This is a genomic window from Ferruginibacter sp. SUN002 (assembly GCF_050611725.1).
Lineage (GTDB): Bacteria > Bacteroidota > Bacteroidia > Chitinophagales > Chitinophagaceae > Ferruginibacter.
The window spans coordinates 1,412,672-1,470,342 of the sequence record NZ_JBODJB010000001.1; the positions used below are offsets into that span (position 1 = coordinate 1,412,672).

Annotated in this window: 40 protein-coding genes (1 of these 40 cut by a window edge); 26 read left to right on the forward strand and 14 right to left on the reverse strand. The window is 36.7% G+C overall.

Annotated elements, in window-relative coordinates:
• Window positions 1-25: 25 nt before the first annotated feature.
• The 8 genes from ACQ33O_RS06245 (at window position 26) to ACQ33O_RS06280 (ending at window position 10,881) form a co-directional block, all read left to right on the forward strand.
• Entirely contained in the window at window positions 26-556 is a 531-nt protein-coding gene (locus ACQ33O_RS06245) for a DUF1573 domain-containing protein (protein WP_430994704.1), read from the forward strand.
• Window positions 557-689: 133 nt separating this feature from the next.
• On the forward strand, window positions 690-2,090 hold the full coding sequence (locus tag ACQ33O_RS06250) for a glycoside hydrolase family 88/105 protein (RefSeq protein WP_430994705.1): 1,401 nt from the start codon (window positions 690-692) through the stop codon (window positions 2,088-2,090).
• Window positions 2,091-2,166: 76 nt separating this feature from the next.
• Entirely contained in the window at window positions 2,167-3,645 is a 1,479-nt protein-coding gene (locus ACQ33O_RS06255; RefSeq protein WP_430994706.1) for a tail fiber domain-containing protein, read from the forward strand.
• Window positions 3,646-3,687: 42 nt separating this feature from the next.
• Window positions 3,688-5,538: a tail fiber domain-containing protein gene (locus ACQ33O_RS06260; protein WP_430994707.1), complete on the forward strand. Its 1,851-nt coding sequence runs from the start codon at window positions 3,688-3,690 to the stop codon at window positions 5,536-5,538.
• Window positions 5,539-5,571: 33 nt separating this feature from the next.
• Window positions 5,572-6,987, forward strand: a complete 1,416-nt coding sequence (locus tag ACQ33O_RS06265) for a tail fiber domain-containing protein (RefSeq protein WP_430994708.1) — start codon at window positions 5,572-5,574, stop codon at window positions 6,985-6,987.
• A gap of 67 nt (window positions 6,988-7,054) precedes the next feature.
• Entirely contained in the window at window positions 7,055-8,170 is a 1,116-nt protein-coding gene (gene mnmA / locus ACQ33O_RS06270; protein WP_430994709.1) for a tRNA 2-thiouridine(34) synthase MnmA, read from the forward strand.
• A 20-nt stretch (window positions 8,171-8,190) separates the two neighbouring features.
• Window positions 8,191-8,925 (forward strand): hypothetical protein, encoded by a 735-nt coding sequence (locus ACQ33O_RS06275; RefSeq protein ID WP_430994710.1) that lies wholly within the window; start codon window positions 8,191-8,193, stop codon window positions 8,923-8,925.
• A gap of 51 nt (window positions 8,926-8,976) precedes the next feature.
• Complete coding sequence (locus tag ACQ33O_RS06280) at window positions 8,977-10,881, forward strand: S8 family serine peptidase (protein WP_430994711.1); 1,905 nt, start codon at window positions 8,977-8,979, stop codon at window positions 10,879-10,881.
• Here the strand turns inward: ACQ33O_RS06280 and ACQ33O_RS06285 are convergent, their stop codons facing one another.
• Window positions 10,882-12,057: an Fmu (Sun) domain-containing protein gene (locus ACQ33O_RS06285; protein WP_430994712.1), complete on the reverse strand. Its 1,176-nt coding sequence runs from the start codon at window positions 12,055-12,057 to the stop codon at window positions 10,882-10,884.
• Window positions 12,058-12,136: 79 nt separating this feature from the next.
• The gene (gene odhB / locus ACQ33O_RS06290; RefSeq protein ID WP_430994713.1) at window positions 12,137-13,345 is read right to left on the reverse strand and encodes a 2-oxoglutarate dehydrogenase complex dihydrolipoyllysine-residue succinyltransferase; all 1,209 of its coding nucleotides are present in this window, start codon (window positions 13,343-13,345) and stop codon (window positions 12,137-12,139) included.
• Between the two features lie 298 nt (window positions 13,346-13,643).
• Here odhB and ACQ33O_RS06295 point away from each other — a divergent pair, with 298 nt between their 5' ends.
• Both ACQ33O_RS06295 and ACQ33O_RS06300 read left to right on the forward strand, forming a co-directional pair.
• On the forward strand, window positions 13,644-15,287 hold the full coding sequence (locus ACQ33O_RS06295) for a hypothetical protein (RefSeq protein WP_430994714.1): 1,644 nt from the start codon (window positions 13,644-13,646) through the stop codon (window positions 15,285-15,287).
• A gap of 26 nt (window positions 15,288-15,313) precedes the next feature.
• Window positions 15,314-16,468 carry a T9SS type A sorting domain-containing protein gene (locus tag ACQ33O_RS06300; protein WP_430994715.1) on the forward strand — a complete coding sequence of 385 codons (1,155 nt, stop codon included), beginning with the start codon at window positions 15,314-15,316 and terminating at the stop codon, window positions 16,466-16,468.
• Window positions 16,469-16,593: 125 nt separating this feature from the next.
• Here the strand turns inward: ACQ33O_RS06300 and ACQ33O_RS06305 are convergent, their stop codons facing one another.
• Window positions 16,594-19,338 (reverse strand): 2-oxoglutarate dehydrogenase E1 component, encoded by a 2,745-nt coding sequence (locus ACQ33O_RS06305; protein ID WP_430994716.1) that lies wholly within the window; start codon window positions 19,336-19,338, stop codon window positions 16,594-16,596.
• 351 nt (window positions 19,339-19,689) lie between these two features.
• On the opposite strand from ACQ33O_RS06305, the gene rpsT reads away from it, so the two are divergent.
• The 6 genes from rpsT (at window position 19,690) to ACQ33O_RS06335 (ending at window position 27,854) form a co-directional block, all read left to right on the forward strand.
• Window positions 19,690-19,947 carry a 30S ribosomal protein S20 gene (gene rpsT / locus ACQ33O_RS06310; RefSeq protein WP_430994717.1) on the forward strand — a complete coding sequence of 86 codons (258 nt, stop codon included), beginning with the start codon at window positions 19,690-19,692 and terminating at the stop codon, window positions 19,945-19,947.
• A 143-nt stretch (window positions 19,948-20,090) separates the two neighbouring features.
• Window positions 20,091-22,850 (forward strand): endonuclease, encoded by a 2,760-nt coding sequence (locus ACQ33O_RS06315; RefSeq protein ID WP_430994718.1) that lies wholly within the window; start codon window positions 20,091-20,093, stop codon window positions 22,848-22,850.
• 81 nt (window positions 22,851-22,931) lie between these two features.
• Entirely contained in the window at window positions 22,932-23,306 is a 375-nt protein-coding gene (locus ACQ33O_RS06320; RefSeq protein ID WP_430994719.1) for a hypothetical protein, read from the forward strand.
• A gap of 75 nt (window positions 23,307-23,381) precedes the next feature.
• The gene (aspS, locus tag ACQ33O_RS06325; protein WP_430994720.1) at window positions 23,382-25,229 is read left to right on the forward strand and encodes an aspartate--tRNA ligase; all 1,848 of its coding nucleotides are present in this window, start codon (window positions 23,382-23,384) and stop codon (window positions 25,227-25,229) included.
• A 75-nt stretch (window positions 25,230-25,304) separates the two neighbouring features.
• Window positions 25,305-26,564, forward strand: a complete 1,260-nt coding sequence (locus ACQ33O_RS06330) for a replication-associated recombination protein A (protein WP_430994721.1) — start codon at window positions 25,305-25,307, stop codon at window positions 26,562-26,564.
• Between the two features lie 15 nt (window positions 26,565-26,579).
• Window positions 26,580-27,854, forward strand: a complete 1,275-nt coding sequence (locus tag ACQ33O_RS06335) for a hypothetical protein (RefSeq protein ID WP_430994722.1) — start codon at window positions 26,580-26,582, stop codon at window positions 27,852-27,854.
• A 58-nt stretch (window positions 27,855-27,912) separates the two neighbouring features.
• Here ACQ33O_RS06335 and ACQ33O_RS06340 read toward each other — a convergent pair whose 3' ends face one another.
• From ACQ33O_RS06340 to ACQ33O_RS06380, 9 genes are all read right to left on the reverse strand, one after another.
• Window positions 27,913-28,389, reverse strand: coding sequence for a hypothetical protein (locus ACQ33O_RS06340; RefSeq protein ID WP_430994723.1), 477 nt, complete (start codon window positions 28,387-28,389; stop codon window positions 27,913-27,915).
• A gap of 243 nt (window positions 28,390-28,632) precedes the next feature.
• On the reverse strand, window positions 28,633-31,272 hold the full coding sequence (locus ACQ33O_RS06345; protein ID WP_430994724.1) for a PKD domain-containing protein: 2,640 nt from the start codon (window positions 31,270-31,272) through the stop codon (window positions 28,633-28,635).
• Between the two features lie 109 nt (window positions 31,273-31,381).
• Entirely contained in the window at window positions 31,382-32,167 is a 786-nt protein-coding gene (locus tag ACQ33O_RS06350) for an alpha/beta fold hydrolase (RefSeq protein WP_430994725.1), read from the reverse strand.
• Entirely contained in the window at window positions 32,157-33,308 is a 1,152-nt protein-coding gene (locus tag ACQ33O_RS06355; RefSeq protein WP_430994726.1) for a DUF4105 domain-containing protein, read from the reverse strand. The genes ACQ33O_RS06350 and ACQ33O_RS06355 overlap by 11 nt, the downstream gene beginning before the upstream one ends.
• Window positions 33,309-33,399: 91 nt before the next feature.
• Window positions 33,400-34,896, reverse strand: a complete 1,497-nt coding sequence (guaB, locus tag ACQ33O_RS06360) for an IMP dehydrogenase (RefSeq protein ID WP_430994727.1) — start codon at window positions 34,894-34,896, stop codon at window positions 33,400-33,402.
• A gap of 105 nt (window positions 34,897-35,001) precedes the next feature.
• Window positions 35,002-36,102, reverse strand: a complete 1,101-nt coding sequence (gene dprA / locus ACQ33O_RS06365; protein WP_430994728.1) for a DNA-processing protein DprA — start codon at window positions 36,100-36,102, stop codon at window positions 35,002-35,004.
• Window positions 36,103-36,128: 26 nt separating this feature from the next.
• Window positions 36,129-38,060, reverse strand: coding sequence for an OmpA family protein (locus ACQ33O_RS06370; protein WP_430994729.1), 1,932 nt, complete (start codon window positions 38,058-38,060; stop codon window positions 36,129-36,131).
• Window positions 38,061-38,142: 82 nt separating this feature from the next.
• Window positions 38,143-38,760 (reverse strand): 7-carboxy-7-deazaguanine synthase QueE, encoded by a 618-nt coding sequence (locus ACQ33O_RS06375; protein WP_430994730.1) that lies wholly within the window; start codon window positions 38,758-38,760, stop codon window positions 38,143-38,145.
• On the reverse strand, window positions 38,757-39,638 hold the full coding sequence (locus ACQ33O_RS06380) for a bifunctional 5,10-methylenetetrahydrofolate dehydrogenase/5,10-methenyltetrahydrofolate cyclohydrolase (protein WP_430994731.1): 882 nt from the start codon (window positions 39,636-39,638) through the stop codon (window positions 38,757-38,759). The genes ACQ33O_RS06375 and ACQ33O_RS06380 overlap by 4 nt, the downstream gene beginning before the upstream one ends.
• Window positions 39,639-39,724: 86 nt before the next feature.
• On the opposite strand from ACQ33O_RS06380, the gene ACQ33O_RS06385 reads away from it, so the two are divergent.
• The 9 genes from ACQ33O_RS06385 to ACQ33O_RS06425 all read left to right on the forward strand — a co-directional run bounded on the left by ACQ33O_RS06385 (window position 39,725) and on the right by ACQ33O_RS06425 (window position 55,523).
• Window positions 39,725-40,576 (forward strand): hypothetical protein, encoded by an 852-nt coding sequence (locus ACQ33O_RS06385; protein ID WP_430994732.1) that lies wholly within the window; start codon window positions 39,725-39,727, stop codon window positions 40,574-40,576.
• On the forward strand, window positions 40,560-42,683 hold the full coding sequence (locus ACQ33O_RS06390; protein ID WP_430994733.1) for a ComEA family DNA-binding protein: 2,124 nt from the start codon (window positions 40,560-40,562) through the stop codon (window positions 42,681-42,683). Before ACQ33O_RS06385 ends, ACQ33O_RS06390 begins: the two co-directional genes overlap by 17 nt.
• Before the next feature lie 241 nt (window positions 42,684-42,924).
• Window positions 42,925-46,248, forward strand: coding sequence for a SusC/RagA family TonB-linked outer membrane protein (locus ACQ33O_RS06395; protein ID WP_430994734.1), 3,324 nt, complete (start codon window positions 42,925-42,927; stop codon window positions 46,246-46,248).
• A 9-nt stretch (window positions 46,249-46,257) separates the two neighbouring features.
• Window positions 46,258-47,742 (forward strand): RagB/SusD family nutrient uptake outer membrane protein, encoded by a 1,485-nt coding sequence (locus tag ACQ33O_RS06400; protein WP_430994735.1) that lies wholly within the window; start codon window positions 46,258-46,260, stop codon window positions 47,740-47,742.
• 18 nt (window positions 47,743-47,760) lie between these two features.
• A complete protein-coding gene (locus tag ACQ33O_RS06405) occupies window positions 47,761-48,675 on the forward strand; it encodes a substrate import-associated zinc metallohydrolase lipoprotein (RefSeq protein ID WP_430994736.1) in 915 nt (304 codons plus the stop codon).
• 60 nt (window positions 48,676-48,735) lie between these two features.
• On the forward strand, window positions 48,736-50,055 hold the full coding sequence (locus ACQ33O_RS06410) for a DUF4302 domain-containing protein (RefSeq protein ID WP_430994737.1): 1,320 nt from the start codon (window positions 48,736-48,738) through the stop codon (window positions 50,053-50,055).
• Window positions 50,056-50,305: 250 nt separating this feature from the next.
• Window positions 50,306-53,425, forward strand: coding sequence for a SusC/RagA family TonB-linked outer membrane protein (locus ACQ33O_RS06415; protein ID WP_430994738.1), 3,120 nt, complete (start codon window positions 50,306-50,308; stop codon window positions 53,423-53,425).
• 18 nt (window positions 53,426-53,443) lie between these two features.
• Window positions 53,444-55,105: a RagB/SusD family nutrient uptake outer membrane protein gene (locus ACQ33O_RS06420; protein WP_430994739.1), complete on the forward strand. Its 1,662-nt coding sequence runs from the start codon at window positions 53,444-53,446 to the stop codon at window positions 55,103-55,105.
• Between the two features lie 103 nt (window positions 55,106-55,208).
• Window positions 55,209-55,523 (forward strand): DUF3467 domain-containing protein, encoded by a 315-nt coding sequence (locus tag ACQ33O_RS06425; protein ID WP_430994740.1) that lies wholly within the window; start codon window positions 55,209-55,211, stop codon window positions 55,521-55,523.
• Between the two features lie 72 nt (window positions 55,524-55,595).
• On the opposite strand, the gene ACQ33O_RS06430 is transcribed toward ACQ33O_RS06425, so the two are convergent.
• Window positions 55,596-55,991 (reverse strand): four helix bundle protein, encoded by a 396-nt coding sequence (locus ACQ33O_RS06430; protein WP_430994741.1) that lies wholly within the window; start codon window positions 55,989-55,991, stop codon window positions 55,596-55,598.
• Window positions 55,992-56,038: 47 nt separating this feature from the next.
• Window positions 56,039-56,740, reverse strand: a complete 702-nt coding sequence (gene radC, locus ACQ33O_RS06435) for a RadC family protein (RefSeq protein WP_430994742.1) — start codon at window positions 56,738-56,740, stop codon at window positions 56,039-56,041.
• A gap of 75 nt (window positions 56,741-56,815) precedes the next feature.
• On the opposite strand from radC, the gene ACQ33O_RS06440 reads away from it, so the two are divergent.
• Window positions 56,816-57,671 carry the 5' portion of a ribose-phosphate pyrophosphokinase gene (locus ACQ33O_RS06440; protein ID WP_430994743.1) on the forward strand. The gene runs 98 nt beyond the window's last position, so 856 of the gene's 954 nt are visible here — the first part of the coding sequence; the start codon lies at window positions 56,816-56,818; its stop codon lies beyond the right edge, outside the window.

Consider the following 57,671-nt stretch of genomic DNA (forward strand, 5'->3'; position numbering starts at 1 on the left):
AATAATAAAAAATAAAAAAAGAGATATGAAAAGAATATTATTTTCTGCACTGTTTTCAGGAATGAGTGTACTACTGTTTGCACAAACTAAAGCTTCAGATGTTGCAAAATTTACAACCGAAACAATCGACTTGGGACCTATAAAACAAGGTAATCCTACAGCAGGCGTTTTTACTGTTACAAATATTGGTAAAACTCCTTTGATCATTGAGCAGGCAAATCCTACTTGCGGATGTACCATTTCAGATTATACGAAAGAACCAATTGCAGCGGGTAAAACTGGAACCATAAAAGCAACTTATAATGCTGCTAATGCCGGCACATTCACAAAACATCTAACTGTGAAATTTGCAGGTGTGGATGAAGTAAAGAGCATAACTCTTACTGGGGAAGTTAAAACCGCAGATGATTATGCTAAATGGGAAGCTGAAAATGCTACGAAGGCAAAAAATGCAGTTGTTGAAACAAAAAAACCAACAACTAAACCAACTGCTCCGGCAAAAAAAACAGTTAAAAAAGTAAAAACTACTAAGAAAGTTACTGCTGTTGCCAAGTAATAATTACTAAAAGAGTTCAATAATTAAAAAATAAGCAGACCAGATGGTCTGCTTATTTTTTTAAAATGATATCGATTGCGTCATATTTTTTTTGTGTCTTTTTTTTTGAGGACTAACTTTAACCTCCATCTATATGAAAAAGAGATTGTTAATAGTAGTCATATTCTTTATAGACCTAACTTCTGTATTAGCTCAATCAGATACATGGTCAGTCAAATTTTCTGATGCAATTATTACACGTTATCAACCAACTATCAATGTCATGACAAATAAAGGTTGGGAGTACTCCAACAGTATTGTTTTGCATGGCATGGAAAAAGTTTATACCTATACTCGAGATAATAATTATCTGTTGTATATGCAAAATTATATCGATCCGTACTTGACTAATTTGAATGCCAATCTTAGCAGTACATTGGATAAAATTCATCCCGGGATTGTATGTTTGTTTTTGTACCAACAAACGGGATTGACGAAATATAAGACGGCAGCAACAACACTTCGTAATTACCTGCTTGCTACCAATAATTTTAAGAAAACACCCGATGGCGGCTATTGGCATAAGAATAATGGTGGTTATAATAACATCATGATGTTGGATGGTATTTACATGGCTCATCCATTTCTTGCAAAATATGGAGTAATGTTCAATGATGATTCTGCGTTGAATACAGCAACAAGACAAACATTGTTATTAGCCTCACATACCTACGACAGTAGTTTGCATCTTGCAAAACATGCATGGGATTATACAAAGTCGTCTGTTTGGGCAGACCCTGCAACAGGTACATCAAGCGAAGTATGGAGCAGGGCAATGGGTTGGTACATGATGGCCATTGTTGATATTTTAAAATCTTTACCAAAGTCGCATACTGATTATTCGAAAATGCGTTCCTTATTAGACAGTTTATGTATCGGAGTTAAAAATACGCAAGATGATGTCACCGGTTTGTGGTATCAGGTAATGCACAAAAAAGATTCAATAGGCAATTATTTAGAAAGTTCCGGAAGTGGTATGTTGATCTACGCATTAAAAACAGCGGTAGATAATGAATGGATAGACACAGGCTATTTAAGTGTTTGCAGAAAAGGATGGGAAGGATTGAAAACAAAAATATCTACTTACTCAGATGGTCTGCCTCGAATCAATTCATTTGCCCCCGCAATGAGTGTTCAAAATAATTATACTGCTTATGTAACTACGCCATATACGCCTGTAAATTGTCCGGCACCTGGCACATTGGTAACACAACATCCACATGGCTATTGTGGCTTATTGATGGCAGCTTCGGCAATGGAATTTCCCATCACTACTTATACATTTATTGGTAATGGAGATTGGAGCATTGCTTCCAACTGGGAGAATAATATCATACCTCCTGCTGTCTTGCCAAAATGTGAAGCCATCATCATCGATCCCGTTGAAGGAGGCGAATGCGTTTTAAACAATGAACAACATATTGCTATTGGCGCAAAACTTACCGTAAAAAAGGGAAAGAGTTTTCGGGTAATCGGTCACTTGGTCATTCAATAGCTTATTGAATTTTTGGTTTAAATGTGTATTTTTAATATAACATTTTAAACACCTTATCTAACTTAATTATCTTAAGATGAGAAATTTATTATTCATTCTAACTATTTTATTTTCTAATACTATTCTTGCTCAAAACCATGTTGGAATTAATACCACAAATCCACAAGCTGCTTTACATGTGGCAGACAGTAATTTTTTAATTGGTATCCCAGGACAAGTTTCTTTTGGAGTTGTAGCCCCAGCTCCTATTCAAGGCCAGGGCAGAAGACTGATGTGGATAGGAGGGTTGGCTGCATTTAGAGCAGGCCAGGTAGCAGGTAAAGAATGGGATACAGATAGTATTGGTGCCGGCTCATTTGCAATCGGTTCCTCTACGAAAGCAACCGGTATTGCATCTTTTGCTGGAGGAGCAGGCTCTTTGGCACAGTCAGATTATGATTTTGCCTATGGTTATACGGCGAAGGCTATTGGGGGGCATTCAACGGCTCTTGGATACGGAAGTATTGCCATTGGGAGCGGCTCAACTTCAATAGGCAATAGTAATAAAGCAATAGGTAATAATGCCGTATCAATGGGATGGGATAACGATGCTACAGGTAATAACTCTATTGCTATGGGTTTTAACTCTACTGCTGCAGGAGATTATTCAACAGTAATAGGATCAAATAATAATACGTTAAACGATTATGCGTTGGCAACCGGATTGCAAACAACAGCAAGTGGATATGCTACAACGGCAATGGGCAGCCAAACAAGTGCAATTGGTTACTATTCTACAGCTTTAGGCCTTGGAACAAAAGCCTATACCCGAGGCTCCATCTCTATTGGGATGTTTAATGCTTCTTATCCGGGAAGTCCTTTGCCGAATTTTAACGGCTCAACCGATCGTATTTTTGAAATTGGAAATGGGGAAAGTGATAATGTTAGAAGTAATGCTATTACTGTTTTAAGAAATGGACGAACTGGTATTGGAGTGCTGGATCCTGAATTTAAACTGGATGTAAATGGCAGAGTTCGATTAACACATGATGGAAACTCAGCGGGTATATGGTACAACAATAGTAGTAATAGTCTTGCAGCATTTGCTGGTTTGAAAACAGATAACCAATGGGGTATTTATGGTAATAGTGCCTGGAGATTTTATTTTGATTACAGTACTAATGAAGCGTATAAAACTTCCGGCTCTTCATCATGGGTAATTGCATCAGATGCTAGACTAAAAGAAAATGTACATCCTTACACCGATGGTTTAAAAGAGGTAATGCAAATAGACCCTGTTTGGTTCAACTATAAGCAAAACTCCGGTTTCAGTACTGCTAAGCCATATATTGGGGTTATTGCACAAGAACTTCAAAAAACGGCACCATATATGGTCGGAACATTTAAAAAAGATGATAAAGAATTATTCAATGTAGACAACAGCGCAATGACTTATATGTTAATCAATGCTGTAAAGGAGCAACAAAATGAAATCGAATTGCTCAGGAAAAAAAATGAAGAACTTGAATTACTTAAAAAGAGAGTTGAACAGTTGGAGCAAAAAATTAATCAATAGTTTTTCATTAAAAAAAATAATTGAATTTGTAAAAATTTTTCTATGCGATATTTTATTATTACTACCATTACTTTATTACTGTCATCTTCCGGAAATGCACAAAAGTATGTTGGTATCGGTACCAACAATCCTTTAGCCTTATTACATGTGGTTGACAGTAATGTATTATTTAGTGCAACAGGACCGACAGTACTTACACCGGGTAATGTTCCGGTTGAGGGTGAAGGAAGGCGTATGATGTGGTATGCAGATAAAAGCGCATTCAGGGTAGGATATGTAAGTAATAATATATACTGGAACAAGGATAGTATTGGTAATTATTCTTTTGCATCGGGTTATAATACGCAAGCAAGTGGTTTGTATTCTACTGCCATGGGATTGCTTTCATTGGCAAGTGGCGAAAACTCGGTCTCGATAGGTTATAATACTGAAGCAAGTGGATCAAACTCAGTTGCAATTGGTTACGGAAACAAAGCAACCGGTTTTGGTTCTTTTGGTTTGGGTTTTTCTGGTACAGCTTCAGGAAGATTTTCAACTACTATAGGTGTTGGTAATACTGCCGCAGCACGTGAAGGTTTTAGTATGGGTAGTTATAATGATGCTTCTGATGTACCTAATCCTAATACAGCGGCCGCTACAGATAGAATTTTTCAAATCGGAAATGGTACAAACTTTGGAAACAGGAAAAATGCATTAACTATTTTACGAAATGGAAATGTTGGTATCGGTATTCTTGCACCTGCTGCCAGATTGCAGGTTGCAGATAGTAGTGTTGTGTTTACGTCAGGAAATGGTGGGGTAAGTAAGCCGCCAGTAGAAGGGCCTGGTGGCCGTATGATGTGGTATGCAGATAAATCGGCCTTAAGGGCTGGTGCTGCAGCCAGTAATGAATGGGATAAAGATAGCATTGGCGCTACTTCATTTGCGGCTGGGTATGCGGTAAAAGCAAAGGGGTTAAATTCAATTGCTTTAGGTCGGTTTGCTGAAGCTACAGCAGATTTTTCTTGTGCTTTCGGAATAAATACCTCGGCAAGAGGGTCGGGTTCTATTTCATTTGCTGGAGCTTTAGCTAATGGTTATAATTCTTTTTCGGTAGGAGATGGTTCTATCACTAATGGCAATATATCTATAGCAATGGGTACTGCTGCAGTTACAAATGGAGGCAATGCTATTGCCTTAGGCCATAATGTTACAGCCACTGCTATACGCTCTTTTGTTGTGGGAGAATATAACGAAACAGCTACGGATCCCTCTTCTACAAATTTTGTTTTAGGAACCGATAGGCTCTTTCAATTAGGAAATGGAAATGGTAATACAAGATCAAATGCACTCACTATTTTACGAAATGGCAATATGGGGGTGGGTGTTTTAGCGCCTCAATATATTTTAGATGTAAATGGCCGTCCTCGATTGCGTTATACGCCGGGACTTACTGCCGGTATATGGTATAATAATAGTTCTAATATTGCTACAGCTTTTGCAGGAATGAATACCGATACACAATGGGGTATTTATGGTAGTGGTTGGAAATTTTTATTTGATGTTAATAACGGCGAAGCATATAAGGCAAGCGGTTCCACTTCGTGGATCATTGCATCCGATGCAAGGTTGAAAGAAAATGTACATCCGTATACTGATGGCATAAATGAGATTATGAAAATAAATCCTGTTTGGTTTAATTATACCAAAGAGTCTGGGTTAAGTACAGTAAAACCTTATGTTGGCGTAATTGCACAGGAGCTTCAAAAAACAGCACCTTATATGGTTGGTACTTTTGAAAAAAATGGAGAGGAATTATTGAACGTTGATAATAGCTCAATGATATACATGTTAATTAATGCTGTCAAAGAACTTTCTAAACGTGTTGAGGAACTTGAAAAATCAAAGAACTAGGACAATTTTGCTTAAGCATCTAAAAATATATTTATGAGGTCACTTATTATTTTTTCAATTATTTTACTATTTGCCAACAGTACTGATGCACAAAATAATATTGGTATTGGCACAGATACACCGGACAATAGCGCTTTATTGGAAATTAAAAGTAATACAAAAGGGGTACTACTCCCTAGGATGTTTAAATCAGAAAGGCTAGCAATAGCTAGTCCTGCTGAGGGATTGATTGTACATCAAACTGATGATACTACTGGTTTATATCAATATCAACTAGGTGTTTGGAAACCCGTGTCAGATAATCTCGGCAATCACAATATGACACAAAACCTTGTGACAAATACCAAAAGGATAGTCAATTATTCTTGGCAAAGAAGTGGAATTGAAATTGATGATAACGGCAACACAAATATTTATGGATATAGGCCTTTTCCTTGGTCCGGATCAAATCCAGTGAAAAATGTTATTATAGATAATACGGGAGGAATCTACTCACAAACAGAAGTGGGTTATGGATATAGACCGTTGAATTTTTTCCCACCTAGTGGGGCTCATTTAATGTGGTATCCCTATTATGGAAGTTTTAGAGCCGGAGGGGTAATGGATAACTGTTGGAGCGATGATCAAATGGGGTTTTATAGTGCAGTTTTCGGTTACTTCAATATAGCCTCTGAAAATTTTACATTTGCTGCAGGGTCAACTAATAGAGTTGAGGGAGCCTATAGTGCCAGTTTTGGAAGAAATAATGTTATAAAAACAGGTACTAGTTTTGTAATTGGTAAATACAATGACACCACTGCTACAACTCCATTATTTACCGTAGGTAATGGCACTGCAAATGCTTCAAGAAGTAATGCATTTATTGTTTTAAACGATGGTAAAACAGGAATTGGAAATATTAACCCAGAGTATATGCTTGATGTTAATGGTAGAATGTCTTTACGCCATAATGGAAATTCTGCAGGCATTTGGTATAGTAACAGTAGTAATGTAGAAACAGGTTTTGCCGGTATGAAAACCGATAACCAATGGGGTGTTTTTGGTGGCGGATGGAAATTTTACTTCGATTTTAGTGATGGACAAGCCTATAAGGCTTCCGGGTCAACAGCATGGATTGTTGCTTCCGATCTAAGATTAAAAGAAAGTGTTCGTCCATATACAGATGGGATAAAAGAAATTATGAAAATAAATCCGGTTTGGTTCAATTATAAACAAAATTCAGGATACATTTCTACTCAACCATATGTTGGAGTTATTGCTCAAGATTTGCAAAAAACAGCACCTTATATGGTAGGGAGTTTTAAAAAAGATGATCAGGAATTATTAAATGTAGATAATAGCTCAATGACCTACATGCTCATAAATGCAGTAAAAGAACAACAAGCTGAAATAGAACTACTTAAAAAAGAAAACCAGGAGATTAAAGCAATAATAAAAAGTCTGCGTTAAGCTATTCTGAATTGCTCTTTTTCGCAATCAGTCATACAATCGTATCTTTGCATCGACAAATTTCGATATGAGTAAGAAGGGTAAAGTTTTAATGGCAATGAGTGGTGGTATTGATAGTACCGTAGCTGCCCTCATGCTTCACAAAGAGGGATATGAAGTAGTAGGGATTACTATGAAAACATGGGACTATGCCAGCAGTGGTGGAACGAAAAACAATAAAGAAACCGGTTGCTGCAATATTGATTCATTTAATGATGCAAGAGCTGCTGCAGTAGAACATGGTTTTCCGCATTATATTTTAGATATCAGAGATGAGTTCGGTGATTTTGTGATCGATAATTTTGTGGATGAATATCTGGCCGGCCGTACGCCTAATCCCTGCGTAATGTGCAACACTCATATTAAGTGGCGGGCTTTATTAAAAAGAGCTGATGCATTGGGTTGCGATTTTATTGCCACCGGCCACTATGCACAAATTCATCAACACACCAACGGACGTTACTTCATACGTAAAGGCATAGACGAAACCAAAGACCAAAGCTATGTACTTTGGGGTTTACAACAAGATCTGTTGAGTCGTACATTATTGCCGCTAGGGACTTATCACAAAACAGCTATTCGTCAAATGGCGCATGATTTCGGTTATCCTGAATTGGCAAAGAAAAATGAGAGCTATGAAATTTGTTTTGTACCGGATAATGATTACCGTGGTTTTTTAAAACGCCGGGTTGAAGGATTGGAAGAAAGGGTAGATGGCGGAAATTTTGTTGATACTAACGGTAATATTTTAGGCAAACATAAAGGATATCCTTTCTATACCATCGGTCAAAGAAAAGGACTTGAGATCGCTTTAGGTAAACCGGCATTTGTAACTGCCATCGATCCGGAAACGAATACAGTTGTATTAGGGGAAGAATCTGATCTGAATGGAAGTGAAATGCAGGTAGCTAAATTGAACTGGATAAAATATGATGGTGTTGCTGAAAACATGGAAGCAATCACTAAAATACGCTATAAAGACAAAGGCGCACTGAGTACATTGTTTTCAAAGGATGGAGGTATAGCAGTTAAGTTTTATGAAGACGTAAAAGGAATTGCTCCGGGGCAAAGTGCTGTATTTTATGAAGGTGATGATGTGATCGGTGGTGGAATTATTCAGCGTGCCAAGCAGCCTTTTGTTTAAAATTTGTATCTTTCCTCTTTATGAAAAAATCTTTTTTATTCGTCGGTGTACTAATGACTGTATTATTCGTATCATGCGAAAAGGTTGAATCGCTTAATGCACTGCAATTAAGTGATTATTCACCTGCTATTATTGGTAAATACATTACCTACGATTTAGACTCCACAAGGTTTATAAATTTCGGAACAAGAGATACTGTTGTACACTATCAGGTAAAACTCGTGGTGGAAGAAGCCATCACAGATAATTTAAACCGACCAGCTTTTCGTGTAGCAAGGTATATCCGTAAAACGGCTTCGGATGCATGGCAATCCGATTACCATACTTTTATGTTGATTAATACAGGATCTTCTCTGGAATTTGTTGAAAATAATATGCGATTCCTCAAACTCAAAAGGCCGATCCGAAACGATTTTTCATGGAAAGGAAACGTTTATATTGATACACACTCGGCCGAAACACCTGTAGCTTATTTGGATGATTGGGACTATACTTACGAGAATGTGAACGAGCCTCTTACATTGGGTTCGATCAACCTTGATAGTACAATAACGGTTAATCAACGAAATGAAATTCTAAACAACCCTGCTGATCTTGAACATTACAGTGAAATCAATATCAGTGTAGAAAAATATGCAAAAGGAATAGGTATGGTATATAGAAATTTTTTGCATAAAGAATATCAACCTCCAACAGACAAACCGGGTTATGCATTAGGCTATGGCATTACAATGACAATGATCGATCATAATTGATGCAATTCCTTCTTCATAATTTAATGATGTTTTTAAGTTATTAGCAATGGTATGAGGAAATTTCTGTTCTTCTTTTTTGCGTTGATCTTTCTGCAGGAGACGATCTCTTTTGCACAAACCAGGTATATTATACGACTTAAAGACAAAGCAAATAATCCTTACTCGTTAAATGCCCCCGACCAGTTTCTTTCTCAACGTTCTCTAGATCGAAGAATTTTGTATGATCTTACTGTTGATTCTTCAGATATGCCGGTTACACCGGCTTATATTGATAGTATTCGTTTGTCCGGAAACGTTAGTATTCTTAATGTAAGTAAATGGCTTAATCTCGTAAGTATAAAAACCTCTGATGCCGCAGCGCTCAGTAAGATCAATGCTTTTCCTTTTGTTCTCTCCGTCACTGCTTTTGCCTCTAGGCCTAAATTACGACCGGCCAAGCCTTTCTACTCCGATAACAAAGCTTCACTAGCAAGACCATCCGGTGTAAATGGTTATTATAGTTACGGGCAATCGTTTAATCAGATCCGTTTGAACAACGGAGATTTTTTACATAACCATGGCTTTAGAGGAGCGAATATGCAAATAGCTGTTCTGGATGCAGGGTTTTCAAATTATCAAACACTCATTACTTTTGATAGTGTTCGAAATAATAATCAAATCTTAAACACCTGGGATTTTATAGATCATGAAATAGATGTTAATGACGATTATCAGCATGGAGCGGAATGCTTTAGTACAATTGCCGCAAATTTACCCGGATCGTTTGTCGGTACGGCACCCAAAGCTTCTTTTTATTTATATAGAACCGAAGATGCATACACGGAAAATATTTTGGAAGAACTGAACTGGGCAGCCGGTGCAGAAAGAGCTGATAGTGCAGGAACAAATGTTATATCTTCTTCATTAGGCTATAATACGTTCGATGGCAATATTGCCAATCATACCTATAGCGATATGACAGGCGATAAAACAATTTGTGCTAATGCAAGTGACCTGGCTGCAAAAAAAGGAATACTTGTTGTAAATGCAATTGGAAATACAGGAAATGACCCATGGCATTATCTGGTTACTCCTGCAGATGCAGATAGTTGTCTTGCAATTGGCGCTATCAAAATTGATGGTACAGTAAGCAACTTTAGTGCCTTTGGTCCGAGTTATGATGGTCAGATCAAACCTGACCTGGTTACTTTGGGAGAAGGTACAACTATTGTCAATACTGTAACCGGGCAGCCAACTTCAGGTAATGGAACATCTTTTGCAACACCGATCATTTCAGGTATTGCAACTTGTTTGTGGGAAGCTTTTCCTGAAGTGAATAACATGACGATCATTGATGCGTTAAGAAAATCGGCTGATGAATATACAACACCTGATAACAGATCGGGCTATGGAATACCAGATGCGAAAAAAGCATTTGTGGATCTGATCAAGCAACTACATACACAACAGTTTACTATTAGCAAGTGTGCGGTTAATTTAAAATGGACTGCAAAATGTGCCGCTGATATGAATTTCGTTGTCGAAAGAAAATTACCGACTGATGTCGACTTTGCTGTAGTGGCAACTAAAACTAATGAAGGAGCTTTTGCTGTAAAGAATTTTGTTTTCAATGATGATCTGTCTAATGTAACATATCCTGCCGTTGTTTCATACAGAATAAAAATGAACATTGCTTCGGATACTAGTTTTTACCTCGATTCGGTTAGTTTGAATTATCAAATGCCATGTTACCCATATGTTTTTGAAGGAAATGGAAACTGGGATCTGGCCAGTAATTGGAGTAATAATACTATTCCCCCTGCAATATTACCGGCAGGCAGCAAAATTATCATTAACCCTTTGCCCAATGGTAAATGTATTCTGAATCAAAGTCAGCATATAGCAGCGGGAGCAATATTGCTTGTTTTGTCGGAAAAGCAATTGCTGGTAGAAGGGGCATTGGAGATAGAAGAATAATTACTTTTTACGAAACACTGCAATAAACATTGAATCTGCTTTTTTATCGTATCCTTTAAGTAGCTCCATTCTTAATAATTCAAGATCGAATTTACTCAATATGAAACGCACCACCTCTTCATTCTCTTCTTTGAAAACAGAGCAGGTAATATAAACAAATGTTCCGCCTGGTTTCAGGTAAGGTATTACGTTAGTCGTAATTTTTTTTTGCCGATCGCTGAAATCTTTGATCGAATCCTCCTTGAAAAAAGCCAATTGTTCAGGTGTTCTTGCCCATGTACCGCTTCCCGTGCAGGGTACATCACATACAATGATGGAAGATGGCTCGACAGGATGCTCAAACCCGGTCTTCTCAATATCAGCAATAAAATATTTATAAGATTTTAGTCCTGCTTTATTAAATCGTTGATGAAGGTTAAGGATGATAGACGGACGTATATCCGAAACCGTAAGATCTATGCGTTGGTTGAAGATGTCAAATAGTAGTATTGATTTTCCTCCGCTTGCAGCACAGCAATCCCAGATCGTTGTCAAGGGTGTTTCATAAGTAGCATTTTGAGGTTTAAAAAAATCAAATACTTTTTGAGAGTTGTAATCCTGAATGATAACTTCCTTATCTATTGTGAAATATTCTTCAACATTGGTAGAATTGGTCAACACAACACAATCATCATCTTTGATTGTATATTCTAATTTACTTTTTTCAAGCTTCTTTAAAAATCCGAGCCTTGTTTTAGGGCGTATCCGCAAGAAAAGATCGGGTTGTACTAAAAATGAAATGCTGAATTTTTCCGCATCAATTGTTTCACTTAATCTGCCGGCAAACGGAAAAAGGTCTGATAAAATAAATTTGCTTCCGAGTAACTGAAACTTAATTTGTAACGATTGATTTATCTGTTGATTCCATTCGGGCATCAACGCCTCAAGCAGGTCTGAGGACTCATTTTCACAAAGAAAAAAAGCCATCAGTATTTTTTCTTGCGGAGGAACACCGTTAGCTGCAGATCCGATCCTGAAATAGTTGTAGCATAAAGCGCTTATCTGCTTTCGATCTTTTGAACCAAACTTTTTATTTGCAGAAAAAAAAGATCGCATAAAAATGGCCAATGGTACATCTCCCTTATAATTTTTTATAAGTTGTTCGGCGGTATTCATGTATGAATGGAAGCGGCTCATTGGTACAAATATAAATTCAAAGGGATTGATTCTCATCAATCCCTGTAAATTCGAACACGAAATATTTTGACAATATTTATTATAACTCTAATAAACTTTTAACCGGATCTTTTCCAAATAACAACAATGCAGGATTTTCAAGTAACTCTTTTACTCTTACTAAGAAACTTACAGACTCTCTACCATCAATAATCCTGTGATCATAGCTCAAAGCAATGTACATCATTGGTTTTATTACAACTTGCCCATTGATGGCCATTGGTCTTTCCTGTATTTTATGCATTCCAAGAATAGCCGATTGAGGAATATTGATGATGGGTGTACTCATTAAAGAACCAAATACACCACCATTTGTAATAGTGAAAGTGCCGCCGCTCATTTCTTCCAGCGTTAACTTGTTATCTCTTGCTTTGGTAGCAAGTATCACTACTGTTTTTTCGATCTCAGCCATGCTTAAGCTTTCAGCATTTCTAATCACAGGCACTACCAGTCCTTTAGGAGCACTAACGGCAATAGATATATCACAGTAATCATGATAAACAACATTTTCTCCATCGATCATTGCATTTACTGCAGGCCATTCTTGCAACGCAAAACAACAGGCCTTAGTAAAGAAGCTCATGAATCCAAGATTAACGCCATGTGTCTCTTTGAATTTGTCTTTATTTTTTGCTCTGATCTCCATGATCGCACTCATATCTACTTCATTAAAAGTAGTGAGCATAGCAGTAGTATTTTTAGCTTCAACTAAACGGCGACTTACGGTTTTACGCAGGTTGCTCATTTTTTCAGGTTTGCTGGCTCTGCTAAACATGTCTGCACCCGGTTTTCTACCCGGATTATTGATCGCTTCTAATACGTCTTGTTTAATGATCTTTCCGCCGGCACCGGAAGGTGTAATTGTTTTTGTATCTACTTTTTTATTTGATATGATCGCCGCTGCTAAAGGAGTGGCTTTTACGTCTGTTGCTGCAGGAGCTTTAGACGGAGCAGGTGTTTCAGCGGCTTTTTGTTCAGGTGGTGCGGCAACAGGAGCACCTTCGGGTCTTTTTGCGTCGGTATCAATGCTGCAAGCAATATCGCCAATTTGAAGTGTATCGCCTTCCTGAGCAATTGTCTTCAATATTCCGGCCTGTTCGGCATTGATTTCAAAAGTAGCTTTTTCGCTTTCCAGTTCAGCAATCACTTCATCTCTTTCTACCCAGTCGCCATCTTTTTTTATCCATTTAACAAGTGATACTTCTGAGATACTTTCACCAACTGTAGGAATTTTGATTTCTATTGCCATTTTTGTACAGAATTGAGTTGCAAAGGTCGGTTAATTTGGGCAAGATTTTTGTAAAAAAGTAAAGAAAAATTCACTTTTAAGATATTACAAAAAAAAATCTGTTATCAGGTAAGATTTTAAAGAATTAAATTCCTACCTTTATCGTGTTGTAAGTACACATTTAGATTGCTATACAAAAACGGCCATTTATTCAATAAATTATCTTTTTTATCAAGATTTATTTTTCTTTTGAAAAAAAAGAGTATTTTTATTCGGTAAATTGACATAATTACAGATTTGACATTTTAAAAACAACTACATGATACGGAGAAATTTACATTTCGTTTTGATGGTTTCAGCTATGTTTGTTTGCAGTTTTGCATCAGCACAGTTGTATATCGACAATGCTCAGTTTTTTATCCAGAGCGGAGCCACAGTTACGGTACAAGGTGATGTTACTAGTAACGCAGATATTCAGGGTACGGGTAAACTGCAATTGAAAGGTTCGGGTAACCAAAATATCAGTATGTCAGGAAAGACAATTCCTTTCTTGGAAATTGATAATGTGGCGAACGCTACTTTAACTTCTTCCGCTAAAGTAAGTGACAGTATTTTGTTCACAAACGGTAATATCATCTTAGGCGCAAACAACCTTGCTCTTGGTACTACTACCGGAAAAATTGTTAATGCGGCATCAACAAGATTTGTTGTTACAAACGGAGCCGGTAAATTAGTGAAAGCTGCTTTGGGCGCTTCTGCATTTACTTACCCTGTAGGTAACTCAACTTCAACTTATAATCCTGTAAGCATTTCAAATAGTGGTACTGCAGACAGTATTGCTGTTAGATGTTTAGCAAATGCATTGTCTCAAGGTACAACCGGTACTGCTTTTACCAAAGAAGTTGTAGACGCAAGCTGGGATATCTCTGAATCAGTAGCAGGCGGAAGTAGCTTATCGGTTACTGCTAACTGGGCTACTTCAGATCAATTAGATAACTTTAATATAGCTAAGCCAACAGGGCTTTCATATTATGTAACTTCTCCGGCAGCTAGTGTTGGTTGGGATCTTTTAAACAGTGCTGCTGCAGTTGCTTCTGCAGGTACACCTAATTATAGTGTAACTCGTACTGGCATCACCACTTTAGGAACTTTTGCAGTAGGTCAAAGACCAGTGTTGAGTCCATTATTAATTGCACCGAAAGTATTTTTACAAGGTGCTTATAATACAGGTACAAATCTGATGAATACAGGTTTAGCTACTTTAGTTCAAATACCACTTAACGAACCTTATACAGGAATGACCGGATTTACACATAGCGGTAGTGGCGGTGGAGAAAAAGTAAGTGCTACAAGCGTATTCACTACTAATAGTATAGTTGACTGGGTATTTGTACAATTACACAATGGTGCAGGTACAGTTGTTTCTACTCGTGCAGGCTTATTGAAAAACGATGGTACAATCGTTGAAACTGATGGTGTTACTCCTTTAAGTATGGCGGGTAACGCACCTGGCTCTTATTTCTTCTCAGTAAGACACCGTAATCACTTAGGCGTTCGTTCTGCGGTAGCACAAGATCTATCTGCTGCAAAAGTGACTACATTCTCATACAATTTTGCTTCGGGTTTAGCTCAGGCATTGGCACCCGCAGCAAATGCAGCGATGACCAATAAATATGGTTCAGGTATTACTACACCGAACTATATGCTTTGGGCAGGTAACCCAAGTTTGAATAATAGAGTAGCTTATAGTGGTGGTGGTAACGATGAAAACGTGCTTTTAAATAACGCACCACTTTCAGGTAATAAATCAGCGGCGGGTTCTGCTGTTGGATATTGGTTAGGCGATTTGAACTTGAGTGGTAAGGTAACTTATTCAGGAGGTGCAAATGACGAAAACTTATTATTGAACATATCACTTTTAGGAAACAAAACAGCAACTGGTATTTTACAAGCTGCATTCTAATTTTTTAATTTTTTAAACTACACATAATGAAAAAAATTCTAACCATTTGCTCAATCTTAAGTGTCGCTATATTTTCTTCTTTTACAGCTGTTAGTCAGGTGCAAACAACATTAGTTCAAACAGGTACTAATGAAGTTACTATGTATGTTAAAAGTTCAACAGCTTATAATACTCAGGTAGGGAATATGACATTTGTGATCAGTATTGCTGATCAAGGTGTAAACAATCCGACAGATGCTCAGATCACAAAAACATTGTTAATGAATAATGTTTACTTCGAAGCTACAGGTATCAGCAATCCTTATGTATTTGATGGAAGGGCTTGGTACACTTATAATATTCTTCCTACAACCGGTACTGACGTTGCTACCAACTGGCCGGCTAATACTGACAATGCAATTGCGACCTTTACTTTCCCAAGCAATGGTTACTTCAATACAATGTTGTTAGATGACATTAGAAACGATTTTGTGAATAATGTTACTAACACAATGTATATGTACATTCAGTTGAACGGTGGTCTTGGTGATGTTACTGCAGCAGATCCTTTCTACGGTACAGGAGCGGTTAACAACGGAGGATCTGCAAGACAATTTGTTCCATTGCAATTGACACCTTCACCTGTTAAATTCACAGGTTTTTCTGCAACTAAAAAAGACAATAGTGCTTTGTTAGCTTGGCAAATTACTAATGAAGATGCGAATGTTTTATCTTATGAAGTAGAAAGAAGTACAAATGGTGTAACATTTACTAAGGTTACTTCTCTTGCTCCTAAGAATAATGGTTTGACCAACAATACTTACAATTTGACTGATGATAATTTATCATCTTTACAATCATCGGTGGTTTACTATCGTATCAAACAAGTTGATAAAAATGGTGCTGTTATTTACACAGATATTAAAAGTGTTAGAGTTACAGCAAAAGGAGTTGTAATAGGAGTTTATCCTAACCCTGTTCAAAATACCACTAAGCTTAGTTTAGATCTTACTGATGATGCTACTGTAACAGTTAATATTACTGATGCTACCGGCAGAGAAGTTAAACGTGTTAATTTTAATGCTACAAAAGGATTAAATATTAGACCAATAGATATGACTTCATTTGCTTCGGGCAGCTACTTATTAAAAGTACAAGCAGGCACGGAAATAAAAACAATCTCTGTTGTTAAAACAAACTAATTTGATTTAATAAAAGCGGAATATAAAAAGCCTCGTCATTACAGACGAGGCTTTTTTATGGGGGTACATTAAAAAAGGTTGATACAAAATAGTATCAACCTTCTAATATTTTTTATGAAGAATGATTATGCAGAAAATGCAGTATTGATCAATTCAGACTGTTCTTTTGCATGAACTTTTGCATAACCCGTTGCTGTTGCTGCACTGGCTGTTCTGCTGATGATATAAAAGTTGATATTTTTTACATTCATTCTAAGAAAAGCGGCAGCACCCATATTTAAAGGTTCTTCCTGAATCCAGTACCATATTGCTTTTCCGTATTTACTGTACAGCTCATCTAACTGTTTTTGAGGTAAAGGATGTATTTGCTCAAGGCGAATGATAGCAATATCTGTTCGGTTTTCTTTTTGTTGTTTTTCAAGCAGTTCAAAATAGATTTTACCGGAGCACAGTAAAACTTTTTTCACATCTGCTGTATCCTTGATCCAATTATCATCGATCACTTCTTTAAATCCTCCTGAAGTAAATTCACTCATTTTACTTTGACTTCCTGCATGTCTTAAATTAGCTTTCGGTGAAAAGTTAATGAGTGGTTTACGGAACTGCCATGTTAACTGACGACGTAAAGCATGAAAGAAGTTTGCCGCAGTAGTAATATTTGTAACCACCATGTTGTTCTCAGCACACATTTGTAAGAATCTTTCCATTCTTGCGCTACTATGTTCAGGCCCCTGTCCTTCGTAACCATGCGGTAATAACATAACCACGCCATTCATACGCTGCCATTTTGTTTCAGCTGCTGCAATGAACTGATCGATGATGGTTTGTGCACCATTACAGAAATCGCCGAACTGTGCTTCCCAGATAGTTAATGCATTCGGATTAGCCATGGCATATCCATATTCAAATCCAAGTACCGCATATTCACTTAATAAAGAGTTGAAAATTCTGAACGGAGCTTGTGTATCTGTAAAATGATCTAAACGATTATAAGACTTGTTGGTTGTTTCATCTTGTATAACAGCGTGACGGTGACTGAATGTACCTCTTTGTACATCCTGCCCACTCATGCGGACATCTTTTCCCTCTACCAATAAACTGCCATACGCCAATAATTCTCCGGTAGCCCAGTCAACTTTTTGCTCGTCAGAAAAAAGTTTAACCTTATCCTGTAATAATTTTTCTACTTTACGCAAGGGCTTAAAATCAGCCGGCCATTGCATTAGTTTATCGAATAAAAATTTAAAATCTTCCTCTTTAATAGATGTATCAGGAGATACTTCGAAATCTGCCGCAGTAGCTCTACGTAAACTTTGCCACCATAATTCAGGCTTTTGAAAAGTATAAGGAAGTGGGTTTTGTTTTACTTCGTCTAACCTTTCCTGTAAGTCGGCGAGGAACTGTTTTTCCATTTCCTTCGCCAATGCCTGTGCATCAGGCTCTCCATTCTGTATAAGGTATTGTGTATATACTTCTCTAGGGTTGAGATGTTTATCAATTAAAGCGTATAACTGTGGCTGTGTAAATTTAGGTTCGTCGCCTTCGTTATGTCCGTGACGACGGTAGCAAACCATATCAATAAAAATATCGCTGTTGAATTCCTGACGATAATGTGTTGCAATTTGTACCGCTTTAACCACAGCTTCCGGATCATCTCCATTAATATGCAAAACCGGGGCTTTTACCATTGCTGCTACTGAGGTGCAATAATCAGATGTACGGGCATCATCAAAATCTGTAGTAAAGCCAATTTGATTGTTGATCACAAAATGAACTGTACCTCCGGTATAATATCCCTTCAAGCCACTCATTTGTAAAACCTCGTATACGATGCCTTGACCTGCTACAGACGCATCGCCATGAATTAAGATTGGTAATATCTTATCATAATCGCTATTGTACATGACATCTGCCTTGCTACGGGCAAAGCCTATTACCAGTGGATCTACCGCTTCAAGGTGAGATGGATTAGGACAAAGTTTTAAATTTATTTTATTACCAGAGTCAGTTATCACTTCGCTACTAAATCCCAAATGATATTTCACATCACCGCTTCCCATGGTTGTATCAGGGGTTGCCGTTCCTTCAAATTCACTGAATATTTGTTCATAGGTTTTACCCATGATGTTGGCCAATACATTCAATCGTCCTCTATGCGCCATACCTATTACCACTTCCTGTACATTGTTGGAAGAAGCGGTGTTGATGATAGCATCTAATGCTGCAATAGTTGTTTCGCCTCCTTCTAACGAAAAACGTTTTTGTCCAATGTATTTTGTGTGAAGGAATTTTTCAAACATTACACCTTCATTCAATTTTTGTAAAATTCTTTTCTTTTGCGGAAGAGAAATAGGTTGTAACATTTTATTTTCAACCGCATCAATGATCCAGTCGATTTTTCTACGACTGTTTACTGCACTGAATTCTACACCAAGATGAGTAGTATAACATTTTTGTAAATGATTGACAATGTTTTGTAAACTTGTTTTACCAAGACCTACAAATTTGCCTGCTTCAAATTCATTTGAAAGATCGTTATTCAACCCAAAATTTTCCAATTCAAGATTAGCCATTCTATCCTTACGTTGACGTATAGGGTTTGTTTGAGCGATCAAATGGCCTTTTCTTCTGTATGATTGTATTAGTTGGTAAACAGAAAATTCTTTATCTAGGTTAGATACTGGTGTTGTAGCTCCATTAACAGTTGCGCTACCGTTTACTTTAGCCGTACCGTTTGCAACAGCAAAATCAAAACCTTCAAAAAATTTTCTCAGGTCTGTATCTACACTTTCAGGATCTTTTACAAAATCATTATAAAGGTTTTCTATGTACTGAGGGTGGGCATTAGTGATGTACTGAAAGTCTTTCATTGCGAAAAGAAAATTTATTAAATCGTTAGTGGAACTGTAAGAGAAAAAATTGTGAGTGCAAATATCGGTAATTTACTCGTTGAATTTACATGCTTTGCTAATGAATTCAGGTAATAATGCGACATCGATTGCACCAAACGAACAGATGATTCAAAAATTTAATGCAAAGGAGAAGAAATGGTATTTTATGCTATTTACAGCCTTAAGTAGTCATAAAATCAACCCTAAAGGGTAAAAATGGCTAAAAAACCGATTTTTAATACTTTTGTGCACTCGGAACGAAAATTATTCATTTTAAAAACCGATTTTCAAATACTTTCCCTTATCTTTGCAGCCCAAAAAAAGAATTAAATGGCAAATCACTCAGCTACCAAAAAAGATGTTCGTCAAAGCCGTAAGCGTAATGAACGTAACCGTTATTATGGGAAAACTACCCGTAATGCAATCCGTGATATCAGAGCATTGGACGAAAAGAAAGCTGCAGCAGATAAATTACCTGCGGTTGCTTCTATGATCGATAAATTAGCTAAAAAAGGTACTATTCACAAAAATAAGGCTGCAAACTTAAAAAGTAAGCTGGCTAAAAAAGTGAATGCTTTAGCAAAGTAATATCTACTTTAATAGAACAAATTCAGATATAGTCTGTCGATATTTTCGGCAGGCTTTTTTTGTTAAAACACGAATCTCTTCTTGTTATATCAAAACTATTTGTACCTTTATAATTCTGCAATTTTTTTACAATTAATATGCGTATGAAAAAAATATTACAATTTGTTGTTGTTTTTTTAACAATTTCGACAATTTCGGCTAAATCGCAAATATCAATAACAAGTTTAGGAACGCCTTACTCACAAGACTTTAATACGCTTGCAAATTCAGGCGCAACCAATACTATATTTCCTACCGGATGGGCATTTTTGGAAGTAGGCTCGAATGCTAATACTACTTATGGTGTAGATGTTGGCAGTTCTGCAACAGGTAATACGTATAGCTATGGGGCTATCAATAATACAGAAAGGGCTTTAGGTTCTCTTAGTTCTTCGAATATCCAATCAAAATACGGAGCCAATTTTACCAATAATTCAGGTTCAACCATTACATCTTTAACCATTACTTATGTTGGAGAACAGTGGAGATTAGGGGCTACCAGTGGCCGTTTAGATACTTTGCATTTCAAATATAGCACAGACGCTACCAGTCTTTCTACAGGAACATGGGTAGATGAGAATAGTTTGGATTTTACTTCTCCTAACGTGACCGGGGTTGTAGGTTTATTGGATGGTAATGCTACAGGAAATAAAACTTCAATAACTTTTACTATTTCCGGGTTGAACATAACTTCTGGAAGTTCTTTTTGGATTAGATGGGATGATATTGATGCGACAGGTGCTGATGATGGTATGTCAATTGATGATGTTACAGTTTCTTACAACGGTGTAGTAACTCCACCATGTAATCAACCTGCAGCTCAACCAACTTCGTTGGTTTTAACACCTTCACCGGCTAGTATTGCAGGTTCTTTTACGGCGCCGGTTACAGCTCCGGATCAATACTTGATCGTAAGAAGTACCTCTTCTACTTTATCGGCTACACCGGCAGATGTAACAACTTACACCGTAGCACAATCATTTGGTGGAGGAACGATCATTGCAATACAATCAAACACCACATTTACTGACATCAATTTATCTGCAAGCACGCAGTATTACTATTTTGTTTTTGCATTTAATTCAGAAGATTGTTTAGGTGGGCCGAATTACTTATCTACTTCGCCTTTAACCAACAATGCCACTACGTTGCCTTTAGCAGCTTGTGTTGCACCGTCTGCTCCTCCAACAGCTCTAAACTTAACCCCTTCTAACAATACAGTTCTTGGAAGTTTCACTGCTTCAGCGACTGCAAACAGGTATTTGATTATCAGAAGTACAAGTAGTGTATTAAATATTCCTCTTGCAAATGGTACGACTTATACAGCCGGTCAAGCGTTGGGCAATGGTGTTGTAGTAGATTATACGTCAAATACTTCGTTTGTAGCATCGGGCTTAGCTGCAGCAACTGTATATCACTTTTATATATTTGCAGCCAATGCCGAATGTACAGGAGCACCTTTTTATCAAAGCACTCCTTTAATGGGCAATACTAATACTACAAATACAAGTACAGGTGTACCTGCAGGTTATTATAATAATGCATTAGGAAAAAATTGTGCTGCTTTAAAAACAGCATTAAAAGATATTATCTCTGCGAACACAACACAACTTACCTATACACCGGGAGTATGGAATGCGGTTAATAGTATAGACATACATAGAAACGATGCAAATACTGCTGATATTATCTGGGATATTTATACAGATAATCCGGGAACAGGTCCGTCCAATGCGGAGCTTTATACATTTAGACCGGATACAGACCAATGTGGTACGTATAGTCAGGAAGGAGATTGCTACAACAGAGAGCATAGTTTTCCAAGAGAATGGTTTGGAGGTAATGTATATCCGATGTACTCAGATATTCACCATATTTTCCCTGTAGATGGCTGGGTAAATGGTAAGCATGATAGCAATCCTTACGGAGAAGTTTCTAATCCTACATTTACTTCAAAATCGAACGGAAGTAAACTAGGTCCGAATACCACAGGCTGTTACACAGGTACTGTCTTTGAACCAAACAATGCATACAAAGGAGACATAGCTCGTGCTCAATTATATATGATCACTCGTTATCAGGATAATATGGTTGCTTGGAAAAACAATGGTAATGCAGATGCTGCATTGAACGGAACAACTTATCCTTCTTTGGATGATTGGTACATTCAATTGTTACTTAAATGGCATCATCAAGATCCGGTGAGCCAAAAAGAAATTGACAGAAACAATGCTATCTATGCATTGCAAGGAAACAGAAATCCTTTTGTAGATGTTCCATCTTTTGCAGATGACATGTTCTCATGTGTAAATTATTCATGTATCATACCGGTTAAATTAATTGATTTCTCAGCCGTAAAATCAACGTCAAGTATTTCATTGAAGTGGGCTGCTAATACAGAGATCAATTTTAAAAATTATCAGGTAGAAAGAAGTATTGATGGAACAAATTTTACTTCCATCGGTAATGTGGCAGCACAAGGGTTACCTAATTATTCTTTTGAAGACAATGCTTTGTCAGCTGCTAATATGATCGTTTATTACAGACTAAAAATGATCGATATTGACGGGAAAGCATCTTTCAGTAAAATAATTTCCGTTAGATTGGATCATGTTGTAAAATCAACTTTAATATATCCTAATCCTGTTAGAGATGTGGTTACCATTAAGTTATTACAAAATTTGAAAGCTAACAGTATGCTAACAGTAACAGATGCCATTGGCAGAACTATAATGCAAAAAAATATAACTGCAACACAAAATATCATTCCTTTAAATGTGCAAACTTTAGCCGCAGGAAAATATTTTGTTTCAATTAAAAACGATGCGGAGTTGATCCGTGAATCATTTATAAAAGTGAAATAGTGTTTTCTAGTGATAGATATCAAGCCGCCTTTTTAGGCGGCTTTTTTATTGCCATATGTATATATTTGTCGAAAAAAGAGAATGAATACAGAAACCTATTCTATTCCATTGCGGTATCGTAAAATGGAAAATCTCCACATTATTTTTTGGTTACTGAAGGATATTAGTTGGTGTATGATCTGGAAACCATTGGGTATAGCAATGATCTTTCCTACGCTTATAATTGCTATCGTCATAGCCATACGCACCCGCCAATTCATGAGTGAAGTATGTCATAATGTAGCAATAGTAGTTTGGATCACAGCCAACTCATATTGGATGATCAGCGAATTTTTGCATTTCGATGAAAAAATACTGTTTGGGGATTACACTTATAAACATCTTGCCTTGATCCCTTTTTTTGCCGGGCTAAATTATACTTGGTTATTATTACTTATGGTGGAAACCAATGCATAAAAATGTGATTGAAACGATGTAAGAGTTTTAAATTATCTTTGCCGGCAATTCATAAATTACAACAGACCATAAATAATGTATAGATCTCACACTTGCGGCGAATTACGAATAGCCGATATAAATAAAGAAGTAACCCTTAGCGGATGGGTGCAAACCGTTCGTAAATTTGGAAGTATCACTTTTGTTGATCTTCGAGATCGTTACGGTATTACCCAATTATTATTTTCAGAAAATTTGAATGCTCAATTGGATGCTAATCCTTTGGGAAGAGAATTTGTGTTGCAGGTAAAAGGTGTGGTGAATGAACGTAGTAGCAAAAATGCAAATATTCCTACCGGAGAAATTGAAATTGCTGTAAGTGAATTCACAATATTGAATAAATCTGTAGTACCTCCATTCTCTATACAAGATGATACGGATGGTGGGGATGAATTAAGAATGAAATATCGTTTCTTAGATCTTCGCAGAAATATTGTAAAGAAGAATTTAGAATTAAGATATGCAGTTGGCCGCAGTACTAGGAATTATTTGCATGAAAATAATTTCATGGATATTGAAACGCCGTTCTTAATTAAATCTACTCCGGAAGGTGCAAGAGATTTTGTGGTGCCGTCAAGAATGAATCCCGGACAATTCTATGCATTACCTCAATCACCACAAACCTTCAAGCAATTGTTGATGGTGAGTGGGTATGATCGTTACTATCAAATTGTAAAATGTTTCAGAGATGAAGATCTGAGAGCAGACCGTCAACCCGAGTTTACGCAGATAGATTGTGAGATGAGTTTTGTAGAGCAGGAAGATATTTTGAATATGTTTGAAGGCTTGGTAAAACGGATATTCAAAGATGTAAAAGGTATAGATTATACGGATATTGTTGAACGTACAACCTGGGAAGAAGCCATGTGGACTTATGGAAACGATAAACCGGATATTCGTTTTGATATCAAGTTGTGTAATTTGAAATTCCCTCAACATACATTTCCAACTAAAGAAAGTAAGACAGATTTGATTGGTGGTGTTTCTTTCGGTGTGTTTGATGATGCTGAAACGGTTATCGCTATTGCTGTTCCCGGATGTAGTGAATACACCCGTAAACAAACAGATGAGCTAACGGAGTGGGTTAAACGTCCGCAGATTGGAATGAAGGGATTGGTATTTATCAAATGTAATGCTGATGGTACTTACAAAAGCAGCGTAGATAAGTTTTATAGTGAAGAAAAATTAAAAGCCATCGCTGATGCTGCCAATGCAAAAACAGGTGATTTGATCTTAATATTAGCAGGTGCTGAAGAAAAAACGAGAAAAGCAAGTAGCGATCTTCGTATGTATATGGCTGATAAGTTAGGCTTACGTAAAAAAGATGAATTCAAATTACTTTGGGTACTGGATTTTCCGTTGTTTGAATTTGCATTGGAAGATCAGGATGGAGGTGGAGCAGGTCGTTGGGTTGCAAGGCATCATCCTTTTACCAGTCCCAAGCCTTCACATGTTGATATCATGATCAATAATTCTCCGAAAGTAGAGAACTTAGATAAGTATCTGGAACATCCTTATGCAGGTATTAAAGCCAATGCCTATGATATGGTGTTGAATGGGAATGAAATTGGTGGTGGTTCAATCCGTATCTTCCAAAGAGAATTACAAGAAAAAATGTTTGCTGCGTTAGGTATGGATGAAGAGGAACAACAACACAAATTTGGTTTCTTATTAGGTGCTTTTGAATATGGAGCTCCTCCACATGGGGGATTGGCATTTGGTTTCGATAGATTATGTGCCATTTTGGGTGGAAGCGAAAGTATCAGAGACTTTATTGCTTTCCCTAAAAATAATAGCGGCAGAGATGTGATGTTAGATGCTCCGGCTGAAATAGCTAATAAACAGTTTGATGAGTTGCAGATCAAGCTTGATCTGAAAGCATAAGTTTTCTGCAAAGATTATAATGTAAAATGGTTGATCACAAAATGGTCAACCATTTTTTATTGGTAAATTTGTTTTATGAGTCGTCCTCCACTCGCCGAACGTTTACGTCCCACATCATTAGATGAATTGACCGGTCAGCAACACCTTACCGGACAGGGGAGTATTTTACGTAAAGCAATTGAGCAAGGGAAAGTGCCCAGCATGATCCTATGGGGGCCACCGGGTGTAGGCAAAACAACAATCGCTAATATTATTGCCAATACATTAAAAGTTCCTTTCTATACATTGAGTGCTATCAGCAGTGGAGTAAAAGAAGTGAGAGAAGTGATCGATCTTGCAAAAAAGCAAAGCAATGTTATCTTATTCATTGATGAAATACATCGTTTCAATAAAGGACAGCAGGATGCTTTGTTAGGTGCAGTTGAAAAAGGGATCATCACATTAATAGGCGCTACAACCGAAAATCCATCTTTTGAAGTAAACAGTGCATTGTTAAGTAGAAGCCAGGTATATATTTTGAAAGCATTGAATAAAGATGATCTTATTACTTTGTTGCATCATGCAATTGAAAAAGATGAGGTCTTAAAATCAAAAAATATTACTGTAAAAGAAACGGAAGCACTGATCAATATTTCGGGAGGTGATGCAAGAAAATTATTGAATCTGTTTGAGTTGGTAACAGATACTTTAGGGATGAACGCTGTTGTAACGGATGATGCAGTAATGGAAATTGCACAGCAACGTATTGCTTTATATGACAAGAAAGGCGAACAACATTATGATGTGATCTCTGCATTCATAAAATCCATTCGTGGCAGCGATCCCAATGCAGCTGTGTATTGGCTGGCAAGAATGATAGAAGGTGGTGAAGATGTAAAATTCATTGCAAGGAGAATGCTGATATTGGCGAGTGAAGATATTGGCAATGCAAATCCCAATGCATTGTTATTGGCTAATGCTACTTTTGATGCAGTGAATAAGATTGGTTATCCGGAGTCGCAACTGATATTGTCACAATGTGCTATTTACCTTGCATCTAGTGCTAAGAGTAATTCTGCTACTGTTGCTATAGGAACGGCAATGAGTGCAGTAAAACAACATGGCGATCTTTCTGTTCCTTTTCACATTCGAAATGCGCCAACAAAATTAATGAAGCAGGAGGGTTATGGTAAGGGGTATCAATACTCACATAATTATGAAAATAATTTTTCATTGCAGGAGTATTTGCCTGATGAAATAAAAGACACTGCATTTTATTCTCCCGGTAAAAATGCTAGAGAAGAAGAGATGAGAAAACTATTAAAGTCTCTTTGGGGTAAAAAATATAATTATTAAAAGACCCGACATATTATGATTAGGCTACTACAATTATTCTGTTTACTTTTTATTGCACAATGGTCATTTGCACAAAATGATTCTATCCCTTTTTTTAAGGGAGCTTTAAAAGCGAACAGAGACAAAGCTTATCTCAATATCCAAAATGCAATCGTAAAAAAATTATCTCTTCCATTAGTAGACAGTACTGAACAGGATTGGATAGATGCTTTTTACTCTATGGAATTAATTCGATATAAAGATGAATGGGCAGTATCGAAAATAAGGACCGCATTTGATTCCATCAGCACAAGGAGCATTGATTTTCAAGTCGCATTACTTGAGGTATGTTATGCAAATTATCCTACCCAATTTATAGATCAAATATATGTACTTGGCAACGAAACAATGAATGCCAAGGTATATGCTATGGTTGGAGAGTATATGGTGCAATCGGGAGATATCAGGATGGCAGGTATTTTATTAACGAGTTTGAAACGTATACCCCTGATAGAAATGTCAGACTCCTCGAAAACCAGTAAAGCTTTTTTGGAAGCAACTAAATGCAAGGTCAAAGATGTAACTGATAAAAATTTCAGTAAAAAAGTAAAAGAAATATTCAAGAAAAAATATCTTTTATCAAATACAATCGTTTACAGTATTCAGCGTAAAAATAGAAATTATCCGGGTATCGTTATCGTTAAAGACAAAACAGGCAGTTATGTTAAAGATGAAAAGGGTAATATTTTTTCTGTTCCTCAATTAGCAAGAAGTATAACAAATATGCCGGGTTATATTAATAACGGGAATACACCACAAGGTATATTCAGAATGGATGGTTTTGATGTAAGTAGAAGTGGGGCTATTGGTCCAACAACTAATATTCAATTAATGATGCCATTGGAAACCAGTGTCCAACATTTTTTAAAAGACAGTTCTATTACTGATACTACTTGGACAAAAACATTATATGCTTGTTTGTTGCCTAAAGCACTAAAAAAATATCATTCGCTGTACCAGACATATATGGCAAGTGCATGTGGACGTACAGAGATCATTGCACATGGTACAACAGTTAATCCGGAGTATTATAAAGGGACATCATATTACCCACTTACACCAACAGAAGGATGTTTAGCTACCAAAGAGATCTGGAGTGAAGTAAATGGGAAAAGAATAGAAAGTGATCAGCAGAAATTAGTAGATGCAGTAAAAAAAGCGGGCGGAGCCGATGGATACTACATTGTAATTGAAATTGACGATCAACAAAAAGCTGTAACTATAGGTGAGCTACTTCCTTTGTTAAAATAAAAAACCCTCGAAATGATCAAGGGTCTTTTTTTATTTATCAGGGTTTGTTTACTAAGTATTATCCATCTACTTTTTTAAACATCATCACATAACCACATAATTTCTTTTTACTTTTATTATTTTGAACCACTTTCAACATGTGGTATTCTGAAAATTTTGGGATATAAGAATATCTGATCGTAGTACCATCTACATCACCCCATTGGTGTTTGATGTATGCAACTTGTTTTTCATCCCAGTCGTACATCCTTAATTCAAATAATTTAGAAGTGTATTCTCCGATAAAAACAAATTGATACCAGGTACCGGCATTTAATGGAACAATGATCGGCATTTCATACTCACTTTCCATTTGCATACTATTCTCTTTTACAAGAATAAATCCTTGTTTATATATTTCTTGCTTAATACTGTCGGCTTGTTTAATGATGTTTGCGTCTGTGCACGACGATTGTTTGATCAGGTCTTGCGATCTCCCAGATGCTGAGTACAACAGGAGAAACAATAGCAGGGTGGGTAGAGTGTAATTTTTCATCCGGTTTTTCTAATTAGATTTATTGGATTGCAACCTATGTATCATTGTTCAAAACTCAAATACTAAGGCAACATTTCAGGTGATCTGACCAATTTCATGCCAGAATATACCTGTGGGTACTAATACTTAACGGAGAAATACTGTGTTTTATTATGTATTTGGGGGATTTTTCGCAAGTTTTAATAGGGCGAAAATACCTAATATGTAAAATATTGAATTGATTATCAATTTTACTTGATGATTTTATCTAACTAAAACAACTGTACCCTGTTTGCTCAAAAATTTTCCTTCATAACTAATGCCTTCAACTCTCCAAACAAATGTTCCGGCTGCCTGCGGAATTCCTTTATATGTGCCATCCCACCCAAAATTATATCCGGTATGGTTGACTGAATATACCAATTGTCCCCAACGATTGTATACATTGAAGAAATTCAATTTTCTTACACCCAATAATATTGGTTTGAAAAGGTCATTAAGACCATCTCCATTCGGACTAAAGCCAGTAGGAACATAAAGATCGGCAGGTACTCTATATACTTTTACATTGATTGTATCACTGGCTTTACACCCTTCATTTGTTTGGGCAGATAAAATATATTGAATATCCGATGTGATATTGGCAACCGGGTTTTGTTTGCTGGTATTGTCTAATCCCGTAGCTGGTGACCAAGAATAGGAATCAGCATCTATGCCACCCTGTAAGTACAACAACTCTCCCAAAACAATTGCAGTATCACGTGGTCCGGCATCAGCAATTAAATTCAATACTCTTACTGTAAAAGTATCGTAAGTGGGTTTAGGACAGCCCAATGTATCTGTAACGGTTGCTATATAATTGATGGTTGATGTAGGAAACAATACAGAGGGATTTGGAATATTTGGATCACTTAGGAAAGTCGTTGGGTTCCATTTATAAAAACTTCCTCCGGAAGCATAAATTTTTGTTGACAAAGGAAAACAGGTACTGGTGTCTTTCGATTTTTGTTGTTGAGGGTAGGGCACTACCTTGATAGCAATTTCTGCCTCATCCTCACATTTACCGACATTACCTCTTACTTTATATATCGTTGAACTTAGTGGGGTGGCCGTCGGATTTTTTTTATTGATATCATCCAGACCTGCGGCAGGGCTCCATAAATATTCCAATGCCTCACTTGTGGGGAATAGTGTAATGGCATCTCCTTTACAAATGGTGGTGTCTGGTAATAGATCTACGGTAATAGATCTACGTACATCAATAAAAACAGAACTGTTATTCCTACAGCCATTCAGATCAGTTAATGTTGCAACATATCTTGTAGAAAGATCCGGGCTTACAAAAGGAGTTTTATTATCAATGTCGTTAATCATGTAGTTTGGTGACCAACTTACATTTCCATTGCCCGTTGCCGTTAGTTGAACAGTGTCGGTCCAGCAAATGAGTGTTGGCCCTGTTACCCTTACGGAAGGTGTATCATGAACGGTAATATCTCTGTAAACTGTATCTACGCATCCAAAAGTATTACTTACGATCAACGAAACATTTTTATAGACTTCGGCTGCAGGATAAGTATAGGTTGGTGCTGACAAGCGACTGGTATCATTTATTGTTGAAGTATTTCCAAAATCCCAACGCCAACCAGTTACTGTTCCATAATTGGTTTTTGTTGTATCGGTAAACTGAACCGGTTGTCCTATACAAGTAACATCAGTTGTAAATCCCGGAAAGAATCCAGGGTAAACTTTTACGGGTATGCTGGTAGAGTCCGCACACAAGCCGCCAACTGAAACTTTTAATTTCACTACATAAACTCCAGAATCTGAATAGGTATGTGTTGGCTTAGCATTTGTTGATGTATTTGTCAATCCCGATGCTGGATCTCCAAAGTTCCAAACATGATCTACACCGGTAGGCGTAGCAACATCGTTAGAAAAATTTAAAGTAAATCCATCGCAGGTAACGGGTTTGGGATTAAGAAAAGCCTGAAGTGGATCACAATCTCTAACTCTTATATGTAGTTCTTTTCTAGACTGGGCAAAATTCACACCGTTTCTATATTCCGAAACACAAACCGTTACCACATATTCTCCAGTGATAAGTATGGATGGCGCAACACCACTGATCATACCTGTAACCGCATTAATACTAACTTTCGATCCCATTGGGTTTGTACTGTTGAAGGGAGATTTGTAAGGCACAGAGAAGTATGGCGGTCTTACTGCAGGATTGGGCTCTGCATCTCCCGGTGGCGGAGCGGCGCCTGCGTAGGCATCACAAAATGCATAAGTGAGTGAATCGCCATCACTATCAAACGCCTTGAATGGATAACTAAAAAAACTATTCTGACAGACAACAATGGTATCATTTACTAAAAAATCGGGGCTATTGTTTTTGTTGGCATCTGGTACAGGAGAGCCGGTTCCGGGTATGGTAATCGTATAAGTGTTTCCAATGTCTCCGGAACTTACAATGTTATCCATCTCTTCAATTCTGCAGCACCGTTGATAGGATATAATATATCCATCGACAGATACGGGTATTTCATAATTATCAAGTTCATACACAACAACTGTGTAATAACAGCCTCTTTGATCTCCAGCAATACACGGTTCATCTTTGCTTTTTAAAAGATCAATTTCACTAGTCAATCTAACACTGGGGTTAGCAACTTGTTGTTTTGTACGGGCATTAAAAAAAGTAAAAGTGATCTGATTATTTAATTGTCCGGGGCTGGGGTAACATTCCATAAAAACAGTAAGCGTAACCTTATATCGAAGATTGGCGGGGTTAGCAATGCCCGGACCCAAATATTTGTACGTAAAAAAACCGCCTTTAATATGCCTTGCCGAAGCATCAGTTAAAGAAAAAAGTAATAATATGATAAATAGAATTTTCTTCATCTACAATATTCCTAAAGTGTAAAGACCTAAAAATGTGCCAAAACGCTGTTCTTCGAATCTCAAAGTTTTGTCAAAAAGAAACGGCAAATTTACTGGAAGTAGGGGGATATCAGTCGATTGATCTAAGAAAGTTAAAAAGAATGTCATTGGCCCGTATAGGTTCCTCTAACATAGCCATGTGCCCCGATTCTTTTAAAATATGAACATCAGATCGATAAGGTAAATAACATTGTTCCAAACTGCTTTTTAAAGGCACGGCATTATCAAATTCGCCAATAATAAACAATATCTGACCCGGAAAGCTTTTTAATACTGCAGTTCTATCGGGTCGGTTGATCATTGCATCATAATATTGAATCAATGCTTCTGGAGTAAAGTTTTTGCCTTTTTCTATCAAATCTTGAATATTGAGATTACTTGATTCTTTAAATAAACCGGGAATACTTGTTTTTATAAAACTATAGGCACCATTGGCTATAATAAACTCAATAGATTTTTTTCTAGCCAATTTCTTTTCTTCATTATCTGCAAATGCAGAGGAATGAAATAGCCCAAAGGCTTTTAAATATTGTGGATATTTTTCAGCAAAAGATAGTGTTATGTAACCACCCATGCTGTGACCAATCATAATAAATGATTTAACTAATTCTTCATCAATGATCAATTTTACTATTTCTGCATAGATTTCAATATCTGCATTATCAATATAGGAAGATTTGCCACTACCGGGTATATCGGGTATGATCAAATAAAAATCATTTTGTAAGAAGTCGATCTGATTCTTCCAGATCGTACCATCTTCACCAAAACCATGTAATAGCAAAATAGGATTTCCTTTACCAATAGTTTGATAAAAGACTGGTGTATTATTATATGTGATCTGTTTATTTTGCATAAATGCGATAGCTTCTATATGTCAATAAAAAAATGATAGGTAGAAAAGCATTGTTCATCTGTTGTGGTAAAAAGAACCAACTTAGCAGTGTTAAGGCCAACAAGATTGCAGTAAAGGCAAAATATTTTTTCACCCAAGATCTATTGGACGCAATAAAAAATGACATAACAGCATGGCTAGGTAGAGCCCACAATAAATTGAAATTATTTTTACACATTGCATGATTGGTAGCAAACCACATTAATAGTAGAATAATACCAATTGCTCCTGTCAGAAAAAAGAATAAACCGTCGAATCCGTTCAAAAATTTTACGATCCAATTTTTTTGAATATTACTTAGTATAAAAATTACAAGAAATAAAAATGAGAAAGTGATCAAAGGGGGGATCGGTGTTCTTTTACTTGTTGCATCTTGCAATGAATAAAGCTTTTTTGAACTAATTACTAATTGATGACCTTGATTGCTACTGTCAAGTGCCATCATTAAATTATCGGGTAGAAATTGAGATTGTTCGGCGGTCATCACCGCATCACAACGGGCACCTAATAGTAGATCGATCGAAAGTTTACTCCAATATTTTTCATTTTTATCAAGATATTGATGAATGGCCTGACGAAATCTTGTGCCGGCAGGCATTACAGCTTTAAAAACGATTGAGTCAGATTTGTGTTTCCGGATGATATCTCGTAATCGGGTAGTGCAGTTATCAAAGAAAAAATCGTACTTGTAATATTTATTCTGCTCTTTGATGTTTTCAAAAAGTGCCTGTTGGATTTTTATTTTTTCATCAGCAGAAAAATTCAATACTTGCTCTGTAATGCCTCTGCTGGTTGATTGGTATTCATATTTGAAGTCTGAGAAATTTTCAGTTGAAACATAATACAAGAGTTTACCTCTTACGAATTTCAGGTAAAATCCATCGTCATCGAAATTAAACGTACCATAATTAAAAACTATATCAGTAAGGCTGCTACTATCCACGACCCTCAGAGCGCTATGTCCAAATGTAGCGTACAACTCATCTCCCGGTGTACATGTCAACAAGGAAATGCGGAGATGTGAAGAATCCTGAGCTAATGTGCGAATATGCAAATGTGCAAATGTGCAGATGATTAAAAGGCGCAGTAATATTTGTTTCATTGAGAATAATTCAATGTGAATTTACATAATAAAAAATTCAGCCCTAAAAACTTTTAGGGCTGATGTGTTTGAAAAGTATAAATGATAGGTTTTATCTGCTGTAATTCGGTGCCTCTTTAGTGATGGCCACATCATGAGCATGGCTTTCTTTCATACCGGCATTGGTGATCTTTACAAAAGTAGAATTTTGCTGCAATGCCTTAATGGTATTAGCTCCGCAATAACCCATACCTGCTCTTAACCCGCCGGTATATTGATGTACCACTTCTTTTAATGGCCCTTTGAAAGCAACACGGCCTTCGATACCTTCCGGCACAAATTTTTTGATGTCAGCTTCTACATCCTGAAAATATCTGTCACTGCTGCCCTGTGCCATAGCACCTAAGCTGCCCATGCCTCTATATTGTTTAAATCTTCTTCCTTCGTAAATAATTGTTTCACCCGGACTTTCTTCGGTACCTGCAAAAACATTGCCCATCATTACGCAACTTGCACCTGCAGCTAATGCTTTTACCATATCACCGGTATAGCGGATACCACCATCACTGATGATGCCGACATTCGTATTTTTCAGTGCTGCTGCGGCTTCCATTACTGCAGTAATCTGAGGAACACCGGTACCTGCAACAATTCTCGTAGTGCATATAGACCCCGGACCGATACCAACTTTCACCGCATCTGCTCCGGCAGTGGCTAAGGCTTTAGCACCTGCACCTGTACCCACATTGCCGGCAATTACCTGTAATCCTTTAAAGTTTTTCTTGATAGATTTTAATGTATCAATTACACCTTTTGTATGACCATGTGCGCTGTCCAGGCATATAACATCAACGCCTACACGATGTAAAGCTGCTACTCTGTCAATTGTGTCTTTTGTAATACCAACGCCGGCTCCAACGAGTAATCTTCCGAAAGAATCTTTTACTGCATTCGGATGACTCTTTAATTTTAAGATATCACTAAATGTAATTAAACCGATCAGTTTCCCAGATTTATTTACAACAGGTAGTTTTTCAATTTTTGTTCTTTTGAAAAGTAATTCGGCTTTTTTCAGATCGGTTCCTTCGGGTGCTGTAATAAGATTATCCTTAGTCATTACTGCGGAAACTTTTTCTTTGTAATTAGTTTCAAAACGCAGATCTCTGTTAGTAAGAATACCTACTAATTTATGCTGAGCGTCAATAATAGGAATACCACCGATCTTATTTTCCCTCATGATCCTTAACGCTTCGCCGATAGTAGCATCAGGAGATAAAGTAACCGGGTCTAATATTAATCCGTTCTCACTTCTTTTTACCTTACGAACCTGTTCAGCTTGCTGATCTATACTCATATTTTTATGAAGTATACCTAAACCACCTTCTCTAGCAATTGCAATAGCAAGAGATGCTTCTGTGACAGTATCCATAGCAGCACTGAGCATTGGAACATTTAACGTGATACTTTTGGTAAGTTTAGTGCTGATGTCGACTTCACGGGGTAGTACCTGAGAATACGCAGGCATTAGCAATACATCGTCAAATGTTAAGCCTTCGCCGAAAAATTTTTTTGATTTTGAGAGATTCGAGGAGTTATTTATTGTAGCCATGTGCAAAGATACAATGGTCATTTGAAAGTTCAAAGTTCCGTATCAGCAGTTCATATTTTGTAAGTTTTTGAATATGTACTGAAAATTATGAATTAATACAGACTGCTAATTCAATTTATATATTTTTCCGGGGAGAGTTGTTATTATTTGCTGCATTTCAAGCGTAAGTAATGCCCCCGCCATAGCACTGCTGCTCAATCCGCTTTTTAGATACAACTCATCGATCTGAATACTTTCGACCTGTTGTAAGATATCTACTATAATTTTTTCGTTATTTGTTAATTCAATGAATAATGCTCTCTGTTTTTTGGGAGATGCCTTTTTCTTTTCTTTCCAGTTCATCAACTCAAGCAGATCATCGGCACAGGTTAGTAAAAAAGCTTTATTATTTTTAATGAGATAGTTGCAACCCTCGCTTCTTGTATCGGTTGTTTTTCCGGGTATGGCAAATACATCTTTGTTATAACCATTCGCTAATTCCGCGGTAATTAATGAGCCTCCTTTTTTACCGCTTTCAATTACGATCAATGCATCACACATTCCCGCTACAATTCTGTTCCTTCTCGGAAAATTTTGCCTGTCCGGTGTAGTGTTACTCATAAAATCGGTAAGTATACCACCTTGTTCGATCATTTGTTTGGCCAATGCTTTGTTTTGAGATGGATAGATCCTGTCTAATCCATGTGCCAAAACACCAACTGTTTGTAATCCGGTTTTTATGGATGCTTTATGAGCAATGGTATCTATTCCAAATGCAAGACCACTGCTGATCAAAATATTTTCTTCTTTTAGTTCTTCTATTATTTGTTCGCAGATGTTTCTTCCATATTCACTGTTATTTCTTGTGCCTACAACGGATATTATTTTTGATGTATTCAGATCAGCATTGCCACGATAATATAATAGTGGTGGGCTGTCGTAACAGTTCAACAACCTTTTCGGGTAGTCGGAATCAGTAATAAAAAGCGGTTTTATTTTATACTGATCTAAAAATTTTATTTCGGCTTCACTGCTTTCAAAATTTTCAAAAGCTTTAATGCTGTTGGCTCTTACAGTGCCAATGCCTTCAATACTTTCCAAGTCTTTTTTTCGGGCCTTAAAAATCGATTCGGCATTCCCAAAAATATTGACAAGTGTTTTCGCATGTACATCTCCGATATTGGGTACAAGCGTTAATGCGATTTGATAGAGTAGATCTTTGTTCATACATCATAGATGAACAAAAGTGGAAATTAGTTGCTAATAACAGAAAGTTCTGTGCGTCGATTTTGAGCTTTTCCCTGATCGGTATTATTATCAGAAATAGGGCTCGTTTCTCCAAAACCTTTGCTCTGTATACGATTCTTTGCAATTTGTCTGCTGGCAAGTAAATAATTCGCCACTGCCGTAGCCCGCCCATTTGATAATATCAGGTTGTCAGCAGGCTTGCCCACATTGTCGGTATGACCTGCTATTTGAATAACAAGTTTAGGGTTGTCATTCATCAACTGTATAAGTCTGTTCAACTCTGAGATTGATTCGGGTTTTAGTTCGGTTTTCTTACTATCGAAAAATATGTTCTTCAAAACGATCTTTGCACCTGCTTCTATTGGTTGAAGTGGTATATCGGCAGTAAAGGTTGTATCTCTATTGTTGTTCAGGTCATAATTTTCCGAGAAGAATAAATAACCTTTGCGATTTACATTAAAGGCGTATTCTTTTCCTACCGGAAGAGTTGCTAAATAATTCCCATCTTCATCGGTCTGTATTTTTGTAATGACCCTTCGGGTGTTTATATCCGTTAGTTCAATGTTTGAAGGTAATCCGTTTTTAGTTTTTGAATCAAACACTTTACCTTTTACCCATAGTGTTTTGGGCGGACGCATATCTTCTCTCAGTTGAAAGCTATAAAGGTCTAATCCACCACGACTGTCGCTTCTATCGCTGGCATAATATGCAGTGCTGCCATCTGAAGCAACAACTAATGATCCTTCTTCATCAATGGTATTTATGGGGTAACCGAGGTTTTGCGGTGCACTCCAAATACTGTCATTTATTTTTTTGCTGAAAAATAGATCCGATTGTCCGTAACCTTTTTGTCCGTTGCTATTAAAGAATAAAGTTTGATTATCTGAATATATAAACGGACAACCTTCATTTCCTTCGGTGTTGATACTATCACCAAGGTTTTCAGGCCTTGACCATTTGCCATTTGGCAAGCGGTGTGTTACCCAAATGTCTGCACCGCCATATCCGTCGGGTCGTAAACTACTAAAGTAAATATCTCTTTTATCAGGAGAGATGCATGGAGAAGATTCCCAATAATCCGTATTAACAAGTGGGCCAAGGTTTTCGGCCTCACTCCATCCGGTTTTTGTTTTGTAACTAACATATAGATCAAAGCTACCCTGGGTTTGGCCTTGTGGATAGTCAGCCGCAAAAACAAGCATTTCCCCATCTTGCGAAATATTTTCTGCCCCTTCCCGATATATGGTATTTACTTTTCCCGACAATGGTTTTGACAAATCCCATTTATTTGCTGTCAGATTGGATTCATAAAAATCTTCATCGTCATCAATGCGTCTGGTAAAAACTATATTGTTGTTTTCAATAGTTAGCGAAGGATAATATTCGGAATATTTTGAATTAACACTATCTCCCAAATTCTGCGGAGCAAAAACATAATTCTTTACTGGATATTTTCTTTCATGTTCTAATGCAAACTCATAAATGCTTTTTCTATACCTGCCTGCTCTTTTGCTTTGCTCATTCAAATACGAGATCATAAGAAAACGATTGGCCGCATTGAGGGCTTTGTCAAATTTTCCGGTGCCGGCAAGAGAAATAGAATAAGGGAGGTAATATGTTTCTGTATAAACTGAATCCAGTAAAAAACTTTTTTCAAATGTCGCTACTGAAGAATCGTATTGTTTTAATTCGGCGTAAATGCCTGCAATAGATAGATACACATCAACATATTTCGGCTCTATCGTAAGCGCCTTATTATATAATGTGATCGCTTCGGCATATTTTCCATCTGTTGCAGCGGTATAGGCTTTTTCACTCAGGTTGAATGCTTTTTTGTTCACCTTCTCCGGATCATACCATTGTGCTGTACAATATTGAGCGATCAATATCAAATTGACAATAACAATTGATTTTTTTAACACCGTTTTTTTCATCATTCAAAATAAAAATGAAGTTAATGGGTTTTAAAGCAATAACTGTGCTACAAGCATTACAATAAAGTTAAAACTGTGAGGAGGTCTAAGGTACATTAATGTACTTATGTATCTGAAGGGATAGTTCCCATTGAGGGTGTTGTTTAATGTACTCAATAATTAGTGGGGTAATTTCTGCGGCTTTATCCCATTCCGGCTGCAGGTATAGTTTACATTGGGGTGAAACCTGTGCTGCATATTTCTCAGCCCAATCAAAATCACTTTTATTAAAAATAATGATCTTTAATTCATTGGCAAACGCTACCACTTCGGGTAGGGGAGCTTTAAATTTTTTGGGGGATAAACAGATCCAGTTCCATTTGCCACTCAACGGATGTGAACCGGATGTTTCAATATTAGTTTCAAAACCTTTGGATTGTAATGTTGATGTCAGTATATCTAAATTATGCATCAAAGGTTCCCCGCCTGTAATAACTACCAGTTTAGCCGGAGTCTTCTCAACTTCCAACATCAAACTTCCAACATCCAATACAGGGTGTTTGCCTGCCTCCCAACTTTCTTTAACATCGCACCAAACGCAACCTACATCGCAACCTGCCAGTCTTATAAAATATGCTGCTCTTCCCTGGTGAAAACCTTCGCCTTGTAGCGTATAAAAATGTTCCATTACAGGAAAAGCACTATCTAATTTTTCACTTTTCACTTTTCGCTTTTAATTTTAGCTGCATTAAATGTATTCATTAATAAAGCGGCAATTGTCATCATACCAACGCCACCTGGAACCGGACTTATATAGCTACACTTAGGAGCAACATTTGTAAAATCAACATCTCCTTTAATACTAAATCCACTTTTCTTTGTTGTATCCGGAACTCTTGTAATGCCTACATCAATCACAACTGCACCTTCTTTTACCATGTCGTTTTTTAAAAATTCAGGAATGCCCAATGCAGCAATGATGATATCTCCTTGTAAACAAATTTCTTTTAAGTTATGCGTATGACTATGGCAAACAGTTACAGTACAATTGCCCGGATAAGTATTTCTGTTTAATAGGATACTGATTGGTCTGCCTACAATATTGCTTCGGCCAATTACTACGGCATATTTTCCTTTGGTTTCAATTTTATAATGTTCCAGCATTAATAAAATGCCATAAGGTGTAGCAGGTAAAAAAGTCGGTAAGCCCTGGATCATTTTACCAATGCTCATTGGATGAAAACCATCTACATCCTTGTCAGGATGTATCAAACTGATGATCTTATCTTCATTGATACTTTTAGGCAGCGGTAATTGAACCAGTATGCCGTCTATATCATCATCAGCATTTAACTTTTCAATGGTGGAGATAAGAGTGGCTTCGTCAACAGAGGTTTCAAAACGAATAAGAGAGCTATTATAGCCTACTTCCTCACAGTTTTTTACTTTGCTTGCTACGTAGGTTTCGCTGGCGCCGTTGTTGCCGATCAATATTGCAGCAAGATGAGGTGTCTTTCCTCCCTTACTTATCAATTCAGCAGTTTTTTGCTTTAAGTCGTCTTTAACGGCCTGCGAAACTATTTTACCATCCAATATTTGCATTTGCAAATTTACTAACAATTGCTAAATTGTAATTCCAATTGAAGTTTTATCTTTATATTGTACGTAGATTTTTAAAAATTACTGTTTTGAGAAAAAAAATATTTCTACCCATTTCTACTTTTTTGCTGTTTCCGGCAATTATCTTTTCGCAAAGTTTACGTCAACCCTTATCTGCCACTTATCTTGGTTTAGGAGCATATAGTAAGCAACATGTTGATGTGTTTTCCTATTTAAATAATCAGGCAGCGTTGGCACAAATTAAATCCGCAGGAGCAGGTGTATATGGTGAAAGGCGTTTCATGTTAGATGAAACAAGTATGTATGCAGCTTCAATCGTTATCCCGAGCAAAATGGGCAATTTTGGAATAAATATGAAATATTTCGGGTTTAAAGATTTTAATGAAAATCAGTTAAGCGTTGCTTATGGAAGAAGTTTGAGTAAAAAAGTCGATATCGGTGCTCAGTTTAATTATTATGGTTACAAAGTACCTTCTTATACCAACGATAATACGCTCAATTTTGAGGTGGGCTTGATCACACATCTTACCGATAAGTTAAATGCCGGCATCCATGTGTACAATCCGATCGGGGGTAAATTTTCCAAAACAGATGAGAAACTTACTTCGGCCTATAAATTTGGTTTAGGCTATGATGTTTCTGACAAGTTTTTTGTGAGTGGGGAAGTGGTTAAAGAAGAAGATTTTCCTGTGAATTTAAATGCAGGTGTCCAATACCGTTTTGTTAAGCAATTCTTTGCAAGGGCAGGTATATCCTCGGCTACATCGCTGGCTTATGCCGGAGTAGGTGTATCGTGGAATAATTTTCGTTTAGACCTAAGCGGTAGTTATCATCCACAGTTGGGTTGGTCTCCGGGCTTATTGTTGATCATGAATTTTGGTAAAAAAGAAAACAGTATCGTTGATGACAACAAAGAATAATATATTCTCCTCTAAAAAAACAATTCGATCAGGGTATAAAAATTATTTTTTTCCTGCTTTGTTATTGCTTTTAATGCCATCGATGTTGATGGCACAGGAGTTGCCGAAGGATCCGTCATCTACCAATACAAATGTTGAGCAGCAATTAGAGGCAGTTACCGAAGTAAGCGAAGATGCGGAAACGGAGGATGATTCTTATTTATTGAAATTGCAGCAATTTCTTAAAGACCCTGTTAACCTTAATACGGCTGATGAAACTGAGTTGAAAGAATTGTTTTTTCTATCGCCATTGCAGATACAGAATCTTATTTCTTACAGAAGTCTTTTTGGAAAATTTATTGATATTTATGAGCTGCAAGCGATACCTGCATGGGATGTTACCACGATTGGCAGAATTCGGCCATACATTTCCGTTAGTAGCCAGGCAGATGTTTTCCGTTCAATAGGAGAGAGGCTTTCAGGAGGTGATCATAGCATCTTAATAAGAGGTACACAAAATCTCGAAAAATCGAAAGGGTATAAAGCGGATCCTGCAACAACCAATAGTTATTATCCGGGAAGTCAGCAGCGAGTTTTCCTGCGTTATCGATATCATTATAAAAACCTTTTGCAATATGGCTTTGTGGCTGAAAAGGATGCCGGCGAACAGTTTTTCAAAGGAGCGCAGAAACAAGGATTCGATTTTTACTCGGTTCATTTATTTGCAAGGAATATAGGCATTGTTAAATCTTTGGCTGTAGGAGATTTTTTAGTAAACCTCGGACAAGGATTAACGCAATGGCAAAGCCTAGCATTTAAGAAAAGTGCTGATGTTACGAATGTAAAAAGACAGTCGGCTATACTCCGTCCCTATAATTCAGCCGGTGAAATAAATTTCCACAGAGGCCTTGGTATAACCATTGCTAAAAAAAGTATGGAAGTCACTGCATTTGCATCTTACAGAAAATTGGATGCGAATTTTACTGTTGATACACTGAATAATGAAGATTATATTTCTTCATTGCAAACATCGGGTTTGCATCGTACAAAGAGTGAGGCGGCAGATAAAAACGTGCAAACACAATTGGCTTTCGGCGGAAATATATCTTACAATAAAAACCGCTTGCATATTGGAGTAAATGGTATTCAGTATCATTTTGATCTGCCTATCAACAAAGGAAGTGACCCTTACAATCTATATGCTTTATCCGGAAGCAATTTTGGTAATTATAGTGTTGATTATAGTTATACTTTTAAGAATCTGCATTTTTTTGGAGAGGCAGCTACAACCAATAAAAATGCGAAAGCGTTTGTAAATGGAATGATATTGAGTGTTTCTAATAATGTTGATATGAGTATGGTGTATAGAAATATTTCAAGGAAATATCAATCTCTTTATACCAGTGCATTTACCGAAAGCACTTTTCCTACTAATGAGAAAGGTATTTATACAGGGATAAGTATTCGTCCAAACAACCAATGGCGAATAGATGCTTATGCTGATTTTTATAAATTCCCTTGGTTGAAATATCTTGTAGATGCACCAACAGTTGGGGCCGATTATCTTGTTCAAGCTACATATAAGCCAAACAAACAATTGGAAATGTACCTTCGATACAGAACTGAAACCAAATCAAATAATTATAATCCCGATGATCAGATAATTACAGGTGTATCATCAAAGCCAAGGCAGGATTTCAGAGCACAGTTCAGCTACAAAGCTAGTCCGGTTGTTACTTTGAGACAAAGAATTGAGTTGCTTTGGTATGATAGACGTGGTCCTGAGGTATCAAACGGCTTCTTAACTTTTGCTGATTTGATCTATAAACCAATGATGAAAAAATATTCAGGAAATATTCGTTTACAATATTTTGAAACAGACAATTACGACAGCAGATTATACGCCTACGAAAATGATGTATTGTATAGTTTCTCCATTCCTGTTTTTTATAATAAAGGGTTTCGTTACTATGTGAACCTGAATTATGATTTTAGTAAAAAATTATCAGCCTGGTTCCGTATAGCACAAACAATTTATGATGGACAAACAACTGTAGGAAGTGGTTTAGATGAAATATCCGGGAATAGAAAAACTGAGGTTAAACTGCAATTGCAATACCTGTTCTAATTAAATATTATCAAAAAACGGTATTTTATTGCCTGTTTTTCTAAAAAAACAGTGTGGTTTTTTATGGTTTTTTATAAAATCTGTATTCTAACGTTGTTTTTTCCTTAAATTTGTTTCTTAGTTGTTGAGGCAACTAAAAAATACCAAAACTTATTTTATGCATTTTACCGCCTTATATATTAAAGTATCCGGCCAAAATAGTACTGATAAAAGTGTTTCCACGTATAAAACAATTTTTAAAATGAATTTTAGAAGTCTGATCATGCTTGTAACAGGCATACTATTTACATTCTCTTCATTTGCACAAAAAAGTGCATCTGGTACGGTAGAAGATGCAGCAGGTAAGGCTCTTGTTGGTGCTACTGTAAAATTAGTAGGAGAAAACAGAGCTACAAGTACCAACGATAAAGGAAAATTTGAATTTGCCAACGTAAAGGAAAATGCAAAACTTGCTGTTTCGATGATAGGCTACAAATCGGTAGAAGTTAAAGCAGGAGAAAATATCGTAATTAAATTAGTTGTTGAATCGGGTACGCTTGATGAAGTTGTTGTAACGGGTTTTCAACAGATTAATAAAAAGAAATTTACCGGAGCCGGTGTAAAATTAAAAGCAGATGATGTTAAAACACCCGGTGTGGTGGATGTAAGTCGTATGTTGGAGGGTCGTGCTGCTGGTGTTACCGTTCAAAATGTTTCAAGCACTTTTGGTTCAGCACCTAAAGTACGTGTAAGAGGAGCAACATCAATCAATGGTGATAATAAACCTTTGTGGGTGGTTGATGGAGTTGTGTTGGAAGATCTTGTAAATATTTCAAATGATCAATTATCTAGTGGAGACCCTACAACCTTGTTAGGCTCATCTGTTGCAGGTATCAACTCTAACGATATTGAATCATTCGATATTCTGAAAGATGCTGCTGCTACTGCATTGTATGGGGCAAGAGCAATGAACGGGGTGGTGGTGATCACAACCAAAAAAGGTAAACAAGGGAAACCAAGTATAGCTTATACAGCTAACTTCAGTTCGATGTTAAAACCTTCTTATGCAGATTATAATATTATGAATTCCGGAGACCAAATGTCAGCATTGGCATCTCTAGAAAGAAATGGATTTTTAGAACCGGGAGCGCTGGCTCAACGAGCTAACTACGGTGTATATGGTAAAATGTATGATTTATTGAATGCAGATGCCAACGGTAATTTTCCGATAGAAAATACTGTTGAAGGAAGAAAGGCATTTTTACTTCGTTACGCAAAAGCTAATACAGATTGGTTTGATATTTTGTTTAAGAATTCTCTTACTCAGGAACATTCTTTAAGTATATCAAGCGGAACAGATAAATCGCAATCGTTTTTCTCAACAAGTTATTATAGAGATAATGGCTGGACAATTGCTGATAACGTTAAGCGTTATACACTGAATTTCAGAAATAACTATAATATCAGCGATAAATTATCGGTTGGTTTTTTAACAACGGGTTCAGTTCGTCAGCAAAGAGCTCCGGGTACGTTGAAACGTAGTAGCAATGTGGTTTCTGGTCAATACGACAGAGAGTTTGATATCAATCCGTTCAGTTACTCGTTAAACACCAGCAGAGCAATGACGGCGTATGATGAAGATGGAAATCTCGAATATTTCAGAAGAAATTGGGCACCCTTCAATATCATTGATGAACTTAAGAATAATTACATAGATGTTAATGTAGTAGATATAAAATTGCAAGCTGATGTTGGCTATAAATTCAATAAACATCTTCGTTACGATTTTGTTGGTGCATTGCGTTATGTAAAATCAACGATTGAACATCAGATCACAGAAAATTCCAACATGTCGAACGCCTACCGTTCAATGGGTACGCAGGTGATCATTGACGGAAATAAATTCTTGTATCAAGATCCGGATGATCCGGATCCAACAAAAAAGATAAGCGTATTACCCTATGGTGGTTTCTACAATCGTTCAGAAGATTTTCTTTTGAACTATGATGTTAGAAACAGTGTTTCGTATAATAATACATTTGGCAATAAACACACTGTGTCTTTCTTGTTAGGACAGCAGATAAAATATACCGACAGACAAAGCTTTAACAATACTGGTTATGGTTACCAATATGATAATGGTGGCGTACCGTTCATCGATTACAGAATTCTTAAGAAAACAATCGAAGCTAATTTCCCTTACTATGAAATGGGTAAAACATATGATCGTTTTGTAGCGTATTACCTGAATGGTCAGTATACTTACGACAGAAGATATAATGTATATGGTACGGTTCGTTATGACGGGTCAAATAAATTAGGGGCATCAAAAACGGCACGTTGGTTACCAACCTGGAGTTTTGGTGGTTCGTGGAATATCAATGAAGAAAAATGGTTTGAAAATGTGCGTAAAGTTGATTACATGAAATTGAGAGTTAGCTATGGTTTGACTGCAAGTCTTGGCCCTGCAACCAACTCAAATGTTGTTCTACAAAGTGCTATACCTAACAGAACTTTCCCAACCGAGAGAGAAACTGTTTTGCAACTGGCGAATCTTAAAAACTCAGATCTTACCTGGGAAAAAAATCATCAATTGAACATCGGGTTAGATGCCGGATTTTTTAATGGCCGATTAGATCTTAGCTTCGACTGGTATCAAAGAAATAGTTTTGATCTCATCAGTTTAATAAAAACTGCAGGTATTGGCGGGGAAGCTTATAAAGCGATCAATTATGCTGATATGAAATCACATGGTATAGATATCATGCTTGGCGGAACGATCATTAAAAAGAAAAACTGGGGATGGAAATCTAATTTCACTTACGGCTACAATGTAAATAAAATCACAAGGGTTAGAAATCTTCCTTTGATCTACGATCTTGTAAAACCTGAAGGTGGTAACACAGAAGGATATCCGGTTAACAGTTTATTCTCCATTAAATATGATGGACTAGATCATCTTACCGGTATTCCTTATTTCATTGATGAATATGGCAATAGCAGCCAAGGTGTAGATGTGCAATCAGACAAAATTGAAAACCTTGTTTATTCAGGATCGATTGATCCTAAATTCACCGGGGGCTTTAATAATACATTCAATTATAAAAATTTATCCTTGAATGTGTTCATTACCTATCAAGGTGGAAATAAGATCAGATTGTATTCTGCTTTCAGAAGTTCATATGTTGACTTTGATGCATTACCGAAAGATTTTTGGGATAGATGGTTAGAGCCTGGAGATGAAGAGTACACCTATGTACCACCGATCAGCGATGAGTTTTATGAAACTCAGATCGGAAATAAATCTGTTTACCCGTACAACAATTACAACTATTCAGATTTCAGAGTTGCTGACGGAGGTTTTATAAGATTAAAAACCGTTTCGCTTTCATATCAATTGAATGCAGCAGCACTTAAAAAATTACAAGCTGTTAAAAATTTGTCATTCACCGTTGCTATGACGAATCCGTTCTTAATTTACTCAGATAAAAAACTAAAAGGTCAGGATCCTGAATTTTTCAATTCAGGCGGTGTAGCTCAGCCTTTACAAAAACAAATAACATTATCACTAAAAGCAGGTTTTTAAAATAGTAGAATGATGAAAAAAATAATTATTATATCCGGCGTATTTGCTGTTTTACTGTCGTCTGCAGGGTGTAAAAAATTCTTGGATCAGGAGCCAGATAACAGAGCAAAACTTAATTCGCCTGCAAAGGTGTCACAACTGCTGGCTTCTGCATATCCACAGATCAATTATCAGGCTATGGCAGAATTATCTTCCGATAATGTTGGAGATAATGTAACCAATGGTATTGATGTTCCAAGCTGGAATACACTGATCAGCGATTACTATTTTTACAGAGATAACACCGGAGTTGATGAAGATGGCCCCGAAAGTTATTGGTTTGGTTGTTATAAAGCCATTGCTGCTGCTAATCTGGCTTTAGAAACAATTGCTTCAGTACCTGACCCACAAAATTATCAGGCACAAAAAGGAGAGGCGTTGGTTGCAAGAGCGTACGCACACTTTATGCTTGTAAATTTCTTTTCAAAATTTTATGATGAAAGTACAGCAAGCTCGGATAAAGGAATACCTTATGTTACCGAATCTGAAACTGTTTCAATAAAAAAATATCAACGTAAAACTGTAAAGTATGTGTATGATATGGTAGAAAAGGATTTGTTGGAAGGATTGCCTTTGATAAAAGATGAAACTTATTCAGTTCCAAAATATCATTTTACAAAGTCTTCAGCTGCGGCATTTGCATCTCGTTTTTATTTATACAAACAAGATTATGAAAATGTGATCAAATATGCGAAAGCCGCATTACCCGAAAACTCTTACGCTACCAATTTAAGACCATGGAATACGATCTATACCAATCTTCCTTTAAACGGGAATGGAAGTTTGAGTGCTATTTATTCTAAAGCAACAGAGAATGCTAATTTGTTGTTGGTAGAAACAAATACATGGTGGCTTAATCTTGCTGCTTTTGGTAAATACGGACTAACAGGTGAGTTAGGGGCTTATTTCACTGGTGATGCTCCTGTAGCCGGCGGACCATGGAGTTACAGATTGAGTTATTTTATGGAAGGTCATAATGTTATTCCTAAAACAGATCAGAATTTCGTTGAAACATCATTGGGTAGTGGTATTGGTAATGGATGGCAAATGGTGCCTTTGTTTACTGCAGAAGAAGTACTGTTTAATTTAGCAGAAGCATATGTTTACACAGATCAGAATTCAAAAGCGATCAGTCTTTTAAATACATATTTAACTACACGTATAGATGGATATGATCCTGCATTAGACGTTATTGATGAAACAAAAGTTAAAGATTATTATGGAGTAACAGATGCTTCGGAAGGCCTGATCTATACAATTCTTGATTACCGTCAATCTGAATTTGTGCATGAAGGTATGCGTTGGTTTGATATACTTAGATACGGCATTGAAGTGACACATGCAAACATAGATGGATCAGATGAAATTACACTTACAGTAGATCATCCGCACAGAGTATTTCAAATTCCTGCCACAGCAAGAGCTCAGGCAGGCCTCGAAGCAAACAGAAGATAATTTTAAAAAAAGTTGAAGATGAAAATATTAAAAACATCGATTTATTTTTTAGCACTGGCATTGTTGATCACTTCCTGCAGAAAGGAAGATGCGTTGGGTGACGTTAGTAATATCCCAGGCTTAGGTGGCGATACCTGGACACCTACCGCTATTGATCAGTGGATAAAAGATAATTATGTAACACCACATAATATCGACATAAAATATAAATGGAACCAGTTTACGGTTAATCAGATAGAGAAAAATGTAGTGCCGCCAAAAGAAGAAAAAGTAGTACCGGTTATGGCCGCAGTTCTTAATATATGGGCTAAACCCTACATTGAACAAATAGGGTTGATACCGTTCAACCAAATGGCTCCGAAATATTTTGTGTTGGCAGGAAGCTCTGCAGCGAATCCCGATGGAAGCGCTACTGTAGGTGTTGCAGGTGGAGGTAAACAAATAAGTTTATTTCAATTGAATTATTTTAAAAATAAATCTACACCGGGTTATGTGCCGGCAGATACTTCTTTGCAGAAAGATCTTTTCTTAACAGTGCATCATGAGTTCAGTCACATTTTTGATCAGTTGAAAAGAAGACCCGCTGATTTTGATAAGATCACCCAAAGCGGTTATTCAAGCGATTGGATAAATATAACAGATGATGAAGCAAGACAAAATGGTTTTATCACTGCTTATGCATCAAGCGTATCAACAGAAGATTTTGCTGAAATGATTTCATTTATGATGGTATATGGCAAATCAGGCTGGGATAAACTGGTAGCAGGCATTGGCACCGATTTTCTTGGAACATTTTATCCAAATGAAGAAGCTCAGTCTTTATTACATGCAAAGGAAGCAGCTATCGTAAATTATTTCGATAAATCTTGGGGTATAGATTTTTATAGCCTTCAATCAAAAGTGAGAGCGGCTGTTGAAAATGAGTTCTATTAATAATAAAATGTTACAAATCGATCTTTCATGATCGGTTGAATAATTTATAAAAAAGTAAACATGAAGAAGTTTTTATTGTTTTTTCTAACCATCACAGTTTTGTTGTCTTCTTGTAAAAAAGAAGATGATTATATTTTTGATCAATCTCCTGATGAGAGGATCAATGCATCAATAGCAAAGTATAATGCATTGTTGACAGGAGCCGCAAACGGATGGAAAGCATACATCACTGTCGATAACGGTGAAGGAGCTACTTATGCATTTTATTTCAGATTCAACAGCGACAATAGAGTAAAAATGGTATCGGACTTCGACACTACATCAGCTGTTACTTTACAAGAAAGTAGTTTCAGGATCAGACAACAACAACAACCCACATTAATTTTCGATACCTACTCTTATGTTCATGTATTGGCAGATCCGAATGAGGCGAATGCAGGTGTGGTTGCCAATGTGAATGGTGGTGCAGTTGGGCAAGGTTTATTATCTGATTTTGAATTTATTTTCGACAGAGATAGCATTTCTGCCGATACATTAAAAATGGTCGGTAAAGTAAACGGTGCAAAACTTACGTTGATACGTGCAACCGAACCCGAAGCAACTATTTTTGAAAACGGACAATGGGATCTTGTTTCAAAATATTTCGATTACATACTTACTTACTACAGAAGATTGATTATTGATGGAACATCTTACGATGTTAGATTTGATTCTCACAATCATGATATCAGTTTCGGATATCTTGATGGAGCAGGCGATTATCAGATAGCTACTACAAAATATTATAATACAACATCAGGCTTAACATTGACTGAGCCTTTCGTAAATGGATCAACTAATATTACTTCATTAAGCGTAGACAACTGGAACCCTGCAACAAATATTATTACAGTACGTTCAGGCGCTGCAACCGGAACAGTAGGAGAAACTATCTTGCCTTTAAAAGTAAATATACCTGCTGCCGCCGCATGGTTGAAATATGCATCAGACAACTTTGGTTATTGGGCCAGTGTTGACGGGTTTCATGTAAACGGTGTAGATGATGCATATAATATCAATTCAATAGCAGACTATTACTTTTTAGCCTATTTCCCTTCAGATTATTTTGGAACAACAACAGATGTATTCTGTCCGGTATTTTTCGATGGCTCAGGTCTATATCTTGATTATTATTCAAACATGTCCTATAGTTTCGACGCTGCAGGTATTGGTAAATTCAGGTTAAGAAGCTCTTCCGGTTTCCCTGCTAACGGTCCTGCAAGATTGACCAGAAATTTATTGGTACAAACACAAGGGTTCTATTTTGTACCTACAAGCGAAACTACTTACGATATGGTAAGTGCAAAGGATGGTAAAGCATGGTTAACTTGGTTCTTCTAAATAGAATATTTTTCAAACTTCAAAAAATAAACAGCATTGCTTGAATTTTTTGTAAGAATCCGTTTGTTTTATTAGTATTTGTTTTGACCGAATTAATTTTTTTTAGAACTTATTCTGAACATAAAGGTGTATTTGTTACACACTTTATCTTTCAATGCAGCATATAGTATAAAACATTTGTCAAAGTATATTGTTCTTTTGTTAAATATTTCTTATTTTTAATTCACTATTGATAACATAAAACTAAGCTATGAGAAAAATTACAGCAGTTTTGGCCGTGCTACTCTTCAGCACACTATCTGTCTTTTCCCAACAAAAAATTTCCGGGAAGGTTACAGATGCAAACGGAGCTCCGGTAGCGGGGATATCCGTTAAAATAAAAGGAACCAATATTGGTACAAGTACCGATAATAATGGTTCTTTTTCGTTAGAGGGAAAAAACGATGCAACCCTAGAATTTACAGGAATCGGTTTTGAGGCAAAATCAGTGAAAGCTTCCGATGCTATGGCTGTTAGCTTAGCGAAAGACACAAGAAGCATGAGCGAAGTAGTTGTAACCGGGGTAGGTTCTGCTACAAGTAAAAGGAAGATTGCCATTGATGTAGCAACACTCTCTTCAAAAGATGTTTCTAAGAGCGTTGTAGGTAATGTTGAACAAGCGTTGGTAGGTAAAATTGCCGGAGCAAACGTTCAATTCCTGAGCGGTACACCAGGCGCAGATCCTACAATACTTTTAAGGGGTCTAAATACCTTAAGTTATTCTCCACCATTAATTATGCTTGACGGTATTGAAATCTCAAGCCTGAATGGTTTGGATCTTGCATCAGTTGACAGGGTGGAAGTTGTAAAAGGTGCAGCAGGTGGTATGTTGTACGGTGCTCAAGGTGCTCAGGGTGTTATTCAGATATTTACCAAGAAAGGGGGTAAAAATAAAAAAATGGAGATCAATGTGCTTTCTCAAGTGAGTTCAGGACAAATTATTTCTGATAAAGAAATTATCGCAAAACACCACTCTTTTGAAACAGATGCAGATGGATATATCACTCAAGGCGGTATAAGAATTGAACCAGATGAAACAGGTTCTTGGCCTAAAGGAGACTTCTTAACTACCGGATCAGACCCTAACGTTAAGAATGATAAAAATTATAAAGAGAAGACTTATGATCATTTAAAACAAGCTTACAGAACAGCTTATACATTCAATAATTCAGTTAGTATTGCCGGTGGTGCTGATAAATCTGATTATGCCCTGACTGTATCTAACTATAATGAACAGAATGTAATGAATAATAAGTATAACAGAACTAACATTACTGCTAACTTAGGATTTGATCTAGCTAAAGGTTTGACAATACGAAATAGTTTACAAACTATATTCACCGATGAAAATCTTGCAAGTGGTGATCCCGATCCGAGCATTGGCGCTACTGGTACAGAACGTTTCGGTATTCTTACCTCTTTCCCTTTCATCGATTATTTAGCAAGAGATCCGAATGGTAAATTGGTAGTTAACCCACGTTCAGATGATCCGGGTACATTAAACCCATTATCTGAAAACGAATGGAGAGATAGATCATCAAAAACAACAAGAATTGTAGAAAATTTCAACGTTAACTACAAATTCCCTCGCTTTGTTGAGTTGGATTACAAATATGGTGTTGAATTTAAAAATGTTGATGATAAGAGTCATTATTTCAACCAAGAATCTTCTTTACAAGCAAATATTGGTTATTGGGGCCCAACCCTTAAAGGTGCTATAACAAATACATATGGCAACTACAAACGTCAAAACTCTTTGGCAAGTATTTTTATTAAAACAGATTTTGAAAAAGATTTTAACATAAAAGCTCCAATCAAAACAGTAACACAAGTTGCTTATGACTGGAGAAGACAAGATACAAGAGAGTATTTTGCAAAAGGTACTGGTCTTCCTTCTTATCCTCCTTATAACATTGCTTCAGCAACTACAAGTGCAGGAGATTTTTATGAAACTTTCATTACTTACGGTGCTTTATTTAACCAAAGTATTGATTACAAGGATATGTTAGGTATTTCCGGAGGTTTTAGATCTGACTTTTCTTCTAACTTTGGTTCTGGTCAAAAAGCTGCTACCTTCCCAAGAGGATCAATTTACTTCAGACCAACAGAAGCATGGAACTTAGGTAATGTTTTAGCAGAATGGAAATTAAGAGGTGCTTATGGTGAAGCGGGTATTCAACCGCTAGCATATAGTAACCAAAATACTTTGATCGTTGCCCAATTGGGTACCGCATCTACTCTAAGCACTAATTCAATCAGTGCAAATACAGCACTTCAGGTTGAAAGATCTAAAGAATTTGAAGTAGGTACAGATGTAATTTTCAAAACAAACTCTAAAAAAGCTTTCCAAAAAATAGCAGTTTCTTTCAGTTATTGGAACCGTAAAACAATCGGAGCATTACAATATCAAGAATTACCGTTGTCAACTGGTTTAGCTAAAAAATTAGATAACCTATCTGATATCGATTCAAAAGGTATTGATTTTACGATTGATGCAGATGTATTATCCACTCCTAAATTTACCTGGAACTTTGGCTACAGAATGGGTTCTACTAAGAGTGTAGCTACCAAAATTGCCGGTGGAGCAGATATTGTACAAGGTATATTCACTGTAAGACAAGGTCAACCTCTAGGTTTACTTAGCTTCCAGGCTCCTTTGAACAGCTTAGATCAATTAAGACCTGATGGTTCAAGATATATTGATGAAGCGGATAAAGGAAATTATGAAGTAGTAAATGGTACAGTTGTTGATAAGACTACTAAAAAAGCTATCATGGGTGATGCTGATGATGCAAAATCGGTAGGTACTACTTTACCTAAATTTAAAGCTTCATTTATAAACGATTTCACTATTAATCAAAACCTGAATGTATCATTCCAATGGGATTGGAGCTACGGTGGTAAGATCTACAATGTAACTCGTCAATGGTTATATCGTGATAGATTGTCTGCAGATTATGATGATCAAATTACGGTTAATGGAGAAACAGGAGCATTTCTTAACTACTACAATACATTGTACAATAGTGTATCTCCAAGTACTTGGTTTGTTGAAAATGCATCTTACTTAAGATTAAGAGATGTTTCAGTTTCTTACGACCTTAAAAATGCGTTAAATGTTAAATTCGCTAAAAGTCTTTCAGTATCTGTTTCAGGAAGAAATTTGGCAACTATTACCAAATACTCAGGTTTAGATGTTGAAGCAACTACCACTTCTGATGCACAAGGTAATGAAGCTCGTGATGGATACTCTGGTGCTATTAATGGAGCTGACTACTTTGCGGTACCAAATTTAAGATCATACCAAATCAGTTTAAGAGTTGGTTTTTAAAAAATTAAAATTTATATTATGAAAAAAATATTTTTAAGTTTATTAGCCCTCAATCTGTTGGTATTTAGTGCTTGTAAAAAAACATCACTAGACCAAAAAGATCCTAACAACCCTACTCCGGGAGGATCGTTATCCACCGAGGGTGGTTTAACAGCCTTTGGTGCCGGTCTATTGCAACGCTCAATATTTGATGTGCCTAATTCTGGTAACTCAAACATCTTTGCAATTTCCATGACAACTCATAATCTTTTGGGAGATGAAGGTTTTGTTCCTTACGGTAACTTTGGTTGGAGATGGATCAATCAGGTATACAAAGTAACATTACCTAACTCTACGGTTATCACTAACCCATTCGGTGTTACACAGCAAGAATCTATGCAGGGCTTTAATAACAGAGCTTCGGGTGATAGAAATGGATTCTTCTATGAGTGGACTGCTTGCTACTTGTTTATTAGCCAAGCTAATACAATGTTGGCCTCTGCAGAAACAGCTACTCTAACAGGTGATGCAGATGCAAAAAGAGCCACTTTTAAAGCATTTGCTTATTGGTGGAAAGGTTTGTGTTACTCACGTATTGGATCTATGTATTTGGCAGGTTTAATTTATGATGATGCCAACGTAAACAATAATTATGTTGATCACAATGCAATTATTGTAGAAGCAAACAGAAACTTTGATCTTTGTAAAGCAGAATTAGATAAACTTCCTGCTGATGGAGATGATACGTATGATGGATTGATGGAACAGTTGATATTAACTTTCAATGACAATCTGAATGTTGTATCTCCTGCAATGTGGAAACGTGCTATCAACACATACAAAGCTCGTAACCTGTTGGTAAATAAAAAAACTGCTGATATGACTTCTGCAGATTGGCAGGCAATTATTGATTTGGCTACTGATGGAATTAAAGCTACAGATAACATTTTCAAATTTGGTATGACTCCTGATGGAAACAACGACCTTTCTAACGGTTGGATGCACCCACAAGGTTTCAGTAGCCCATTTGTACAATATGAATTTGTAAGTGAAAGACTTGTTCAGGATTTTAAACCAGGTGATGCAAGATTTACCAAAGGTATCCTTGAGTTGCCTTATCCTCCTGCAGAAGATGCTACTTACGGGTTGAGTGCTTTTGCAAATATCAGGGATAGAGGTCTTCAGTTCGGTACACGTTGGGCATTTGTTCCTGTAGAAGATGGTGGTCTTTGGACAAGCGGCGCAACCAATGCAGGTGTTTCACCTTTTGGTTGTACCTACGAAGAAAATGCTTTAATGTTGGCTGAAGCTTATATCAATAAATCACAAATCGAGACAGGCCTAGGTTATATAGATGCTGTTAGAGATTTTCAAGCCTCAGGCTTGGCACATGTTGCTGGTACATCTCTTAACCTTACACAGGCTAAAGAAGAATTGCGCAAAGAAAGAAGAATTGGTCTTGCCACCCGTGGTACCGCATTCTTCGATGCAAGAAGATGGGGTGTAACTGCTCCTGCAACAAGTGGTGGTGGTAGAGCAGGTGCAATAGTTTATGTGCCAAAATCTGTAGCTGGTACCTCTGTTGATACTCCTCTTTCATGTTTTATGGAATATAATTATATGGATTATTGGGATGTACCTCAAAATGAGATAGATTTCAATCCACCTGCAGCAGGTTCTGCACCGGTTGCAAATCCATAATCTTGTTCATATTTTTTATAAAACTGCCGCTGAATCAGCGGCAGTTTTATTTTTACAACTACTTCCAACTTATTTTAATATTACCTTTGTAAAAAAAAATTACATGAGCAATAAAGTAGAACAACCCAATCAATTGAATATTGAAATTGACGAAAAAATTTCAGAAGGCGAATATGCTAACCTTGCAATCATCACTCATAGTCATGCAGAGTTTGTAGTAGATTTCGTGAACGTGATGCCCGGTACTCCTAAAAGCAAAGTAAAAAGTAGGATCATACTTACACCGTTTCATGCAAAACGTTTTATGAAGGCAATGATAGAAAATGTCAAAAAGTTTGAAGCATCAAACGGAACAATACAAGATATGGAGCAGGTTGAAATTCCGTTTACCTTTGGTGGACCCACTGCTCAGGCTTAGTATTCGTTAGTTCTTAGTTTTTAGTTCATAGTTAGGAGTAAAATGTGAGATGAGTTTTTATAGAGCAAACTTTTATTTTTCTTTAAATTTTTGCCCTCTGAAATCTGATTTCCTGAGATAGATAATTAAAGTGTTTATCATTTTACAAATCTCATCAATAATTTCGAATAATATTTTCAGAGTTTCTTTTGTGATATAATTTTTATCAAATGCTCTATAGAGTTGTGATTTACACTCTAATGCGGAAGCATTTGAATATGTTAGAAAATTTATAAACTCTTTATTACCCATTCTTCCAAAACCCTCTGCTATATTATCCATTACAGAGCCTGATGATCTGTTGATTTGATCAATCAAAGCAAAGTCTTTTGCAAATTTTCCGATAGAAGTCAATCCAAATATTTCCTTACAAAGCAATCTTGCTTTTTGCCAAACTTTCAAATCCTCAAAGCATTGTATTGATGCCATATATTTTACCCTTTAAATTATTTTAACTAAGAACTAAAAACTAAGAACTACAGGTTCCCATCATCCGCAAAACTGTAATACCCATCCTCACTAACAATAATGTGATCTATAACTTTTATGTCGATAAATTTTGCCGCTTCTTTTATTTTATGTGTAAGATCTTTATCAGCCTGACTTGGGAGTAAATTTCCTGAAGGATGATTGTGACAAAGTATGATTGAAGTAGCTGAATTATCTAAAGCTTTTTTTAATATTACTCTTGGATCAGCAACAGTTCCGGTAATACCGCCCTTGCTTAATATCTCAAAATGATTTATTCTATTTGCCTGATTTAAAAAGAGTACCGCAAATACTTCAAAACTGAAGTCTTTAATAATGGCTCGTAAGTATTCAGCAACATCATTACTTGTTTTAACGACTTTTTTTTCTAATGCCGCAGTTGCTTGTCTTCTTCTACCCAACTCTAATGCCGCCGTTATTATTATTGCCTTTGCTTCGCCGATGCCCTTGATCTTTTTCAGATCACCAATAGATAACCTGCCAAGTTCATTTAAGTTGTTTTGACCCAGTTGAAGGATCTCTCTGGCAAGCTCAACTGCCGATTTTTCCTTACTTCCATTATTGATAAGAATTGCAAGTAATTCGGCATTGCTCAATGTAGCTGCACCTTTTAACGATAATTTTTCTCTGGGTCTGTCATCTTCCGCCCAATTTTTTATCGAAGTGGATGCTTTGTTGAAATTTTCCATTATATATTTTTTATCCTCTGTTATTAAAGTTTAGTTTTGCAAAAGTTTCCACCACCATCATCAACAAAATTCAAAATGAACTACAACGCAAAAATTTTCTCAGGCACCGGCTCACAATATCTTGCACAGGCAATTGCTAAAAAATTCGGCGAACCGCTCGGTAAGGTTAATATTCAAAGGTTCAGTGATGGAGAAATTGGCGTTGAGTTTCAGGAAAGTATCCGAGGTCAGTTTGTTTTTTTGGTGCAAAGCACATTTGCCCCTACGGATAATCTGATGGAACTCCTTTTAATGATCGATGCAGCAAAAAGAGCATCGGCCTATAAAGTAATTGCCGTTATTCCATATTATGGTTATGCAAGACAAGATAGAAAAGACCGTCCAAGGGTTGCAATCGGCTCAAAATTAGTTGCTAATATGCTTACAGCCGCAGGAGCCGATAGGGTTGTAACAATGGATCTGCATGCTCCGCAAATACAAGGATATTTTGATATTCCTGTTGATCACCTAGATGCTTCGGCAATCTTTATTCCTTATATTGAAAGTTTGAACCTTGAAAACCTCACATTTGCTGCCCCGGACGTTGGTAGCGCTAACAGAATACGTGAAATAGCTACATATTTTGAATGTGAAATGGTAATATGTGATAAACATAGAAAAAGAGCCAATGAAATAGCCAGTATGGTTGTAATTGGTGATGTAACGGATAGAGATATTGTTTTGATAGATGATATATGTGATACAGGTGGCACACTAGCAAAGAGTGCCGGTTTATTGAGGGAGAAGGGAGCCAGAAGCGTAAGAGCGTTTTGCACACATCCTGTACTGAGTGGTAAGGCTTACGAGAATATTGATAGCAGTGTTTTAGAAGAATTGGTGGTTTGCGATACAATTCCTGTAAAACCACTCAGCAATAAAATAAGAGTTGTAC

Bases quoted from the DNA above. Each gene is read 5' to 3' on its own strand.
- aspS (WP_430994720.1), top strand. From the start codon at position 23,382: ATGTATAGATCTCACACTTGCGGCGAATTACGAATAGCCGATATAAAT.
- ACQ33O_RS06400 (WP_430994735.1), top strand. From the start codon at position 46,258: ATGATGAAAAAAATAATTATTATATCCGGCGTATTTGCTGTTTTACTG.
- ACQ33O_RS06295 (WP_430994714.1), top strand. From the start codon at position 13,644: ATGATACGGAGAAATTTACATTTCGTTTTGATGGTTTCAGCTATGTTT.
- ACQ33O_RS06260 (WP_430994707.1), top strand. From the start codon at position 3,688: ATGCGATATTTTATTATTACTACCATTACTTTATTACTGTCATCTTCC.
- ACQ33O_RS06335 (WP_430994722.1), top strand. From the start codon at position 26,580: ATGATTAGGCTACTACAATTATTCTGTTTACTTTTTATTGCACAATGG.
- ACQ33O_RS06355 (WP_430994726.1), bottom strand. From the start codon at position 33,308: ATGAAACAAATATTACTGCGCCTTTTAATCATCTGCACATTTGCACAT.
- odhB (WP_430994713.1), bottom strand. From the start codon at position 13,345: ATGGCAATAGAAATCAAAATTCCTACAGTTGGTGAAAGTATCTCAGAA.
- ACQ33O_RS06275 (WP_430994710.1), top strand. From the start codon at position 8,191: ATGAAAAAATCTTTTTTATTCGTCGGTGTACTAATGACTGTATTATTC.
- ACQ33O_RS06410 (WP_430994737.1), top strand. From the start codon at position 48,736: ATGAAGAAGTTTTTATTGTTTTTTCTAACCATCACAGTTTTGTTGTCT.
- rpsT (WP_430994717.1), top strand. From the start codon at position 19,690: ATGGCAAATCACTCAGCTACCAAAAAAGATGTTCGTCAAAGCCGTAAG.
- mnmA (WP_430994709.1), top strand. From the start codon at position 7,055: ATGAGTAAGAAGGGTAAAGTTTTAATGGCAATGAGTGGTGGTATTGAT.
- ACQ33O_RS06305 (WP_430994716.1), bottom strand. From the start codon at position 19,338: ATGAAAGACTTTCAGTACATCACTAATGCCCACCCTCAGTACATAGAA.
- ACQ33O_RS06380 (WP_430994731.1), bottom strand. From the start codon at position 39,638: ATGCAAATATTGGATGGTAAAATAGTTTCGCAGGCCGTTAAAGACGAC.
- ACQ33O_RS06390 (WP_430994733.1), top strand. From the start codon at position 40,560: ATGACAACAAAGAATAATATATTCTCCTCTAAAAAAACAATTCGATCA.
- ACQ33O_RS06430 (WP_430994741.1), bottom strand. From the start codon at position 55,991: ATGGCATCAATACAATGCTTTGAGGATTTGAAAGTTTGGCAAAAAGCA.
- ACQ33O_RS06345 (WP_430994724.1), bottom strand. From the start codon at position 31,272: ATGAAGAAAATTCTATTTATCATATTATTACTTTTTTCTTTAACTGAT.
- dprA (WP_430994728.1), bottom strand. From the start codon at position 36,102: ATGAACAAAGATCTACTCTATCAAATCGCATTAACGCTTGTACCCAAT.
- ACQ33O_RS06280 (WP_430994711.1), top strand. From the start codon at position 8,977: ATGAGGAAATTTCTGTTCTTCTTTTTTGCGTTGATCTTTCTGCAGGAG.
- ACQ33O_RS06405 (WP_430994736.1), top strand. From the start codon at position 47,761: ATGAAAATATTAAAAACATCGATTTATTTTTTAGCACTGGCATTGTTG.
- ACQ33O_RS06245 (WP_430994704.1), top strand. From the start codon at position 26: ATGAAAAGAATATTATTTTCTGCACTGTTTTCAGGAATGAGTGTACTA.
- radC (WP_430994742.1), bottom strand. From the start codon at position 56,740: ATGGAAAATTTCAACAAAGCATCCACTTCGATAAAAAATTGGGCGGAA.
- ACQ33O_RS06425 (WP_430994740.1), top strand. From the start codon at position 55,209: ATGAGCAATAAAGTAGAACAACCCAATCAATTGAATATTGAAATTGAC.
- ACQ33O_RS06300 (WP_430994715.1), top strand. From the start codon at position 15,314: ATGAAAAAAATTCTAACCATTTGCTCAATCTTAAGTGTCGCTATATTT.
- ACQ33O_RS06340 (WP_430994723.1), bottom strand. From the start codon at position 28,389: ATGAAAAATTACACTCTACCCACCCTGCTATTGTTTCTCCTGTTGTAC.
- ACQ33O_RS06415 (WP_430994738.1), top strand. From the start codon at position 50,306: ATGAGAAAAATTACAGCAGTTTTGGCCGTGCTACTCTTCAGCACACTA.
- ACQ33O_RS06315 (WP_430994718.1), top strand. From the start codon at position 20,091: ATGAAAAAAATATTACAATTTGTTGTTGTTTTTTTAACAATTTCGACA.
- ACQ33O_RS06420 (WP_430994739.1), top strand. From the start codon at position 53,444: ATGAAAAAAATATTTTTAAGTTTATTAGCCCTCAATCTGTTGGTATTT.
- ACQ33O_RS06370 (WP_430994729.1), bottom strand. From the start codon at position 38,060: ATGATGAAAAAAACGGTGTTAAAAAAATCAATTGTTATTGTCAATTTG.
- ACQ33O_RS06255 (WP_430994706.1), top strand. From the start codon at position 2,167: ATGAGAAATTTATTATTCATTCTAACTATTTTATTTTCTAATACTATT.
- ACQ33O_RS06350 (WP_430994725.1), bottom strand. From the start codon at position 32,167: ATGCAAAATAAACAGATCACATATAATAATACACCAGTCTTTTATCAA.
- ACQ33O_RS06285 (WP_430994712.1), bottom strand. From the start codon at position 12,057: ATGAGCCGCTTCCATTCATACATGAATACCGCCGAACAACTTATAAAA.
- ACQ33O_RS06265 (WP_430994708.1), top strand. From the start codon at position 5,572: ATGAGGTCACTTATTATTTTTTCAATTATTTTACTATTTGCCAACAGT.
- ACQ33O_RS06395 (WP_430994734.1), top strand. From the start codon at position 42,925: ATGAATTTTAGAAGTCTGATCATGCTTGTAACAGGCATACTATTTACA.
- ACQ33O_RS06320 (WP_430994719.1), top strand. From the start codon at position 22,932: ATGAATACAGAAACCTATTCTATTCCATTGCGGTATCGTAAAATGGAA.
- ACQ33O_RS06330 (WP_430994721.1), top strand. From the start codon at position 25,305: ATGAGTCGTCCTCCACTCGCCGAACGTTTACGTCCCACATCATTAGAT.
- guaB (WP_430994727.1), bottom strand. From the start codon at position 34,896: ATGGCTACAATAAATAACTCCTCGAATCTCTCAAAATCAAAAAAATTT.
- ACQ33O_RS06250 (WP_430994705.1), top strand. From the start codon at position 690: ATGAAAAAGAGATTGTTAATAGTAGTCATATTCTTTATAGACCTAACT.